Raw genomic sequence first — 41983 nt, forward strand, 5'->3', positions numbered from 1 at the left:
TCTGGTCTCGGTGTTCGCCGGCACCGCGGTAAGCCAGACCGGGCAGGCGATCGAGATCATCGCCATGACGATGGGCGTCTACCTGCTGCTCTCGCTCGCGACGAGCGCGCTGATGAGCGTCTATGGCTGGCGCATCAACCGGAGCATGGCGGCATGACGGATCTGTCCGGCTCGTCCTTTGTCCGGCAGGATCTGGTCGCCGAGCGTGCGGCGCCGGCCAAGACCACCGGCTTCATCGGCTTCGTACGAACGCGGCTGCTGAATTCGCCGGGCAACATCCTGCTCACGATCCTCGGGCTATTGCTGGCCTGGTACATCGTTGTCCCGACGATCAAGTTCCTGCTGGTCGACGCGGTCTGGGCCGGCAAGGATCGCGCCGCTTGCCTCGCCGAAAAGGCGGGGCACGAGGTCGGCGCCTGCTGGCCCTATATTGAGGCCAAGCTGACGCAGCTGATCTATGGCTTCTATCCGGAAACGCAGCGCTGGCGGGTCAATCTGACCTATGGGCTCGGCGCCGCGCTGTTGCTGCCGCTGCTGATGCCGCGCCTGCCGGCCAAGGGCATCAACTCCGGCCTGTTCTTCTTCGCGTTTCCGGTGGTGGCGTTCTTCCTGCTGCATGGCGGCGGCATCGCGGGCTTCGGCGTGAGCTGGACCGCCGGCGTGTTGCAGCTGTTCGAGCAGAGCGTTGGCGGCGCCGGCGATCTCTTGGTCAATCTCAGCAAGAGTTCGGCAATCGCCCCGCTGCCATGGGCACTGGGCAAGGTGCTTGTCCTGGTCGGCTTTCTGATCCATTGGCTGATCTTTCCGCTGACCTGGCTGCGCGACCAGTTCCAGCTCTCGTCGCTGCCGGTCTGGGGCGATTTCCTGGTCACCGCCGTCATCGTCTCCGCCGTGCTGTTTGTGCTCGGAGGCGGCATGCGGACCGGGCGCAGAGCGCTGATCGGCAGCCTGCTGACGTTTGCCGGGATAGCCGTCGGCATCAAGCTGATGGGGCTCGATCGCGGCGGCTTTCCCATCGTCGACACGCGACTGTGGGGTGGGCTCCTGGTGACGCTGGTGATCGCGATCACCGGCATCGTTGCCTCGATGCCGATCGGGATTGCGCTCGCGCTCGGCCGCCGCTCCAGCATCCCGCTGATCCGGATCTTCTCGATCGCCTTCATCGAATTCTGGCGCGGCGTGCCGCTGATCACGGTGCTGTTCTTCGCGACCTACATGCTGCCGTTGTTCGTGCCGGGCAATTTCGCCGTCGACGGCCTGTTGCGTGCCCTGATCGGTGTGGCGATCTTTACCGGCGCCTATATGGCCGAGGTGATCAGGGGCGGGTTAGCTGCGGTGGCGCGCGGGCAGGCGGAGGCCGCATCGGCGCTCGGCCTGTCCTGGTGGAAGACGACGTCGCTGATCGTGCTGCCGCAGGCGCTGCGCTACGTCATTCCCGGCATCGTCAACAGCTTCATCTCGCTGTTCAAGGACACCTCGCTGGTGTCGATCGTGGCGCTGTTCGATCTATTGGGTTCCCTGCGGGCATCGTTCTCCGACCCGAACTGGTCGACGCCGACGACGGCCTTTACCGGCTTCGCCTTTGCGGGAATGATCTATTTTGTGTTCTGCTTCGGAATGTCGCGCTACTCGCTGTTCGTCGAACATCGGCTCAACGCTCACCGCCGCCACTGAACAAGGTCACCATGTCCACAACCCCGATCGTCAACATCTCCACGCTCAACAAATGGTACGGCGACTTCCACGTGTTGCGCGACATCAACCTTGAGGTCGGCAAGGGCGAGCGCATCGTGATCTGCGGCCCGTCCGGCTCGGGCAAGTCGACCCTGATCCGCTGCATCAATGCGCTGGAGGAATTCCAGGAGGGCGAGATCGTGGTCGACGGCATCGAGCTCGGCCCGAACCTGCGCCGGGTCGACGAGGTGAGGCGCGAAGTCGGCATGGTGTTTCAGAGCTTCAACCTGTTCCCGCATCTCACCGTGCTCGACAATTGCACGCTGGCGCCGATCTGGGTGCGCAATATCCCGAAGAAGGATGCCGAGGCGGCCGCGATGAAGTTCCTCGAGCGGGTCAAGATCCCGCATCAGGCCAACAAGTTTCCCGGCCAGATGTCGGGCGGTCAGCAGCAGCGCGTCGCGATCGCCCGCGCGCTGACCATGAACCCGAAGGTGATGCTGTTCGACGAGCCGACCTCGGCGCTCGACCCGGAAATGGTCAAGGAGGTGCTCGACACCATGGTCGATCTCGCCAGAGAGGGCATGACCATGCTGGTCGTAACCCACGAAATGGGCTTTGCCCGCGAGGTCGCCAACCGCGTCGTGTTCATGGACGCCGGTCAGATCATCGAGTCGAACACGCCGCAGGAATTCTTCGCCAACCCGCAGCATGCGCGGTCGAAGCTGTTCCTGAGCCAGATATTGCGGTGATTTCCGCTGTCATTGCGAGCGGAGCGAAGCAATCCAATCATCCGCATCGGAAGCATGGATTGCTTCGTCGCAATAGCTCCTCGCAATGACGTCTGCGGGGACGTCGTTCGTCAGACGAACGGCAGCTCGATCTTGCTGCGCTTTTCCAGCCATTCCGGGACCGGCAGATTCTTCGAACGCATGAAGGCCGGGTTGAACAGCTTGGACTGATAGCGGTTGCCGGAGTCGCAGAGAATGGTGACGATGGTCTTGCCGGGGCCGAGCTGCTTGGCGAGCTGGATCGCGCCCGCGATGTTGACGCCGGTCGACCCGCCGAGGCACAGGCCTTCGTGCTCCAGCAGCTCGTAGATGATGGTCACGGCTTCCTCGTCGGAGACCAGGAACGCATCGTCGACGTTCGCTGTCTCGATCACCGGGGTCTTGCGTCCGAGGCCGATGCCTTCGGTGATCGAGTCGCCCGGCGTCGATTTGACCTGCCCGTTCTTGAACAGCTCGTACATCGCGAAGCCGTGCGGATCGGCGCAGGCGGTGACGATGTCCTTGTTCTTTTCCTTCAAATAGCGGCTGACGCCGGCGAGCGTGCCGCCGGTGCCGACCGAGCAGATGAAGCCATCCACCTTGCCGTTGGTCTGCTGCCAGATCTCCGGTCCGGTCGAGTCGTAATGTGCCTTGGGATTGTCGAGGTTGTTCCACTGGTCGGCGAACAGCACGCCGTTCGGCTCGGTCTTGCGCAGCTGCTCGGCGAGACGCCTGCCGAGATGCTGATAGTTGTTCGGATTGGAGTAGGGCAGTGCCGGCGCCTCGACGAGCTCGGCCCCGCACAGGCGCAACATGTCCTTCTTTTCCTGGCTCTGCGTCTCCGGAATGACGATCAGGGTGCGGTAGCCCCGCGCACTCGCCACGACCGCAAGTCCGATGCCGGTATTGCCCGCGGTCGATTCGACCACGAGCCCCCCGGGCTTCAGATCGCCGCGCTTTTCGGCGTCCAGGATCATCCCCTTGCCGGCGCGATCCTTCACCGACTGGCCGGGATTCATGAATTCGGCCTTGCCGAGAATGGTGCAGCCGGTCAGTTCGGATGCGCGTTTCAGCTTGATGAGGGGGGTATTGCCGATCGCTTCAATGACGTCTTTGTTGAATGCCATGTCGGGGAATTTCTTTGCCGGTCTGTGTCTTGCTTGCGGCGAACCTAGTGTGCTGATCGAAAAAGGGAAGGGCTTTCGCACTGCGGCAAATGGCGGGTTCACCACGCCGAACCCGACTGGCGCGCACCACATGGGCATCGCGGAGGAGGCTGTTTTGCTGCGGGCGGGTCGTCTGGCAGAATCGTTCTGCGGCCGGCGCTTTTGCGTCAGGTGCGCGCGATCGACCAAGTCAAGGCCTGACGAGGCGTCGCCTGGCGCTGCGAGATCGTTGTCGCTCCGGCGCATGTTGCGGATTCGGAGCAACAGGGCCGAGAAATCCCCATGAAATCTTTGTAAGAATGACGCCTTCCGGCACCGGTCTGAAGCGCGCGGAAATGCCGTAAAAATAGGGAAAAGTCGACATTCCGGGTAGCCGCAAATCGCTTGCGATGCGACGTCGCGCAATCGTGACAGGGCTGTCCGCCCTATCGTCCCAAGGGTAGGATGGGGCAGCCAGGTTCCATTGGAAGCATGACCCCCGTGCACGTCACCCAGACCATTGCTGACTGCGTCATTCGTGCGCCACGGGCGAAGTCTGGCTTTGGCGGAGAATGGGTGTGACCCAGCCCGCGTCCGTGATGGTGCCTGGAGGCCGCTTCGGCCTCGCCGTCCGCATGCGACGGCTCGCGGGACGCTCGCTTGTCGCGCTCGGCCTGGTCGCGGGCTCGGCCGGCTGCATTCTGACCCAAGACATCCCCGATCCCGCGCTCGACGTGCCGCAGGGCTACAAGGCCGCGCGTCTGGGCCGGCCGGGCGACGCGCTTCCGACGCTCGATTGGTGGCGAGGCTTCCGCTCCAAGGAGCTGACACAGCTGATGGAGGAGGCGCAGACCGTCAACCTCGACATCGCCGCGGCCGTGGCGCGCTTCCGGCAGGCCGACGCGCTGGCGCGGCAGGCGGGTGCGGCGCTGCTGCCGACCGTCAATCTCAACGGGTCTGAAACCTATTCGCGCACCTCGGGCTCCAGCGCCAGCGGTCTAACCAATGGCGGGCGCGAGGTGGTGAACTACAGCGCCTCGCTCAGCGCGAGCTACCAGCTCGACTTCTGGGGCCAGAATCGCGACGCCGCGCAGGCGGCGGAGGAGACCGCCGTCGCCAACCGGTTCGACCGCGAGGTGGTGGCGCTGACCACGCTGGCGAGCGTCGCCAACGCCTATTTCACGGTGCTCGCCGCACAGGACCGGCTGCGCACCGCGCAACGCAACATCGCCAGCGCCGAGCGCATCCTCAATGCGATCCGGGATCGCTTCAAGGCCGGCACCGGCTCCGATCTCGACGTCGCGCAGCAGGAGAGCGTGCTGGCCAACCAGCGCGCGCTGGTGCCGCCCCTGCGGCAGACGCTCGACCAGAACATCAACGCGCTCGCGGTGCTGGTGTCGCGGCCGCCGGAGAGCGTGCGCGTCGCCGGCGGCTCGCTCAATTCCGTCGCGATCCCGCGCGTCACGCCGGGTCTGCCCTCCGAATTGCTCACCCAGCGTCCCGATATCCGCAGGCAGGAGGCGCAGCTCGCATCCGCCACCGCCAATGTCGGCAGCGCGCGGGCGCAGTTCTTCCCGAGCATCCAGCTGACCGGGACAGGCGGCTACCAGAGCCAGGCGCTGGTCTCGCTGTTCCAGCCGCATGCGGCCTTCTTCAACCTGGTCGGCGGCATGACCCAGCCGATCTTCGACGGCGGCCGGATCCTCGGCAATTTCGAGAACGCGAAGGCGCGGCAGGATGAGCTGCTGCAGACCTATCGCAAGACGGTCGTGCAGTCGTTCACCGATGTCGACAACGCGCTGGTCGCGATCCGCGAGACCACGCGGCGGCTGCAGCTGCAGCGCGACGTGCTGTCGTCGTCGCGACGCGCCTTCGACCTGGCCGAGCAGCAGCTCAAGGCCGGCACCGCCGACATCGTAACCGTGCTAAACACACAGCTGACCCTGTTCCAGGCGGAAGATGCTTATTCCCAAGCCCAGCTGGCCCGGCTATTGGCGATCGTGAGCCTGTATCAGGCCTTGGGGGGCGGCTGGGAACCGAAGATGGAAAGACCGGTCGATGCTCTTTAAGCCCGACTCGAGCGACGACGAGAAAAGCTCAGCCCCGCGCAAGCGGAGCCTGGTCTCGCGCCTGCTTGGACGCATGGTGTCGCTGCTCATCACACTCGTGATCCTCGGCGGGCTCGGCTATCTCGGTTGGCTCGCTTTCCAGCCCAAGCAAAATGGAGGCGGCGGGCGCGGCGCGGGCGCGCGGCCCGATCTGCCGGTGCCGGTGCTCGCGGCCACGCCGCATATGCAGGACGTGCCGGTCTATCTCGACGGCGTCGGCTCGGTGAAGGCGCTCAACACCGTCACGGTGCGCTCGCAGGTCGATGGCAAGCTGCTCAAGGTGAATTTCGTCGAGGGCCAGGACGTCAAGAAGGACGACGTGCTCGGCGAGATCGATCCTGCGATCTATCAGGCGCAGTACGACCAGGCCGTCGCCAAGAAGGCGCAGGACGTCGCGCTGCTCACCAACCAGAAGCTCGACCTTACCCGCTATGAGCAGCTGGCCGCCAGCAATGCCGGCTCCAAGCAGCAGGCTGACACGCAGCGTGCGCTGGTGGCGCAGCAGGAGGCGCTGATCAAGGCCGACCAGGCCGCGATCGACAATACGGGCGCGACCCTGAGCTACACCAAGATCGTCGCGCCGATCTCCGGCCGCGCCGGCCTGCGCCAGGTCGACCAGGGCAACATCATCCACGCCTCCGACACCACCGGGCTCGTGATCCTGACCCAGCTGCAACCGATCGCGGTGTGGTTCAGCCTGCCGCAGCAGCAGATCATGCGGGTCAACGCCGCGGCGGCGAAGGGCCAGCTTGCGGTCGATGTGTTCGGTAATGACGGCGTCACCGTGATCGATACCGGCAAGCTGACCGGCATCGATAACCAAGTCGATCCGACCACCGGCACGCTGAAGCTGAAGGCCGAACTGCCGAATGCCAGCTACCAGCTCTGGCCCGGCCAGTTCGTCAATGTGCGGCTCAAGGTCGAGACCCTGCCGCAGGCGATCGTGGTGCCGACCTCGGCGGTGCAGCGCGGTCCGGCCGGCACGTTCAGTTACGTCATCGGCGAGGACAGCACTGTCACCGCCAAGCCGGTCACGGTCACGCAGCAGAACGAGCATGAAGCCGTCATCGCCAGCGGCCTGACCACGTCGGACCGCGTCGTGACGACGGGCTTTGCCAATCTCGCGGATGGCTCCAAGGTCGTGGTCGGCAAGGACGACGGGCCGCCGGCCGCCGATCTTGCGCCGCGCAAGCGCGGTCGTACTCCGGACGGCAAGCGCGGGGCGCAAGGCGAGGGCCAGAGCAAGGACGCCAAGCAGGACGGACAGAGCGGCGAGCATCGCGGCCGGCGCGACCACAGCGAGGGCGATCAGAAGGGGCAGACCGGACCGGCGCCCGCGCCGGCGGCAGGGGGCGAACGGTCGGGCGGCGCGCCGAAGGCCCAGCCATGACCGGAATCCTGACCTCGTAATGTCCAACCTAACAGCGAGCACGCAACCATGAGCGTCTCCGAACCGTTCATCCGCCGGCCGATCGCCACCTCGCTGCTCGGCATCGCCCTGATGATCGGCGGCGCGCTGGGCTATTGGGCATTGCCGGTCTCGGCGCTGCCGCAGGTCGACTTCCCGACCGTACAGGTGACGACGCAACTGCCGGGCGCGAGCCCCGACGTGGTGGCCTCGCTGATCACGGCGCCGCTGGAGCGGCAGCTCGGGCAGATTCCGTCGCTGTCGTCGATGAACTCGACCAGCTCGTTCGGCGTCAGCCAGATCTCGCTGCAGTTCGACCTCAACCGCGACATCGACGGTGCCACCCAGGACGTCCAGGCTGCGATCAATGCCGCCGCCGGCATTCTGCCGAAGACGCTGCCGTACCCGCCCGTCTACGCCAAGGTGAACCCGGCCGACGCGCCGGTCATGACCCTGGCGCTGACCTCGGACACGATCTCGCTGCGGGCGATGAGCGATCTTGCCGATACCATTCTCGGCCAGCGGTTGAGCCAGATCTCCGGCGTCGGCCGGGTCTCGATCCTCGGCGGATTGAAGCCCGCGGTGCGCGTGCAGGCCGACCTGGCGCGGCTTGCGGCCTATGGCATCGCGATGGAGGATCTGCGCAACGCGATCGCCGGCGCCAACGTGTCGGGGCCGAAGGGCTCGCTCGACGGCGCCCAGCAGTCCTACACCATCGCCGCCAACGACCAGATCGCCGCCGCCGCCGCCTACCGGCCGATCATCATCGCCTATCGCAACGGCTCGCCGGTGACGATCGGCGATGTCGCTCAGATCGTCGACGGGCTCGAGAACGACCGCACCGGCGGCTGGTACCAGGGCACGCCGGCCGTCATCATCGATATCCAGCGCCAGCCCGGCGCCAACGTCATCGACGTCGTCCAGCAGATCCGCGGCGAAATCCCGCGGCTGCAACGGTCCGTCCCGGCCGGCGTCAAGCTGACCGTGGTCTCCGATCGCACCGTGACGATCCGCGCTTCGGTCCACGACGTGCAGTTCACGCTGATCCTGAGCGTCGTGCTGGTGACGCTGGTGGTGCTGTTGTTCCTGCGGTCGCTGCGCGCGACCCTGATCGCCGGCGTCGCCCTGCCGCTGTCGCTGATCACGAGCTTCGGCGTCATGTATTTCGCCGGCTTCAGCCTCGACAATCTGTCGCTGATGGCGCTGACCATCGGAACCGGTTTCGTGGTCGACGACGCCATCGTGATGATCGAGAACATCGTCCGCCACATGGAAGGCGGCGAGACGGTGATGGAGGCCTCGCTGAGGGGCGCCAGCGAAATCGGCTTCACCGTGATCTCGCTGACGGTGTCGCTGATCGCGGTGTTCATCCCGCTGTTGTTCATGTCCGGCCTGGTCGGCCGCATGTTCCGCGAATTCGCGCTGACCTTGACGATCGCGGTCGTGACCTCGGCGATCGTCTCGCTGACCTTGACGCCGATGATGTGCTCGCGGCTGCTCAAGAACATCCACGAAGAGATGGCGGTCCCGGGCCTTGCCGCGGTCAGCCGCTTCATCGACCGCATGGTGGAATTCTATCATCGCACGCTGCTCTGGGTGCTGCAGCGCCAGCGCGCGACGCTGCTGGTGACGTTCGCGACCATCGCGCTGACGCTGATCATGTATGTGCTGGCACCGAAGGGCTTCCTGCCGCTGCAGGACACGTCCTCGATCACGGCGGTGACCGAGGCCGGCCCCGACGTTTCGTTCGCCGAGATGCAGCGTCGTCAGAGCGCGGTCTCCGACCTCATCAAGGCTGACCCTGACGTGGTCGGCGTGGTCTCGGTGATCGGTGCCGGCTCGGTCAATCCGACCACCAATGTCGGCCGCCTGGTGATGACACTGAAGCCGCTCGACCAGCGGCGCGACGGTGTCGTCAAGGTGATCGAGCGGCTGAAGCAGAAGATCGCGACGGTCCCCGGCATGACCGTCTACTTCCAGCCGGTGCAGGACGTGCAGATCTCGACCCAGTCGAGCCGCTCGCAATACCAGTACACGCTGACCGCGACCGATGCCGCCGAGGTCTCGCAATGGTCGCAGAAGCTGGTCGCCGAGATGCGGCGCGATCCGATCTTCCGCGATGTCTCGTCGGAGGCGCAGGATGGCGGCCTGCGTGCGGCGCTCGACATCAATCGCCAGCGCGCCGGCCAGCTCGGCGTCAGCTTACAAGGCGTCACCGACACGTTGAACGACGCCTTCGCGCAGCGGCAGATTTCGACGATCTACGGCCAGGCCAACCAGTACCGCGTGGTGCTCGAGGCGTTGCCGATGTATCAGCGCGATCCCTCGATCCTCGACAAGCTCTATCTGCCCGGCGCCAACGGGGCGCAGGTGCCGCTGTCGGCGGTCGCGACGCTGGTCCGTACCACGGCGCCGCTCGCGATCTCGCACCAGGCGCAATTCCCGTCGGTCTCGCTCAGCTTCAACCTGGCGCCGGGCGAAGCGCTCGGCGACGCGGTCGAGGCGGTGAAGGCGATCGAGACCCGGATCGGCATGCCCGGCAGCATCGTCGGTATCTATTCCGGCGACGCCGCCGAATTCGCGCGCTCGCTGGCCGGACAGCCCTGGCTTATCCTGGCGGCGATCATCACGATCTACATCGTGCTCGGCGTGCTCTACGAGAGCTACATCCACCCGATCACGATCCTGTCGACGCTGCCCTCGGCCGGCGTCGGCGCCATCCTGGCCTTGATGCTGTGCGGGCAGGACCTCTCGGTGATCGGCCTGATCGGCATCATCCTGCTGATGGGCATCGTCAAGAAGAACGCGATCATGATGATCGACTTCGCGCTGGAGGCCGAGCGGCACCAGGGCATGTCGTCCTATGACGCCATCGTGCAGGCCTGCCTGTTGCGGTTCCGACCGATCATGATGACGACGCTGGCGGCGCTGTTCGGCGCGCTGCCGCTCGCGATCGAAAGCGGCACCGGCGCCGAGCTGCGCTTCCCGCTCGGCATCTCGATCATCGGCGGCCTGCTGCTGAGCCAGCTGCTGACGCTCTACACCACGCCGGTAATCTATCTCGCGCTCGACCGGCTCAACCGCCGGATCGAGCGGGCCGTGCCTGAGCCCGGTCCCAGCGGCCCGCCGATCGCGGGTGCGACCGAGGGCATGCAGTGATCTCGATCTCCGAGCCCTTCATCCGCCGGCCGGTGGGCACCACCTTGCTGGCGATCGGGCTGTTTCTGGTCGGGATCGTCGCCTACGAGTTTCTGCCGGTGTCGTCGGTCCCGAATGTCGACTTCCCGACCATCCGGGTGTCGGCGTCGCGGCCCGGCGCCGATCCCTCGGTGATGGCCGCGACGGTCGCCGCGCCGCTGGAACGCAAGCTCGGCACCATTTCGGGCGTCGACCAGATCACCTCGACGAGTTCGCTCGGCACCACCAGCATCCAGGTGCAGTTCTCGATCGGCCGAAACATCGACCGCGCGGCGCGCGACGTGCAGGCCGCGATCAATGCATCGCTCGCCGATCTGCCGAGCGACCTGCCGTCGTTGCCGAAATTCCGCAAGGCCAATCCGGCCGCAGCACCCGTGTTCGTGCTGGCGCTGACCTCGAAGACGATCTCGACCAGCGCGATGTACGACGTCGCCGACACCGTGCTGGCGCAGCGCATTTCGCAGGTGCCTGGTGTCGGCGAGGTGACGGTCAGCGGCGCCGACCAGCCGGCGGTGCGCATCGCGCTCAATCCGGTGTCGCTGGCGAATGCCGGGATCGCGACCGACGACGTCCGGCTTGCGATCATCAATGCCAATCCGCTGGGCCCGGTCGGCATCTTCAACGGCGACCGGCTGAGCGAGACGCTTTCGATCAACAAGCAGATGCGCACCGCGGCCGAGTTCCGCGACATCGTCATCAAGAGCTCGAACGGCAATTTCGTCCGCCTCTCGGACGTTGCCGAGGTCGAGGATTCCGTCCGCAATTCGCGTTCGATCGCCTGGTTCAACAAGCAGCCGGCGGTGCTGATCCAGATCACCAAGCAGGGCGACGCCAACGTCATCGATACCGTCGACGGCGTTCGCAGGATGCTGCCGGAACTGAAGCAGTGGATCCCGGCCGGTGTCGAGATCTCGACCCTGGTCGATCGCACCGGAACGATCCGCGCCAGCGTCGAGGACATGCAGTTCACGCTGCTCGCGACCGCCATGCTGGTCATGGTGGTGGTGTTCGTGTTCCTGCGCAGGATCGTACCGACGATCGCTGCCGGCGTCTCGGTGCCGCTGGCGCTGGCCGGCACCTGCGCCGGGATGTGGCTTGCCGGCTTCTCGATCGACAATCTGTCGCTGATGGCGCTCGCGATCTCCGTCGGCTTCGTGGTCGACGACGCCATCGTGATGATCGAGAACATGTACCGCAATCTCGAGCAGGGCATGGCGCCATATCCGGCCGCGGTCGAAGGCGCCAAGCAGATCGGCTTCACGGTGCTGTCGATCTCGCTGTCGCTGATCGCGGCCTTCACGCCGCTGATCTTCATGGACGGGATTGTCGGCCGGCTGCTGCGCGAGTTCTCGCTGACCCTGACGTTTGCCATCATCGTGTCGACCCTGGTGTCGGTGACGATCACGCCGATGATCTGCGCGCACTACATCAAGGAGGCGACCTCGGATCGTGCCACCTGGTACGATCGCGTCATCGAGGGCACGCTGTCGCGCGTCGTGGCGTTCTATGCGTCGACCCTGCGGATCGTGCTCGGCTATCCCTTCCTGACCTTGGTGGTGTTCTTCGCCACCGTCGCGCTGACGGTGGTGCTGTACGTCAAGACGCCGAAGGCCTATTTCCCGACCGACGACAGCGGCTTCGTGATCGGGGCGACCCGCGCTTCCGCCGACATCTCGTTCCAATCGATGCTCGGTTTGCAGCAGCGGCTCGCCGACATCGTGATGGCGGACCCCGCGGTCGCCGGCATCGGCTCGTCGGTCGGCTCCGGCGGCGGCCCGGGCGGCGCCACCTCTAATCGCGGCACCATGTTCATCAGCCTGAAGCCGCCGGAGGAGCGGGGAGGCATGTCGACCGCGCAGGTGATCGACCGGCTGCGTCGCAATCTGTTCATGGTGCCGGGCATCCGCCTGTTCATGTTCGCCGCCCAGGATATCCGCACCGGCGGCCGGCAGAGCGATTCCGACTACCAGTACACGCTCGCCTCGACCGATCTCGATCTGTTGCAGAAATGGGCGCCGCTCGTCGCCAAGCGCATGGAGACGGTGGAGGGCATCACCGATGTCTCCGCCGACCGCGATCCTGGCGGCTTGCAGCTCAACCTCGTGATCGACCGCAAGATCGCCTCCAGCCTTGGCGTCCGGGTGCAGGACATCGACAATGCGCTCAACAACGCGTTCTCGCAGCGGCAGATCTCGTACATCTACACCCAGCGCAACCAGTACGTGGTGGTGCTCGAGATCGATCCGAAATTCCAGAGCGACCCGTCGAACCTCGAGCGCATCTACGTCGCCGGCGCCAATGACGTGCAGGTGCCGCTGTCGGCGCTCGTGCACTACCAGCGCGGACTGTCGGCGCTCGCGGTCTATCACTCCGGCGGATTCCCCTCGACCACGGTGTCGTTCAACCTGTTGCCGGACGTGCCGCTGGAGGTCGCGACCACGAACATCCAGCAGGCGGTCGACGAGCTGCACATGCCCGAGGGCATTCGCGGCAGCTTCGACGGCAATGCCGGCGACTTCAACAAGACCAGCGGGCGGCAGCCGCTGCTGATCCTCGGCGCGCTGGTCGCGATGTATATCGTGCTCGGCGTGCTCTATGAGAGCTTGGCGCATCCGATCACGATCATCTCGACCTTGCCGTCGGCCGGCCTCGGCGCCTTGCTGGCGCTGCAGGTGACCAACACGCCGCTGACCGTGATCGCCTTCGTCGGCATCATCCTGCTGATCGGCATCGTCAAGAAGAACGGCATCATGATGGTCGACTTCGCGCTCGAGGCCGAGCGGCATCAGGGCCTGTCGTCACGGGATGCGATCTTCGAGGCCTGCCGGGCGCGCTTCCGCCCGATCCTGATGACGACCATGGCCGCGCTGTTCGCCGGCATTCCGCTGGTGATTGCCACCGGCCCGGGCACCGAACTGCGGCGGCCGCTCGGCATCACCATCATCGGCGGCCTGTTCGTGTCGCAAATCCTGACGCTCTACACCACGCCGGTGATCTATCTCCTGATCGACCGGTTGCGCCGGCGCCCGGCGCCGTCAGGCGTGCACGCTCCGGCGGAATAGGTTGGATTGAACGGCTCCGCACGCGTATAGCGGAGCGATGTCCGAACCGACCGAAGCAAAGACCGAACTAGCCACCGAGATCCCGGAGTGCCCGCATTGCGGCAAGCCGATGCCGCTGTGCATCTGCGACAGCGTGACGCCGATCAAAAGCCGGATCCAGATCCTGATCTTGATCCATCCGCAGGAGCAGGACAGGGCGCTTGGCACCGCGCGACTGTTGGCGCGGCATTTCGAGAACGCCGTGGTGCGGATCGGGCTGTCCTGGCCCAGCCTCTCCAAGGCGCTCGGCCGGCCGGTGGCCGATCCGTCGCGCTGGGCGGTGCTCTATCTCGGCTCGGCCAAGGTCGAGGATCTCGATACCGACGCCGAGATCGTCGCGATCAACCGCAAGGGCGAGCTGGAGCAGCACCAGCGCGCCATCCTCTCCGACATCGAGGGCATCGTGCTGCTCGACGGCACCTGGAGCCAGGCCAAGGCGCTATGGTGGCGCAATGCCTGGATGCTGAAGTGCCAGCGGGTGATTCTCGGGCCGAAACGGCCCTCGCTGTACGGCAAGCTGCGCCGGGAACCGCGGCGCGACGGCCTGTCCACCATCGAGGCGGCCGCGATCCTGCTGGCCGGGCTGGAAAAGCGGCCGGATATCGCGGCAGCGTTAACTGATAGTTTCGAGCGGATGCTCGCGAGATTCCGCGAAGTGCAGGCCGAAATGCCGGAATTGGCGCCAAAACCGAAGAAGCGGGACTTCCGGAAGCGCCGACGTTAGCTGTCCGGCTTGGTTGCCTATCGCAGAGAGGGCGTATATGAAGTGCGCCGCAAGGGGCCACGTGGCGGAGTGGTTACGCAACGGTCTGCAAAACCGTGTACACCAGTTCAATTCTGGTCGTGGCCTCCACTCATCTCATCAATGGCTTGCAGCCGACAAATGAGAAGCCGCATTAGCTTGCGGCGTACCAGCCTTCAGGAAACGGAATCAGCGGCCACGGCGCCTGGTTGTCATTCGCCGCGCGCGGCGGCGGCTGAATGCGGGGCGACGGTTGGGCCACGAAATCCTCCTGAGCAATAGGCGCGATCGCCGTTTGCACGGCGTCCAGCAGCAGATCAAATTCGACTTCGCTCATCGCGCTCTCCAAGGTTCGAGAGCGCCATGGTCGCAAAACTGTCTTCGGTCCGGATTGAGCGATTCGTTCGAATTTTATGAAAAGAACGATGGCGCCCGCTTTGGTAAATAAATGGCTGATGACCCCCGCTGGGAACCTAGGTCGGCAAGGCCGCACCTCCTGTGAGACAAATCACATGTTGCGAAAAACTCTTCCCCGACTTCGCGGCATATTCATAGCCGTCAAATATCGCAGGAATTTTAGGGAGATGTGACGGTGGAGGCAAGCATCGCAGGATGGTCGGCGATCCCATCTCGCATCGATCCTGGGCTCTTGCCGGCATGGTCCGCCAGCGGGACGGCGCCGGGTGCAGCGGGCCGCTCCCGAACGGCGTAGATCGTCTACGCTCGCTGTCTATCGCCTCGGCGCCGGGGAAATTCCCGACATCGGCGCTTTCGCGGTCATGCCAGCCCGGCGAGGTCTCCCGACAGCATGGTCTTGAACTGCGTCAGCACCTGCCGCGCCTTCCGCGGCGGCAGCGTGATCGCGTGACGCACGGCGGCTGCGATCAGCGTCATCGTCAGTGCCGAGAAGGTGGTGAGGGTGGCGGCCGGCATGGTGGGCGCAACCCGCCTGACAGCGTCGGACAACAGGCCGGAGAGCACGGCCATGTCGTCCGCATCGAGCTTCTGCAGGGCGCGGTCGGCCTGGGTCGCCTGCCAGATGTCGCGCATCACAGGCTTGCGCATGAACATCTCGTAGTAACTGTCGACGATCCGGCATAGCGCCGGGTGCAGGTCGCGCGCGGACGAGACCGCGGCCAGATCGCGCCTGACGCAATCGCGCCCGACCGCGTTATGCCGTTCCGCCAGCGTGCCGATGATCGCGGCCTTGTCGGGGAAATATTGATAGAGCGAGCCGAATGCGACGCCGCTGCGTTCGACGATGTCGCTCATGCGGAAGGCCTCGCTGCCTTTCTCCGCCATGATCTCGGTCGCGCAGGCGAGGATGCGCTCGAACCGCTCGCGGCTGCGCTGCTGCGTCGGAGCAAGCCGCGCCAGCCCGGGCAGGGGGGCTTCCACGCCGGGCGCGGCCCTTGCCGCTCCCTTTGGCGCTGCCGCGGGCGCGGCCTTTCGTCTTGCCATCTCTCTCCTCCGCAAATGGGGGTTGACGTCTCAAATACGAGAGTTTATCGCATTTTACAAATGCGAGTATCTCTCGCGTTTGGAGGTGGAGCGATGCGCAATATCCTGACCTCGGGTTTGCTGTGGTTTTCCGCGCTCGGCTGCGGCCTGCTTGCCGGGGTCTATTTCGCGTTCTCGGCGTTCGTCATGACCGCGCTCGGCCGCATCGACCAGGCCGCCGGCATCTCGGCGATGAACGCGATCAATGTCGATATCGTGCGCTCGCTGTTCATGCCGGTCTTGCTCGGCACCACGCTGTCTTGCGCCGGGCTCGTCGTGCTCGGCGGGCTGCGATGGCAGGAGCCAGGCGCGCTCGCGATGATCTGCGGCGGCAGCCTCTATGTCGTCGGGATGTTCGTCGTCACGGTCGTCTTCAACGTGCCGCTGAATGATCAGCTTGCGGCCACAGATCCCGTGAGCACCGCGGCCGCGCCGGTCTGGGCGCGCTACCTGACCGATTGGACCTTCTGGAACCACGTGCGGACCATTGCCTCGCTTGCGGCGACGGCGCTGTTCATTGCCGCCATCGCTGCGCGATAGAGCGCTTCCCGGAGAGGCGCTTCGGGGGCGGGGCGTACGCGCAGAAGAATCAGCGGTGCGGCGAAATGGCCGCGCCGGGCGGTGTTTCCCGGTGCCCGCGGCGCGGATAACGGGACAGCCGGGACAAGCCTGCATCGCCCTGGAACACCGGCAAAGCCTTGCACCGCAGAGGTTTACCGTGCCCCGCTAAAGTTTCGCCAGAGGCCCATTTGGTTCTTTGCAAGGCCGAAAGGCTTTGTTATACGCTGCCCGCTCGCGAACGTTTTGTTCGCCTATTCCTCGGTAGCTCAGCGGTAGAGCATTCGACTGTTAATCGAATGGTCGCTGGTTCGAATCCAGCCCGGGGAGCCAGTTCTGGCCCCATAAAGTCCCTTCAATCGCCTATCACAAGCCTGTGGTCCGTTACGGGCAGACAAAAAACGTCGTCAAATCGACTCAATAACCGCCGACACTTCGTCCTGCCGGGTCTGGAGAGGTGATTTGATGGCCATTAACCTGATCGACCTGTCGATGCCGCAGCCGACGCTTGTTCCGAGCGATGCTCCGGACATCAGTGACGATGAGTGTGTCCGCCGGCTCGCGAGGGCCGTCGAGGAGCATGATTCCGAGCATCTCGATGAAGTGGTCCGTCTGATCGGCCGGCTTGCGGTCACGATCGAATAGAGCGCACCACGGCGCGCATTTTGAGGGCGGGTTTTGCACGCCAACGGCGTGTTGCGTTTTGGCGGAGCTTGTTCCAAAAGATGGCCCTGTTCTAGCTTCTCCAGCGGCAATGCCGCGACTTGCAGGGTCCCGCCAATGACCGGTTTTTCGACCGCGCGCCAGTACATGGTGGATGGTCAGGTGCGTCCGAGCGACGTGACCGACGATCGTATTCTCGAAGCCATGCTGACCGTGCCGCGCGAGGTGTTCGTGCCGGCCGGCAAGCAGGCGCTGGCCTATCTGGACCTCGATCTCGACGTTACCGAGGGCGGCACGGCCAAGCGCTGCCTGATCACGCCGGCGTTGCTCGCCAAGATGCTGCAAGCCGCCGAGATCAAGGCGACCGATCGCGTCCTGGTCGTCGGCTGCGCGACCGGCTACGCCGCCGCCATCGTGGCGCGCTTTGCCGGCGAGGTCAGCGCAACCGAGAGCGATCCGGCGCTGGCCGCAAAGGCCTCCGCAGCGTTCGCCCAGCTCGGCATCCAGAATGTGACGGTCAAGACCGCTGCCGCCGCCGACGGTGATGCCGCCGGCGCGCCGTATGGCGTCATCGTTCTCAACGGTGCGACCGAGATTGTCCCGACCGGGCTGTTCGGCCAGCTCAAGGAGGGTGGGCGGCTGGTCGGGGTGTTCGGCCTGACGCCGCCGCCGCGTGCCACCCTCGTGACTCACTCGCACGGGGATTTCGGCCATCGCGAGCTGTTCGACGCCACGGCCCCCGTGCTGCCCGGATTCGAGCGAGTTCCGGCGTTCGTCTTCTGACCGCTACCGCGCTGCGCCAGCTGATAAAATCCCGTTCTGAATCAGAAGTGTGGCCCGTTTGCCCCATGTGAAGAGTTTCAACCGCGTTCCGTTGCGGGGTAGTTCCGTTGCCCTTAGCTGCGGACTAAGGTGAGGCGGGACTCACTTCGTCTGAAGCGACCGCCGGAACTGACTTGCGTGTGGGAGACGGCGACTACAATGATTGGATTACCGGGGATGCGTGGGGTGAAGCTTATCACCGCGGCTGCGACTGCCGTCCTTCTGTTGGCGGAGATGGGCCCCGTGCCCGCCCTTGCCGATACTATCGAGGCCGCGCTGGTGCGGTCCTACCAGAACAATCCCCAGCTGAATGCGCAGCGCGCGCTGGTGAGGGCGACCGACGAAAACGTTCCCCAGGCGCTCTCGGGCTATCGTCCGAAAGCCGCGCTGACCGTGAGCGGCGGATATCAATACAGCGACCAGCAGCCGACGGGCATCAAGGACTCGATTCACGGCACCCAAAATCCGGCCAGTGCGGGCCTGACGGTGAATCAGTCGCTATACAACGCGCAGACCCCGCACAGGGTGCGCGCGGCTGAAAGCCAGGTGTCGTCGGCGCGCGAAGGTCTGCGCGTGCTCGAGCAGACCGTCATCCTGAGCGCCGCCACGATTTATATGGACTATCTCCGCGACGCTGCGATCGTGGAAGTCCAGCGCAGCAACACGCGCGTGCTGGAGCAGACGCTGAAGCAGACCCAGGACCGCTTCAACGTAGGTGAGGTGACGCGGACGGACGTCGCGCAATCCGAGGCCCAGCTTGCGGCCGGCAGGACCCAGCAGCTCACCGCGGAATCGAACCTGACGACGACGCGGTCGAACTTCCGCCGCATCATCGGCAACGAACCGCAGAATCTCGCGCCCGGCTCGCCGGTCGATCGTTTCCTGCCGGCGACGCTTGCGGCCGCCGTCGAGCTCAGCCTGACCCAGAATCCGAACGTCACGTCCGCGATGTATGGCGTCGACGTCAACTTCCTGCAGACCAAGGTTGCCGAAGGCGCGCTGCTGCCGACGGTTGGGCTGCAGGCGTCGGTGAGCGAAGGGTACCAGCAACAATTGTCGGTGAACCGCCTCTTCAATGCGGCGGCGCAGGTTCAGGTATCAGTCCCGATCTATCAGGGCGGCGCCGAATACTCGCTGATCCGGCAGTCGAAGGAATCGCTGGCGCAGCAGCGTCTGGTCCTGGAACAAACCAGGGATCAGGCGCGCGCCAACGTCGTCACCGCATGGGGCCAGCTGGTCGCCGGCAAGTCGCAGGTCGCGTCAGCGCAGGCGCAGGTCACTGCGTCCGAAATCGCGCTGAACGGCGTCCGCGAAGAGGCCAAGGCCGGCCAGCGCACCACGCTCGACGTGCTCAACGCGCAGCAAGCGCTGGTCAATGCGCGCAACGCACTCGTCACCGCGCAACACGACCGCGTCGTTGCATCCTACAACGTGCTGAGCGCGATTGGGCGGCTGTCACCGCAGGTGATGGGCCTTTCGACCAACGTCTATGATGCCAGCGTGCATTACCAGCAGGTGCGCGATAACTGGGCCGGCGTACGCACGCCCGACGGCCGCTAAACACCTTCACGTCAACATCGCTTGTCGCGCCATGTTTGTGGTTCTGAGTTAATCAGGACCACAGACTGGCGCGTTTGCTTGCAATCGATAATTGGCCTGACATACCGTTTTGTCGGGCAGCAAGGCGATTCGCGCCGGCGTTGCGTGATGGCAGGTGCGACGCCACCTGTGATCATGCTGCATTGGGCGACACGAAGCTTGCACAAAGCCTCGGGCGGGCTTGATCTGGGGACAAGTCGGGCGGGAGCAATGAAAATCTCCGCCTGCTTCATCGGAACCGGCGAATCCTCTCGGGCTTGATGTAAAATAAGTTTCGATGTGGAGTCGGAGATGACGCAACCTGCGAAGGTCCAAGAGCCCTCGATGGAGGAGATTCTGGCGTCGATCCGTCGCATCATTGCCGACGACGAGGCGAAGCCGGCCGCGGCCGAGAAACCTGCGGCCGCTGCTGCGCCGCCGCCGAAGGTTGAACCGCCGCCACCAGCAGCCAAGCCCGCGATGAAGAGCCCGCCGCCCGCAGCGCCCCCGGCCGCGAAGCCCGCCGCGGCAGCGCCGAAATCACCGCCAGCCGCGCCGGCGCCGGCCAGCAACAATCAGGACGACATCGACTCGCTGCTCGCCAGCCTCGACGAGGCGACGCCTGCGTCCGAGATCAGGCCGTCGCCGCAACCCGAAGCCGACGTATTCGAGCTCACCGACGACATGGCGCTGCCGGAGCCGGCGGCCACGCCGTCGTTCCGTAAGGTCGAGCCGCAGGACGATGTCGAGTTCACGGAAGCCCGCACACGGGCACCGGAGCCCATGCGAGAACCGGTGCGAGAGCGGGAACCGCCGGCAATCGAAACCGCGCCGATGCAGCAGATCATCTCGGGAACCACGATGCGGGCGGTCGAATCCGCTTTCAACTCGCTGGCCAACACCGTGCTGAGCAACAACGCTCGGACGCTCGAGGATCTGGTCAAGGAGATGCTGAGGCCGATGCTGAAGTCCTGGCTGGACGACAATCTGCCGGGACTGGTCGAGCGGATCGTCAAGGCCGAAATCGAGCGAGTCTCCCGCGGGCGATAGCTCCGCTGCGGGCGGGAGCTCCTGCCGCAGGGGGCTTGGCAGCCCTCATTCAGCCCCCAAATGCCCCAGAGTTTCGGTTCTGATAGGATCAGACCTGAAACGCCAGTTCCCGGTTTCGACCCGTTTCTTCATGCGAACCGGTGTCCACCTCGCTCGAAAACGATCTCAATGCCGTTTTGGACGTGCCGGTCCAGTTGACTCGGTGCGTTCTGGCGGCTTTCTACCCTTTCCCCATGGTCCACAGCGCATTGTCATGATCGAGAAAAACTACCAGCCTGCCGATATCGAGCTCCGGATGGCCCAGCTCTGGGAGGAGAGCGGTGCGTTCAAGGCCGGCCGGCCCGAGCGCAAGGACGCCGCGCCTTTCACCATCGTGATCCCGCCGCCGAACGTGACCGGCTCGCTGCACATGGGCCATGCGCTCAACAACACGCTCCAGGACATCCTGTGCCGCTTCGAGCGGATGCGCGGTCGTGACGTGCTGTGGCAGCCCGGTACCGACCATGCCGGCATCGCCACCCAGATGGTGGTCGAGCGCCAGCTGATGGAACGGCAGGAGCCGGGTCGGCGCGACATGGGCCGCGCCAAGTTCCTCGAGCGGGTCTGGCAGTGGAAGGCGGAGAGCGGCGGCACCATCGTCAACCAGCTCAAGCGCCTCGGCGCCTCCTGCGACTGGTCGCGCGAGCGCTTCACCATGGACGAGGGCCTGTCGCGTGCGGTCGTCAAGGTGTTCGTCGAGCTGCACCGCCAGGGCCTGATCTACAAGGACAAGCGCCTGGTCAATTGGGACCCGAAGCTGCTCACCGCGATCTCCGATCTCGAAGTGCAGCAGGTCGAGGTCAAGGGCCATCTCTGGTACCTGCGCTATCCGATCGAAGGCCGCAGCTTCAGCCCCGAGGATCCCAAATCGTTCATCGTGGTCGCGACGACGCGTCCGGAGACGATGCTCGGCGACACCGCGGTCGCGGTACATCCAGACGACGAGCGCTACACCGATCTGGTCGGCCAGCATGTCATCCTGCCGCTGGTCGGCCGCAAGATTCCGATCGTCGCCGACGACTATTCCGATCCGGAGAAGGGCTCGGGCGCGGTCAAGGTGACGCCGGCGCACGACTTCAACGATTTTGAGATCGGCAAGCGCCATGGCCTGCCGCAGATCAGCGTGCTCGACCAGGAAGGTTGCCTGAATCTCACCGCCAACGAGGACTATCTGCGCGGCCTGCCGGCGGGCGCCGACGAATTCGCGGCAGAGTTTCACGGCATCGAGCGCTTCGCCGCGCGCAAGAAGATCGTCGCAAGGCTGGAGGAGTTCGGTTTCCTCGAGCGGATCGAGCCCAACACCCACATGGTGCCACATGGCGACCGCTCCAATGTTGTCATCGAGCCGTACCTCACCGACCAGTGGTATGTTGACGCCAAGACGCTGGCGCAGCCGGCGATGGCGGCGGTGCGCTCGGGCGAGACTACGTTCGTGCCGAAGAACTGGGAAAAGACCTATTTCGAGTGGATGGAGAACATCCAGCCCTGGTGCATCTCGCGCCAGCTCTGGTGGGGCCATCAGATCCCGGCATGGTACGGGCCCGACGGCAAGGTGTTCGTCGCCGAGACCGAGGAAGAGGCAGTCGGCAACGCGCTCGGCTACTACGTCGAGCAGGAAGTCATCACGCCGGAGCAGGGCCACGACATGGCGGTCGACCCCGCCAAGCGCGAGGGTTTCATCACGCGTGACGAGGACGTGCTCGACACCTGGTTCTCGTCGGCGCTGTGGCCGTTCTCGACGTTGGGCTGGCCGGACGACACGCCGGAGGTCGCGCGCTACTACCCGACCAACACGCTGGTCACGGGCTTCGACATCATCTTCTTCTGGGTCGCCCGCATGATGATGATGGGCCTCCACTTCATGAAGGAGGCGCCGTTCTCGACCGTCTACATCCACCGTCTCGTCCGTGACGAGAAGGGCGCGAAGATGTCGAAGTCGAAGGGCAACGTCATCGACCCGCTGGGCGTGATCGACGATTTCGGCGCCGATGCGCTGCGCTTCGCGCTGACCCGCGAGGCGGCGCAGGGCCATGACATCCGCCTGTCTCCGCACCTGGTCGAGACCAACCGCAACTTCGCGACCAAGTTCTGGAACGCCTGCCGCTTCGCCGAGATGAACGAGTGCGTGAAGCCGGACGGTTTCGATCCGAAGGGCGCCAAGGAAACCTTGAACCGCTGGATCGCGCACGAGACTTCGCGCGTCACCCGCGAGGTGACCGAGACGATCGAGGATCATCGCTTCAACGATGCGGCCGGTGCGATCTACCGCTTCGTTTGGAACGTGTTCTGCGACTGGTATCTCGAGCTCGCAAAGCCGGTGCTGATGGGCGAGGAGGGCGCGGCCAAGGCCGAGACCCGCGCCATGATCGCCTGGACCCGCGACGAGATCCTCAAGCTGCTGCATCCGTTCATGCCCTTCATCACCGAAGAGCTGTGGGCGGTGACCGCAAAGCGCGATGGCCTCCTGGTGCTGGCGTCCTGGCCGCGCAAGCAGGGCGTGACCGGCGAGCAGCTGGCGGCGATCGCGACCGCAGGTCCGGTTGTCGATCCGATCATTCCGCCGGTCATTGCCGCGCTCGACGCGGACGAGTTCAGCGATCCCGCAGCCGAGGCCGAGATCGGCTGGGTGGTCGATCTCGTCACCGCGATGCGGTCGGTGAAGGCTGAGATGAACATCCCGCCGTCGACGCTGACGCCGCTGGTGATCGTGACCACCTCCGACGAGACGCGGGACCGCGCCCAGCGCTGGAACGACACCATCAAGCGCCTGGCGCGATTGTCGGACATCTCCTTCGCGGCGGCTGCGCCGGAAGGCGCCATGCAGCTGCTGGTGCGCGGCGAAGTCGTCGCGCTGCCGCTGAAGGGCGTGATCGATCTTGCGGCCGAACGGGCGCGGCTGGAGAAGGAGCTCGGCAAGGCCGACGCCGACATCAAGCGGGTCGACGCAAAACTCTCCAACGAGAAGTTCGTGGCCAACGCGCCGGAAGAGCTCGTCGAGGAAGAGAAGGAGAAGCGCGCGGCAGCAACGGAGCGCCGCGCTAAGATCCTCGAGGCGATCGAGCTGCTGAAGCGGGCGTCATAGCGGCCAACGCTGTGACCCTCAGAACCGCTTGCTGAGGAATTTCGATCCCTTCAGTCCGTAGCGCCAGGGCAGGTCGACGGCTTTCGTGATGCCGATCCGCAATCCGGTGACGATGTCGGGCGGCTCTAGCCGCGCGTGGAGCGCGATCGGCGGACGGTCGAGCGGCAGTTCGCTGTGCGCGATGGTAATGCCGAGCGCCTCGCAGAGCTTGCCGGGCCCCGAGCACAAGGCGCGCTCATCCTCCAGCCCGCGCCGCCGGCGCATCGCGGCGAGCCCATGGGTCGGCTCGAGCGCGCGGATCAGCACGGCGCTGGCTGAGCCCGGCTCCTCGCAGACGAAGTTGACGCACCAATGGATGCCGTAGGAGCGGTAGACATAGGAGAAGCCCGGCGGGCCGAACATGATCCGGTTGCGCGGGGTCGGTCCGTTGAACGAGTGGGCTGCCGGCTCCGTGTGATGGTAGGCCTCGACCTCGGTGATGATGCCGCCGACGCCGCCGACCAGGAACGTCGCGCCGATCAGGTCGGGCGCGACCTCGTGGACGCTGCGATCGAAGAAGGCGCGTTTCAGAGCTTTGCCGAGGCGCGGCGCGGTCGCACGGGTCGATCGGGGTTTTTGAGCCATTTTGAGGTGGGAATCGGCGTGGAACGGACCGCAAGACTGCCAATATATGGGCTGATCTGCTAGGGTCGCAGGGCGGGTTGCGAGCCGCGTCAACACCGATTAGCTATGGCCTCTCGCGACTTGCAGGCACAAATGGTCACCATCGTCGACACCATCTCCACCACTCAGCTCCGCCCGCGTCACCCCGAAAAGGTGAACCGGCCGGATGCCGTGTCGCCGCCGAAGCCAGACTGGATCCGCGTCCGCGCGCCGAACACGCGCGGCTATGCCGATACGCGGCGGATCGTGAAGGAGAATGGCCTCGTCACGGTGTGCGAGGAGGCGGGCTGCCCCAACATCGGCGAATGCTGGGACAAGAAGCACGCCACCTTCATGATCATGGGTGACACCTGCACCCGCGCCTGTGCGTTCTGCAACGTCAAAACCGGCATGCCCGGCGCGCTCGACGCCCATGAGCCCGAATACGTCGCTGAGGCGGTCTCGAAGCTGGGTCTGACCCATGTCGTGATCACATCGGTGGATCGCGACGATCTCGCCGACGGCGGCGCCGAGCATTTTGCACAGACGATCCGCGCCATCCGCGCACGCTGCCCGACCACCACGATCGAGATATTGACGCCGGACTTCCTGCGCAAGGACGGCGCGCTGGAGCGCGTGGTCGCGGCCAAGCCCGACGTCTTCAACCACAATCTGGAAACCGTGCCGTCGCGCTATTTGACGGTCCGTCCCGGCGCCCGCTATTTCCATTCGATCCGGCTGCTGCAACGGGTCAAGGAGATGGACCCGACCATCTTCACCAAGTCGGGCATCATGGTCGGGCTCGGCGAGGAGCGGCACGAGGTGCTGCAGGTGATGGACGACCTGCGCTCGGCCGAGGTCGATTTCCTGACCATCGGCCAGTACCTGCAGCCGACGCGCAAGCATCACGCCGTGATGCGCTATGTGACGCCGGACGAGTTCGCGGGCTACGAGCGTGTCGCCTATACCAAGGGTTTTTTGATGGTGTCGGCGAGTCCGCTGACGCGCTCGTCGCATCATGCCGGTGAGGATTTTGCGAAGCTGCAGGCGGCGCGCACGGCTCGCGGCCGCTAGATTTTGTAAACGGCGGTGAGCCGGCGCCATTACGCGCCGTTGCTTGATCGAGCCTTGGACTGGACCAATGCAACGCGTTCTGGTGATGGGATCGTCGGGGTCCGGCAAGTCGACCTTTGCGCGACGGCTGTCCGCCATGACGGGCATCCCGACCGTGTCGATCGACGCGCTGTTCTGGAAGCCGGGCTGGGTCGAGTCCGACAAGGATGAATTCGAGCGCCGCATGGTCGAGGTCACGCAAGCGCCGCGCTGGATCATGGATGGGAACTACATGAAGAGCGGTGCAGGTGAACTGCGCCGGCAGCTCTCCGATACGATCATCTGGTTCGATCTGCCGCGGCTGACCTGCGTGCTCGCAATCCTGGGGCGGATTGCCGGCAGCTATGGCCAGGTTCGTCCCGAGATGGCGGAAGGTTGCCCGGAGAAGATCGATCTCGAATTCTTCCGCTATGTCTGGACCTATCGCCAGCAGCAGCGGCCGAAGCTGATCGAATATTTTTCCGGCTTGCGCGCCGATCAATCGCTGGTCTGCTTCACCGATCGGACCCAGGCGGACGATTATCTGAAGCGCCTCGCACTGAAGCAAAACCGTGCGAGTATCCACTGATGCCACGATTCTCAAGCAAGCGGCGGGTCCGCCACACCGCACCTCAGATGTTCGATCTGGTCGCCGACGTCGAGCGCTATCCGGAATTCGTGCCGCTGTGCCAGGCGCTCAAGATCCGCCAGCGTACGCCCAAGGACGACGGCACTGAGGTCGTGGTCGCCGACATGACGGTCTCGTTCAAGCTGGTGCGCGAAACCTTCACCAGCAGGGTGACGCTCGACCGGCCCAACCTGAAGATTCTGGTCGAATATCTGCGCGGCCCGTTCAGCAATCTGGAGAACCGCTGGAGTTTCGAGCCGAAGTCGGACACCGAATGCGATGTCGGTTTCTTCCTGAACTACGAATTCAAGAGCCGGATGCTGGCGATGCTGATGGGCTCGATGTTCGATGCCGCATTCTCGCGCTTTGCCGCGGCGTTCGAGAAGCGCGCGGACCAAGTCTACGGCAAGGGTACCTTGTGAAGCCTATCTCGTTCATCGCGGGGACTGTTGGTCACCCGCAATCCGTCCGTCCATTTAGGGGTAAGTGGCGATGAACCCGGTTGCGCGGGAGAATCTTGTCCGCGAACTCGAACATCTGATTCAGCACAAGCCGCCGGGGGGAACGCTGTTCATGACGGTTAGCCAAACACCCGACATGCTGGTTGTGACATTACAGGATGGAGTTATCAGTCTCGCGTATCCACACGCCGGATGGTTCGATTTCCTTCGGTCCAACCGATTTGAGGCCTATTGCAGAAAATGCGGGTTCACGGTCCAAAAAGAGCAATGGCACAATGTGCGCGTAAGTCGTGCGCTGATCGGGACTGTCGCAACGCATGCAGCGCAGACGATCGATGAATGCTTCTCAAAAGTTTATCGCGTGTCGGGCCCGTTTGGGGTGAACCTACAGGGAATGGGTTGGCGATCTTCAGCGAGCGGCCGACCAGAAGATGCTCGCGGTTGAGTCGCTGCCTGGGCAGTGACTCTGACGCTGCACCCTTACGGGCAGGAACGACGCACGCCGCCGGACGCGATGTAGGTCCCCGAGGCCGGGTCATAGGTGCGGAAGCGCTGCGAGCAATAGGCGTCGTTGTTGGCTTTTGCCTGGCTCGCCGCGATCGCGCCCCCGATGATCGCGCCGGCTGCAAGCCCGCCGATGATCGCAGCGCCGTTTCCACCGCTATAACGATGACCGTAGTAGCCGCCGCGATAGCCGTAACGCGGGCCGCCGCCATGCCAGTGACGATACTGCACGTGCTCGACAGAGGTCGGCTGGTCCTGCAACCGCGCGGGCGCGAGCGGTGCGGCGAACGAGGGGGCAATAGTCGACAGCGTCATGGCGCCTGAGGTGATTGCGGCCACGACCAAAGTTCCCAACTTCATCATTTTCTCCTTGTTGTGGGAATTTGCCGTTTGGAAAAACAATTCAAACAGCAGAGTTGGAACAATAGAAAACGGCGAAGCGACGTCGCAGTTCCACCTGAGATAGGCGGCACTGGGTCGCAGTTGACACAGGGGTGTGTGGTTGGCCTTCGCGCGATGCGACTTGCGTAGGCCTATCCGCGTGGCGGCCGCCGGCGTTTCGCGGCATGGCTTCGCGGCGACCGGGCCACGCGCGGCCGCAATCGGCTGGAAGCCTCGCGGCGCGGCTTTGCGGCCTGCGGCGGCCGCGCGAGCTCCATCAGCATGCGGAGCGCCTCGACCACCGAGCGCTGCCGCACCGTGCTGCGGCCGATCGCGCCAAATCGTTGCTCCCGATGAACGATGCGGCCGTCGCGCGCGGCAACGGCGAAGTGCACCAGGCCGACCGGTTTGCCCGGTGTCGCGCCGCCGGGGCCTGCGATCCCGGTGATCGAGACAGCAAGGTCGACGCCGGCCTTTTCCAGTGCGCCGATCGCCATCGCGGTCGCGGTTTCCTTGCTGACCGCGCCGAACGTCTCCAGCGTCGCCGCCTTGACGCCGAGCATCGCCCGCTTGGCCTCGTTCGAATAGGTGACGAAGCCGCGGTCGATCACGTCGGAAGAGCCGGGGATGTCGGTGAGCGCGCCGGCGACCAGGCCGCCGGTGCAGGACTCGGCGGTCGCGATGGTCAGCTTGCGCATCCGGCACAGGTCGAGCAGCGCGCGGGAGAGGGCACGAGCGTCGCTGCCGCCCATGTCAGGCACCCCAGCCTGTTTCATCCCAGGGGAGGCGGACCGTGGCGCTCGCAGTCGCTGCGATGCCTTCCTCGCGGCCGGTGAAGCCGAGCCGCTCGCTGGTGGTGGCCTTGACCGCCACGCGCGAGATGTGGACGCCGGAGATCTCCGCGATCTTCGCTCGCATGGTGTCGCGCAGCGGCCCGATCTTCGGCCGCTCGCAGATCAGCGTCACCTCGAGATTGGCGATCCGGCCGCCGCGCGCGGTGACGCGCTCGACGGCATATTTCAGGAACTGGTCGGAGGAGGCGCCTTTCCACTTGGCGTCGCTCGGCGGGAAGTGCGAGCCGATGTCGCCGTCGGCCAGCGCGCCGAGGATCGCGTCCACCAGCGCATGCAGCCCGACGTCGCCGTCGGAATGGGCCAGGAAGCCGCGCGTGTGCGGCACGCGCACGCCGCAGATCATGACGTGGTCGCCATCGCCAAAGGCGTGCACGTCGTAGCCGGTGCCGGTCCTGATGTCGCCGAGCTGGCTTGCGAGCCGCGCTTCCTCGCGCACGAAGTCTTCGGGTGTGGTGAGTTTCATGTTGGCAGCATCGCCTTCAAACGTCGCAACGGTCAATCCCGCCCATTCAGCAAGCGCGGCATCGTCGGTGAAATCGCTGCGGCCCTCGCGCGCGGCACGACGATGCGCCTCCAATATTACGTCGAAACGAAATGCCTGTGGTGTCTGCGCGATCCGCAAGCGGGCGCGCTCCGGCGTCGCCTCGACATCGCCGGTATCACCGGTGACCTTGATCGTGTCGGTGACAGGAATCACCGGGATCGCAGCACCGGTCCGGCCGGCCGCGGCGATCGCGCGCGAGATCACGGCCGCGGTGACGAAGGGGCGCGCGGCATCGTGGATCAAGACGATGTCGGGCTTCTCGCTGGCGAGCGCCTCGAGCCCGGCGTGGACCGAGGCCTGCCGGGTGGCGCCGCCCGGCGTCGGCGGCTGATGGCGGAGGCCAGCCACCGCTTCATCGAACAGCGCGGCATCATCAGGATTGACCACCGGCTGCACCGCAAATACGTCGGGATGTCCCGAGAACGCCTCCATGGCGCGGTAGATCACCGTCTGTCCGCCGATCGTCCGGTACTGCTTTGGTCCGCCTGCGCCGGCGCGCAGTCCACGGCCGGCTGCGACAAGGATGGCTGCGGTACGCTCAGGCTTCGACATGTTGAACCAGTGACAGGCAATTCGGGGATGAGGGGAACGGCGGGGGACCGCCGCGCACAGCCCTTAGCATGACGCTGCGCAAAAACAGAGCGTTTGCCGACGACTGTGGGAAAAGCGGATTTTGTTGCAGTGCACCTGCACTGATGGTAGGAATGTCTAAACCGTAGGCATGAGCCTTGACTGCACAAGAATTGTGCGCAGAATAGACGGCGTCAGCTGCAATGGCGTGGCTGACAGAACGACGAGACGGCTGTGACCGGCGTGCAAAGTACTCCTCGTAACCCATTGAAGATAGGCGATATTGCTGTCGCCAACCGGGTTCTCCTCGCGCCCATGTCCGGCATTACCGACGCGCCCTTCCGGCGACTCGCCGCCACTTTGGGCGCCGGGCTGGTGGTCTCCGAGATGACCGCCAGCGACGATCTGGTGAACGGCAAGCCGATGTCGAAGCTGCGTTGTGAGGCAGCCGGGATCGGGCCGCATGTGGTTCAGCTCGCTGGCTGCGAGACCCATTGGATGGCGGAGGGCGCGCGGATCGCCGAGGGCGCCGGCGCCGACATCATCGATATCAACATGGGCTGCCCGGCGCGCCATGTGACCGGCGGCCAGTCCGGCTCGGCCCTGATGCGCGACCTCGACCACGCGGTCACGCTGATCGAGGCGACGCTGTCGGCGGTCAAGGTGCCGGTGACGCTGAAGATGCGGCTCGGCTGGGACGATCGCTCGCTCAATGCGCCCGAACTGGCGCGCCGCGCCGAGGCATCGGGCGTACAGATGATCACCGTGCATGGCCGCACCCGCTGCCAGTTCTACAAGGGCGAGGCCAACTGGAGCGCGGTGCGCGCGGTCAAGGAAGCCGTCACGATCCCGGTCGTGGTCAACGGCGACATCACCTCGTTCGACAAGGCGCTTGGCGCGCTGGAGATGTCGGGCGCCGACGCCGTCATGATCGGGCGCGGCGCGCAGGGGCAGCCCTGGCTGCCCGGCCAGGTCGGCCGCCGGCTCGAGACCGGCATCGCCGAGGCTGCGCCGTCGCTTGCCGAGCAGCTCAAGCATGTTCGCGCGCTCTATGACGAGGTCTGCAGCCACTACGGCCTGCGTATCGGGCTCAGGCACGCGCGCAAGCATCTCGGCTGGGCGCTGGAGACCGCTGCGGCCTATAGCTGCGCGCCGGCGGCAACGTTGAAGACCTGGCGGCAGGCGATCCTGACCTCGGAGCAGCCGTCCAGCGTGCATCGCGCGCTCGAGGACGCCTATGACGATTTTGCCTGGAGTGCTGCCGCATGACGTCAGCCATGGAATTTCGCCGGCCCGTGCCCACCGATGGCGAGGCCATCCTCAACGCGCTGCCCAATCCGGTGCTGCTGGTTGCACCCGACGGACGGATCGTCGATGCCAACATCGCCGCCGAATCCTTCTTCGAGATCTCGACGCAGTTCTTGCGCCGGCAGTCGCTGAAGGAGTTGGTGCCGTTCGGCAGTCCGCTGCTCGCGCTGATCGAGCAGGTCCGGGCGAGCGGCTCGCCGGTCAACGAATACAAGGTCGATCTCGGCACGCCGCGGATCGGCGGCGATCGTCAGGTCGACCTGCACGTCGCGCCGCTGACCGAGCGGCCCGGGCATATCGTGGTGATGCTGCAGGAGCGCACCATCGCCGACAAGATGGACCGCCAGCTCACCCATCGCAGCGCGGCGCGCTCGGTGATCGCGCTGGCCGCGATGCTCGCCCATGAGATCAAGAACCCGCTGTCCGGCATCCGCGGCGCTGCGCAGCTCCTCGAGCAGCAGGCTTCCTCAGAGGATAGGCTGTTGACGCGGCTGATCTGCGATGAGGCCGACCGCATCGTGACGCTGGTCGACCGCATGGAAGTGTTCGGCGACGACCGTCCGGTGGCGCGTGGCCCGGTCAACATCCATTCGGTGCTCGATCATGTGAAGCGCCTCGCGCAATCCGGCTTCGCCCGCAACGTCCGCTTCATCGAGGACTATGATCCGTCGCTGCCGCCGGTGCTGGCCAACCAGGACCAGTTGATCCAGGTGTTCCTCAACCTCGTGAAGAACGCCGCCGAAGCGGTTGCCGATCTCGGCACCGATGCGGAGATCCACCTCACCACGGCGTTCCGGCCGGGCGTGCGCCTGTCGGTGCCCGGCAAGAAATCGCGGGTCTCGCTGCCGCTGGAATTCTGCGTCAAGGACAACGGCTCAGGCGTGCCGGAAGACCTGCTGCCGAACTTGTTCGATCCATTCGTCACTACCAAGCAGACCGGCAGCGGGCTCGGGCTCGCGCTGGTCGCCAAGATCGTCGGCGATCACGGCGGCATCATCGAATGCGAGTCGCAGCCGCGCAAGACCACCTTCCGCGTGCTGATGCCGATGTACAGCGCTGCGAAGCAACACGATCACAGCAACCGCGATGACGTTCCGGGTACGTCCTCGCCTGCCTCACGATGAGGAACAACAATGCCTGCAGGTAGCATACTTGTCGCTGACGACGACACCGCCATCCGGACCGTCCTGAACCAGGCGCTGTCGCGCGCCGGCTATGAGGTGCGCCTGACCGGCAACGCCGCCACGCTGTGGCGCTGGGTCAGCCAGGGCGAGGGCGATCTCGTCATCACCGACGTGGTGATGCCCGACGAGAACGCGTTCGATCTGCTGCCGCGGATCAAGAAGATGCGGCCGAACCTGCCTGTCATCGTGATGAGCGCGCAGAACACCTTCATGACCGCGATCCGCGCTTCCGAGCGCGGCGCCTACGAATATCTGCCGAAGCCGTTCGACCTGAAGGAGCTGATCACCATCGTCGGCCGCGCGCTCGCCGAGCCGAAGGAGCGGGTCTCCAGTCCCGCCGACGACGGCGAGTTCGACTCGATCCCGCTGGTCGGCCGCTCCCCGGCGATGCAGGAGATCTACCGCGTGCTGGCGCGGCTGATGCAGACCGATCTCACGGTGATGATCTCGGGCGAGTCAGGCACTGGCAAGGAGCTGGTCGCGCGCGCGCTGCACGACTATGGCCGGCGCCGCAACGGCCCATTCGTCGCGGTCAACATGGCGGCGATCCCGCGCGACCTGATCGAATCCGAATTGTTCGGCCATGAGCGCGGCGCCTTCACCGGCGCTAACACCCGTGCCTCCGGCCGCTTCGAGCAGGCCGAGGGCGGCACGCTGTTCCTCGACGAGATCGGCGACATGCCGATGGAGGCGCAGACCCGTCTGCTCCGCGTGCTGCAGCAGGGTGAATACACCACCGTCGGCGGCCGCACGCCGATCAAGACCGACGTGCGCATCGTCGCGGCCTCCAACAAGGATCTGCGCATCCTGATCCAGCAGGGCCTGTTCCGCGAAGATCTGTTCTTCCGCCTCAACGTGGTGCCGCTGCGGCTGCCGCCGCTGCGCGAGCGGATCGAGGATCTGCCCGACCTGATCCGGCACTTCTTCTCGCTCGCCGAGAAGGACGGTCTGCCGCCGAAGAAGCTCGACACCCAGGCGCTGGAGCGGCTGAAGCAGCACCGCTGGCCGGGTAACGTCCGCGAGCTGGAAAATCTCGCCCGGCGGCTCGCCGCGCTCTATCCGCAGGACGTCATCACTGCCTCCGTCATCGACGGCGAGCTGGCGCCGCCGGCCGTCACCTCCGGCAGCACCGCGACCGTCGGCGTCGACAATCTCGGCGGTGCCGTGGAGGCCTATCTGTCCTCCCACTTCTCCGGCTTCCCGAACGGCGTGCCGCCGCCGGGCCTCTACCATCGCATCCTCAAGGAGATCGAGATACCGCTTCTGACCGCCGCGCTGGCCGCGACCCGCGGCAACCAGATCCGGGCCGCCGACCTGCTCGGATTGAACCGCAATACGCTGCGCAAGAAGATCCGCGACCTCGATATCCAGGTCTACCGGAGCGGTGGCTAGGGCTGACGGGGCGCGAGCCTCGCCGCCGTCTTTGAGTAGTCACAAATGGTTTTGAGGACACGGCGCCGCACCGAGGTTTGCGCCGCGGAAATGTCGCAATTCGGCAACATTGTGATATGATTGCATCAGTTCGCAATTCCCGCGGGCGATCGCACTCAGCTCAATTGCCGGTATGACCAGCGCAGAGACCACCGCTTCAACTTTACACGCGCCCCCGGCCGAGCCCACTGCAGAGGCGCGGGGCTTCCCGCTGCGGCGCTGGCTGGCGCCGTTCGCCGTGGCGATCGCGCTGCTGTCCGCCTTCCTGACCTTCGTGGTGCTGACCGGCCTGACCCCGATCGAGCCGACCTCCGACGTCGTCCGCTCCTTCCTGATGATCAACGCCGCCACGATCCTGCTGCTGGTCGGCATCATCGTCCGGGAAGTCTGGCAGATGGTGCAGGCGAGGCGGCGGGGCCGGGCGGCGGCACGGCTGCATGTGCAGATCGTCGGCCTGTTCTCGGTGATCGCGGTGCTCCCCGCCGTGCTGGTGTCGATCGTCGCCAACGTCACCATCGAGCGCGGCCTCGACCGGCTGTTCTCGGGGCCCACCAAGCAGGTGATCCAGAACTCGCTGACGATCGCCAGCGCCTACATGCAGGAGCACGCGCAGCTCATCAACGGCGATACGCTGGCGATGGCCAACGATCTCGCCCATGCACGTCCGCTTTACGATCAGGATCGCATGACGTTCCTGCAACTCCTGACCGCCGGCGCCGAGGCGCGCAACCTCCCGGTCGCGGTGTTGATGGACAAGGACGGCAAGATCGTCGCCAGCGCGGAAACCGGCGTCCGCTTCAACTATGAAGCGCCGCCACCCGATATCCTCAAGGACATCAACGAGACCGAGCCGAAGATCTCGGTGTTCCCGGAAAATTACGTCGCCTCCGTGGTCCGCCTGCGGGCCTATGACGACATGTTCCTCTATGTGGCGCGTCTGCTCGATCCGGCCGTGGTTGCGCAGCTCAAGCAGACCCAGACTAGCGCCGCCGAATACGCCCAGCTCGAGACCCGCAGGCTGGGCATCCAGGTGGCGTTCGCGCTGATGTTCGCGGTGATCGCGCTGACCATCCTGATGGCTTCGGTGCTGATCGGCCTGAATTTCGCCAACGGGCTGGTGTCGCCGATCCGCCAGCTGATGGGCGCCGCGAGCGAGGTCTCGACCGGCAACCTCAATGTCCAGGTACCGGTCCACAAATCGGCAAGCGACCTCGCGATGCTCGGCGAAATCTTCAACAAGATGACCCAGGAGCTGCGCACCCAGCGCAATGAGCTGGTCGACGCCAGCGAGACCATCGACAGCCGCCGCCGCTTCATCGAGGCGGTGCTATCGTCGGCCAGCGCAGGGATCATCGGGGTCGACGCCTCCGGCACCATCGGCGTCCTCAACCGCTCGGCCGAGAAGCTGATCGGGCATGCCGAGTCGGAGACGCTCGGCCATCCGCTCTCCGACGTGCTGCCCGAACTCGATGAGATGATGAAGACCGCACGCGAGGGCACGCAGCGCCTGGTGCAGGGGCAGGTCACGATCCTGCGCGACGGCAATGAGCGCAATCTGTCGGTTCGCGTCTCGGCCGAGCAGACCAGCCAGTCCCGCGACAGCTACATCATCACGCTCGACGACATCACCGAACTGGTCTCCGCGCAGCGCACCTCGGCCTGGGGCGACGTCGCTCGCCGCATCGCCCACGAGATCAAGAATCCGCTGACCCCGATCCAGCTCTCGGCCGAGCGTATTCGCCGCAAGTTCGGCAAGACCATCACCGAAGAAAAGGACAAGTCGATCTTCGAGCAGTGCACCGACACCATCGTGCGCCAGGTCGACGACATCAGGCGCATGGTCGACGAGTTCTCGCGCTTTGCGCGGATGCCGAAGCCCGTGATGGAAGGCGAGGACGTCGCCGACGTGGTGCGCCAGGCGGTGTTCCTGATGAAGGTCGCGCATCCCGATCTCGACATCGAGGCCGACATCAAGCAGTCGCCGCTGCCGGCACAGTTCGACCGCAGGCTGATCTCGCAGGCGCTGACCAACATCATCAAGAACGCGACCGAGGCGATCGAGCAGGTGCCGCGCGAGGAGCTCGGCAAGGGCCGCATCGACGTCGTGGCGCAGCGCGAGGGCGACGACATCCTGATCGATGTCGTCGACAACGGCATCGGCCTGCCCAAGGTCGCCCGTGCGCGGCTGCTCGAGCCCTATGTCACGACACGGGCCAAGGGCACCGGTCTTGGCCTTGCGATCGTCGGCCGCGTTCTGGAAGACCATGGCGGCCGCATCGAGCTCAAGGACGCGTCCGATTTCCGCGACGGCCAGCGCGGTGCCTGGATGCGGCTGCGCTTTTCCGTCACGGGCCAGGCGGCCAAACCGGAGAACAAGGAACAAAAGCCGGACGTGAAATCATCCGACCCCGACAGTGAAAAAAATCCGCCGCAGGAGCCGACCAACGGCCCGGCACAGGCGACCAACAATGAACCAAAAATCCAACAACCAATCCAAGAACCCGATCAGCAAGAACCAAGTAACCAAGAGCCAAATGCGCAAGAGCCAAGAAGCCAACAGCCAAGAATCAAAGCCGCGACGCGCGACTGACAACGCAGGTGTAACCCATGGCAAGTGACATTCTGATTGTCGACGACGAAGCTGACATTCGCGACCTAGTTGCGGGTATCCTGGACGATGAGGGGTTTTCCACGCGCACCGCGCGCGACAGCGATTCGGCGCTTGCCGAGATCGCCAACCGCCGGCCGAACCTGGTCTTCCTCGACATCTGGCTGCAGGGCTCCAAGCTCGACGGCCTGCAGCTGCTCGAGCAGATCAAGAAGGACAATGCCGATCTGCCGGTCGTGATGATCTCCGGCCACGGCAACATCGAGACCGCCGTCGCGGCGATCAAGCGCGGCGCCTATGACTTCATCGAGAAGCCGTTCAAGTCTGACCGGCTGATCCTGGTCGCGACCCGCGCGCTGGAGACCTCGCGGCTCAAGCGCGAGGTGAAGGAGCTCAAGCAACTGGCGCCGGCTGCGAGCGTCCTGACCGGCCGCTCGGCCTGCATGAACCAGCTGCGCCAGACCATCGACCGCGCCGCCAAGGCCAACAGCCGCATCCTGATCGTCGGTCCCTCCGGCGCCGGCAAGGAGCTCGCCGCGCGCACGCTGCATCATGCCTCCGGGCGCGCAGAGGGGCCGTTCGTGGTGATCAATGCGGCCGCGATCACGCCGGAGCGCATGGAGATCGAGCTGTTCGGCATCGAGGGATCGAACGGCGAGCAGCAGCGCAAGGCCGGTGCGCTCGAGGAAGCGCATGGCGGCACGCTGTTCATCGACGAGATCGCGGACATGCCGCGCGAGACCCAGAACAAGATCCTGCGCGTGCTGGTCGATCAGACCTTCCAGCGCCAGGGTGGCACCGGCAAGGTTCATGTCGACGTCCGCATCATCTCCTCGACCGCGCGCAACCTCGAGGAGGAAATCGCGGCAGGGCGTTTCCGCGAGGATCTCTATCATCGTCTCTCGGTGGTGCCGATCCGGGTGCCGCCACTGTCGGAGCGCCGCGAGGACATCCCCGAGCTGATCGACTATTTCATGGACCAGATTTCCGCCGCCACCGGCCTGCCGAAGCGGCAGATCGGACAGGATGCGATGGCCGTGCTGCAGTCGCATGTCTGGCCGGGCAACGTCCGCCAGCTCCGCAACAATGTCGAGCGCGTGATGATCCTGGCCGGCGGCGGACCGGAGGCGATCATCACCGCCGACATGCTGCCGCAGGACGTCGGCTCCATGGTGCCGGCGATGCCGACCTCCAACAATGGCGAGCACATCATGGGCCTGCCGCTGCGCGAGGCGCGCGAGGTGTTCGAGCGCGACTATCTGATCGCCCAGATCAGCCGCTTCTCCGGCAATATCTCGCGCACCGCGGAGTTCGTCGGCATGGAGCGCTCGGCGCTGCATCGCAAGCTGAAGGCGCTCGGGGTCGGCTGACGCTTGGGGTCGGCTGATCCCGATACGCCTGGGCGGGCGCCGGCGGCTTGGCGCGAAGCCTCGGCGGCTACCGCCGGGGAAGCAGGAGCCAGGCTCGGGTCCGGGGTGGGCGCGCGAGGTGAGGGGCAGAGCCGGCACAACCGGGGGATTTATCCACTCTCCACGAGAATATTCGTCTCTTTCCCTGCACTTTCTTAGAATTGCCACCGTGTTCCTACCGACTGCTGCGCGAACCGGCTTGCCTAAAAACCGCGCGTGGCCTCTAATCGTACCGCTACGCGTGCCAGAGGGGGATCTCAGGGCAGGCGGGCAGCCGGAGGAGGCTCCGTCAGAGAGCCGCAACCGGTTCAATAAAAAGAAGCACAAGCTTGCGGGACAAAAACAATGGCGGCAGACCGCGCACAAAATCTACAAGACACCTTCCTTAATCACGTTCGTAAAACAAAAACGCCACTGACGATATTTCTGGTCAACGGGGTAAAGCTGCAGGGCATTGTCACATGGTTCGACAATTTCTGCTTGCTGCTGCGGCGCGACGGTCACTCGCAGCTTGTCTACAAGCACGCGATCTCGACCATCATGCCCGGCGCTCCGATTCAGCTGTTCGAAGGTGGTGAGGACGCACCGGCTTGAGAGTGAATTGATTGGAACCCTTCAATCCTGAAGGGGGCGTCGACCGGACCAAGTCTAGGCCCGGGTCGGCGGGGGACTTGAGCACCGGGCGGGTGATCGTCATCGGCCCGTACCTGCGCATGCGCCGTGGCGACGGCGATGCGCAAGCGGATTCTTCTGTCCGCGACTACGAAGCGCGGATCGAGGAAGCCGCCGGCCTTGCCGGTGCGATCGACCTCACCGTGGTGGAATCCATCGTCACGCCGATCAGCCAGATCCGGCCCGCGACCTATCTCGGCAAGGGCAAGGTCGAGGAGATCAACGGCCTCGTCGCCGGCGATAAGGTCGAACTCGTGGTGATGGATTGCGCGTTGTCGCCGATCCAGCAGCGCAATCTCGAGAAGGCCTGGAGCACCAAGGTGCTCGACCGCACCGGCCTGATCCTGGAAATCTTCGGCCGCCGCGCCAAGACCAAGGAAGGCGCGCTGCAGGTCGAGCTTGCCCATCTCAATTACCAGCGCAGCCGCTTGGTGCGGTCGTGGACCCATCTCGAACGCCAGCGCGGCGGCTTCGGCTTCATGGGCGGTCCGGGCGAGACCCAGATCGAGGCCGACCGCCGCCTGATTGGCGATCGCATCACGCGGCTTGAGAACGAGCTGAAGAAGGTGCAGGCGACGCGGCGGTTGCATCGCGCCGGACGCCAGCGCGTGCCGTACCGCGTGGTGGCGCTGGTCGGCTACACCAATGCCGGCAAATCAACCCTGTTCAACCGCCTGACGCGCGCCGACGTGCAGGCCGCGGACATGCTGTTTGCGACGCTCGACCCGACCCTGCGTGCGCTCAACCTGCTGCATGGCGGCAAGGCGATGCTGTCGGACACGGTCGGCTTCATCTCCAATCTGCCGACCCAGCTGGTGGCCGCGTTCCGTGCCACGCTGGAGGAGGTGCTGGAGGCCGACATCATCCTGCATGTCCGCGACATCTCCCATGAGGATGCGGAGGCGCAGGAGCGCGACGTCGAGGCGGTGCTGCACCAACTCGGCATCGATCCCAACGCCGATGGCGGCCAGCGCATCATCGAGGTCTGGAACAAGATCGATCGCTTCGATCCGGAGGAACGGGACAATCTGCGCAACATCGCCGCGCGTCGGCCGCCGGAGCGGCCCTGCTTCCTGGTCTCGGCCGTCACAGGCGAGGGGATCCAGGACCTCCTGGCCGCGATCGAAGATCGCCTCGCGGCCAAGCGCATCACGCTCAATCTTTCGATCGACGCTTCCGACGGCGCCGGCATCAGCTGGCTGCATCGCAATGCCGAGGTCCTGAACAAGGAGCTCAATGGCGACCGCTTCGACATGACGGTGCGGGTCGACGAGACCAAGCGCGACATCGTCATGTCACGATTCGATGCTCTGCCGCACGGGACGTAGCGTCCCGAAAATCCGCGGGCGGCAAGGGGGATCGATGTTCAACCGTCGAACATTTCTCGGCGGCGGCCTGGCAAGCGCTGCGGTCGCAGGGATTTCAACGCGTGGGCTTGCCGACAACGCTGCTTTCGTCGACGCGCCCGGGCTCCGGCCGGTCCTTGCGCGTCCGGACCGCATGTTTCGTGTCACGGTATGCCTGCGTCCGTTCCGCGCTGCCGGTCCGCGCATCGAAGCGGAATGGATCGACAGCAAATATGTCGTCCACAATTACGGACACGGCGGCAGCGGCTGGTCGCTGTCCTGGGGCGCCGCGCAGGACGCCGTGCCGCTCGCCCTGCAATTGAGCGCGCGCAACATTGCCGTCCTCGGCGCCGGCGCGATCGGTTTGACGACGGCGATCACCGCCCAGAGGATGGGCGCGACCGTCACGATCTACGCCAAGGAGCGCTTTCCGCAGGTGCGCTCGGCGCGTGCGACCGGGGACTGGTCGCCGGATTCGCGTATCGCGATGGAAGCAGACGTCACGCCGGACTTTGCCGACCGCTGGGAGCGGATGGCGCGCACGACCTTTGCCACCCATCAAAGCTATCTCGGCCTTGCCGGCAATCCGATCGAATGGACCGATCGCTATTTGCTGTCCGACGATGCGCCTGATGCCGACGGCCGTCCGCACAGGCGCCAGCATGCCTCGGGCGACGGCTCGAAGAAATTCCTCGAATTGCGCGGCCGGATCAGGTCGCTCACGCCGCGATGGGACTTGCTGGCCGCCGGAGCAAATCCGTTTCCCGCGCCGTACGCGTGGAAGAGCGCCTCGCTCACCTACAACGTTACGGATCTCTACCGTCAGCTCGAAGCGGAGTTTCAGCGCGCCGGGGGACTCTTCATCCCGATCGAACTGCACACGCCGTCCGATCTTTCGAAGGTCCGCGAGACCGTCATTGTAAACTGCACCGGCTACGGCGCCCGTGCGCTGTTTCGTGACGAGAGCATCGTTCCGGTGCGCGGCCAGATCGCCTGGCTCATTCCCCAGCCGGATGTCAGTTACGGCGTCTTCTACCGCAACCTCAGCGTGCTCGGCCGGCGCGACGGCATCGTCGTCCAGCCGGTCGGCGAAAACGACTATTTCGGCTACAACGACGACAACGAGACGCCGGATCTTGCCGCCGCGCGCCAGGCGGTGGACGACGCCGCGAAACTGTTCAGCCGGGCCTGAGCGGCCCTCCGGCACGGCACCTCGCAATCTCCCGAAATGTGACGGCGCCGTGACGCGGCTTCACTCGACAGCGCCTGCGACGTGCCGCCGCACTTTCTGTTTGAAATCTGCGCCGCCTTGGTTCATTGCGCTGCTGGACGCAAAGCCGAGGCCGATCGATGCAGGACACCAGCGAAACCATTACCCACGACACGCTCGCCGGCCAGAACGGGGACCTTGCCCATGTGCGGGCGCCAGAGATCGTCGATGCCCTCAATGCCCGGGAGCCGGCGGATGCGGCGAAGCTGCTGCAATCGCTGCCGGCCGAGAAGGCGATCGAGGTGCTCGACCTGCCCGGGCTCGACAACACCTGCGAGATCCTGGCCGAGCTGCCGAAGGACACGGCGGTGTCGCTGCTATCAGGCGTTTCCGACGACCGCGCCGCCGACATCTTCAAGGAACTGGTCGAGCCGCTGCGCACCACGCTGCTGAACGGCCTCAATCCGGATACCCGCAGCGTCATCTCCGGGCTCCTGGCCTATCCCGAACGCAGCGCCGGCAGCATCATGACGACCGAATTCGTCAGCGTGCCCTCGAACTGGACCATCGCCGAGGTCCTGCATCACATCCGGATGGTCGAGCGCACCCGCGAGACCGTCTATTCGATCTTCGTGATCGACCCGGTCAAGAAGACCCTGATCCAGGCGGTGCCGCTGCGCCGCCTGATCTCGGCCGATCCGCATGCCAATGTGCTCACCGCGGCACCGGCGCGGAAGCCGCTGATGATCTCGCCGGAGGCCGACCGCATGGAGGCGGCGCGGCTGATCTCGCGCTACGATCTGCTCGCGGTCGCCGTCGTCGACGGCCCCGGCCATATCCTCGGCATCGTCACGGTCGACGACGTCATCGACGCCATCGTCGAGGAATCGACCGAGGACGCCCAGAAGTTCGGCGGCATGGAAGCGATCGACGAGCCGTATCTGCGGATCGGCTTCCTCGAAATGATCAAGAAGCGCGGCGGCTGGCTGTGCGCGCTGTTCCTCTCGGAAATGCTGACCGCAACCGCGATGCAGTCGTACCAGAGCGAACTCGAGAAGGCGATCGTCCTGACCCTGTTCATTCCGCTGATCATGAGCTCCGGCGGCAATTCCGGCTCCCAAGCCACCTCGCTGCTGATCCGCTCGCTGGCGCTGCACGAGGTGCGGTTGCGCGACTGGTGGCGTGTCGCCATGCGCGAACTGCCGACTGGTATCGTGCTCGGCGCCATCCTGGGCTTGATCGGCATCGTCAGGATCACGCTCTGGCAGACGCTGGGCCTGTTCGACTACGGCCCGCATTGGGTGCTGGTGGCCATCACCGTCGGCGCCGCGCTGGTCGGCATCGTCACCTTCGGCTCGCTGTCCGGATCGATGCTGCCGTTCATCCTCAAGCGCATCGGCTTCGATCCGGCGAGCGCGTCCGCGCCGTTCGTCGCGACGCTGGTCGACGTCACCGGCCTCGTGATCTATTTCGGCGTTGCGGCGGTCATCCTGCACGGCACGCTGCTGTGAGGTGAGGGACTGCGCATTTTGATGCGGCCCCTTCACATATTCGATGTCGTCCCTGCGGAAGCAGGGACCCATATGTGGACGGCCCCCGTGGCACAAGAGCGTTCTGGGCTTGGTCGGATCGCTGTCATCCATATGTCCGGCCTGTTTGATGCGATCGTGTTGATCGCTGGGCCAAGATGGTTTCCGCGAC

Annotated in this window: 34 protein-coding genes and 2 tRNA genes (1 of these 36 only partly in view); 29 read left to right on the plus strand and 7 right to left on the minus strand. The window is 65.1% G+C overall.

All coding sequences use genetic code 11. From position 1 onward, the window contains the following. The 3 genes in view from AC066Y_RS34145 to AC066Y_RS34155 are tightly spaced (at most 11 nt apart) and all read left to right on the plus strand, a layout consistent with a single transcriptional unit that may run on beyond the window. Positions 1-157 carry the final stretch of an amino acid ABC transporter permease gene (locus AC066Y_RS34145; protein ID WP_478277704.1) on the plus strand. 1049 nt of this gene lie to the left of the window's left edge, so the window shows 157 of its 1206 coding nt (coding positions 1050-1206); its start codon lies off the left edge, out of view; it ends in the stop codon at positions 155-157. Continuing rightward, on the plus strand, positions 154-1674 hold the full coding sequence (locus AC066Y_RS34150; protein WP_478277705.1) for an amino acid ABC transporter permease: 1521 nt from the start codon (positions 154-156) through the stop codon (positions 1672-1674). The genes AC066Y_RS34145 and AC066Y_RS34150 overlap by 4 nt, the downstream gene beginning before the upstream one ends. A gap of 11 nt (positions 1675-1685) precedes the next feature. Continuing rightward, the gene (locus AC066Y_RS34155; RefSeq protein WP_029083902.1) at positions 1686-2426 is read left to right on the plus strand and encodes an amino acid ABC transporter ATP-binding protein; all 741 of its coding nucleotides are present in this window, start codon (positions 1686-1688) and stop codon (positions 2424-2426) included. Positions 2427-2536: 110 nt separating this feature from the next. Here AC066Y_RS34155 and AC066Y_RS34160 read toward each other — a convergent pair whose 3' ends face one another. Continuing rightward, entirely contained in the window at positions 2537-3571 is a 1035-nt protein-coding gene (locus AC066Y_RS34160) for a cysteine synthase A (RefSeq protein ID WP_478277706.1), read from the minus strand. A 590-nt stretch (positions 3572-4161) separates the two neighbouring features. Here AC066Y_RS34160 and AC066Y_RS34165 point away from each other — a divergent pair. From AC066Y_RS34165 to AC066Y_RS34190, 6 genes are all read left to right on the plus strand, one after another. Beyond that, positions 4162-5658: an efflux transporter outer membrane subunit gene (locus AC066Y_RS34165; protein ID WP_478277707.1), complete on the plus strand. Its 1497-nt coding sequence runs from the start codon at positions 4162-4164 to the stop codon at positions 5656-5658. Beyond that, entirely contained in the window at positions 5648-7087 is a 1440-nt protein-coding gene (locus tag AC066Y_RS34170) for an efflux RND transporter periplasmic adaptor subunit (protein WP_478277708.1), read from the plus strand. The genes AC066Y_RS34165 and AC066Y_RS34170 overlap by 11 nt, the downstream gene beginning before the upstream one ends. Positions 7088-7135: 48 nt before the next feature. Beyond that, on the plus strand, positions 7136-10264 hold the full coding sequence (locus AC066Y_RS34175) for an efflux RND transporter permease subunit (protein WP_478277709.1): 3129 nt from the start codon (positions 7136-7138) through the stop codon (positions 10262-10264). Next, a complete protein-coding gene (locus tag AC066Y_RS34180; RefSeq protein ID WP_478277710.1) occupies positions 10261-13365 on the plus strand; it encodes an efflux RND transporter permease subunit in 3105 nt (1034 codons plus the stop codon). The genes AC066Y_RS34175 and AC066Y_RS34180 overlap by 4 nt, the downstream gene beginning before the upstream one ends. 37 nt (positions 13366-13402) lie before the next feature. Then, complete coding sequence (locus AC066Y_RS34185) at positions 13403-14128, plus strand: tRNA-uridine aminocarboxypropyltransferase (protein WP_478277711.1); 726 nt, start codon at positions 13403-13405, stop codon at positions 14126-14128. Positions 14129-14183: 55 nt separating this feature from the next. Then, positions 14184-14257 (plus strand) — tRNA-Cys (locus AC066Y_RS34190). 43 nt (positions 14258-14300) lie between these two features. On the opposite strand, the gene AC066Y_RS34195 is transcribed toward AC066Y_RS34190, so the two are convergent. Next, a complete protein-coding gene (locus tag AC066Y_RS34195; protein ID WP_478277712.1) occupies positions 14301-14483 on the minus strand; it encodes a hypothetical protein in 183 nt (60 codons plus the stop codon). 440 nt (positions 14484-14923) lie between these two features. Next, positions 14924-15607: a TetR/AcrR family transcriptional regulator gene (locus tag AC066Y_RS34200; RefSeq protein WP_478277713.1), complete on the minus strand. Its 684-nt coding sequence runs from the start codon at positions 15605-15607 to the stop codon at positions 14924-14926. 93 nt (positions 15608-15700) lie between these two features. Here AC066Y_RS34200 and AC066Y_RS34205 point away from each other — a divergent pair, with 93 nt between their 5' ends. From AC066Y_RS34205 to AC066Y_RS34235, 7 genes are all read left to right on the plus strand, one after another. Then, on the plus strand, positions 15701-16186 hold the full coding sequence (locus AC066Y_RS34205) for an anthrone oxygenase family protein (RefSeq protein WP_478277714.1): 486 nt from the start codon (positions 15701-15703) through the stop codon (positions 16184-16186). A 276-nt stretch (positions 16187-16462) separates the two neighbouring features. Further along, a tRNA-Asn gene (locus AC066Y_RS34210) sits at positions 16463-16537 on the plus strand. 132 nt (positions 16538-16669) lie between these two features. Continuing rightward, positions 16670-16849 (plus strand): hypothetical protein, encoded by a 180-nt coding sequence (locus AC066Y_RS34215; RefSeq protein ID WP_092114500.1) that lies wholly within the window; start codon positions 16670-16672, stop codon positions 16847-16849. A gap of 135 nt (positions 16850-16984) precedes the next feature. Then, on the plus strand, positions 16985-17650 hold the full coding sequence (locus AC066Y_RS34220) for a protein-L-isoaspartate O-methyltransferase family protein (protein WP_478277715.1): 666 nt from the start codon (positions 16985-16987) through the stop codon (positions 17648-17650). Positions 17651-17866: 216 nt separating this feature from the next. Next, positions 17867-19249 carry a TolC family outer membrane protein gene (locus AC066Y_RS34225; protein WP_478277716.1) on the plus strand — a complete coding sequence of 461 codons (1383 nt, stop codon included), beginning with the start codon at positions 17867-17869 and terminating at the stop codon, positions 19247-19249. A 330-nt stretch (positions 19250-19579) separates the two neighbouring features. Beyond that, positions 19580-20317, plus strand: coding sequence for a PopZ family protein (locus AC066Y_RS34230; RefSeq protein ID WP_478277717.1), 738 nt, complete (start codon positions 19580-19582; stop codon positions 20315-20317). Between the two features lie 253 nt (positions 20318-20570). Next, the gene (locus tag AC066Y_RS34235; RefSeq protein ID WP_478277718.1) at positions 20571-23438 is read left to right on the plus strand and encodes a valine--tRNA ligase; all 2868 of its coding nucleotides are present in this window, start codon (positions 20571-20573) and stop codon (positions 23436-23438) included. Positions 23439-23456: 18 nt separating this feature from the next. Here AC066Y_RS34235 and AC066Y_RS34240 read toward each other — a convergent pair whose 3' ends face one another. Further along, complete coding sequence (locus AC066Y_RS34240) at positions 23457-24062, minus strand: DNA-3-methyladenine glycosylase (protein ID WP_478277719.1); 606 nt, start codon at positions 24060-24062, stop codon at positions 23457-23459. Positions 24063-24194: 132 nt separating this feature from the next. Here AC066Y_RS34240 and lipA point away from each other — a divergent pair, with 132 nt between their 5' ends. The 4 genes from lipA to AC066Y_RS34260 all read left to right on the plus strand — a co-directional run bounded on the left by lipA (position 24195) and on the right by AC066Y_RS34260 (position 26706). Next, positions 24195-25154, plus strand: coding sequence for a lipoyl synthase (gene lipA, locus AC066Y_RS34245; protein ID WP_456762919.1), 960 nt, complete (start codon positions 24195-24197; stop codon positions 25152-25154). Positions 25155-25221: 67 nt separating this feature from the next. Next, positions 25222-25761: a P-loop NTPase family protein gene (locus AC066Y_RS34250; protein WP_478277720.1), complete on the plus strand. Its 540-nt coding sequence runs from the start codon at positions 25222-25224 to the stop codon at positions 25759-25761. After that, entirely contained in the window at positions 25761-26222 is a 462-nt protein-coding gene (locus AC066Y_RS34255; RefSeq protein ID WP_478277721.1) for a type II toxin-antitoxin system RatA family toxin, read from the plus strand. Before AC066Y_RS34250 ends, AC066Y_RS34255 begins: the two co-directional genes overlap by 1 nt. 70 nt (positions 26223-26292) lie before the next feature. After that, the gene (locus AC066Y_RS34260; protein WP_478277722.1) at positions 26293-26706 is read left to right on the plus strand and encodes a hypothetical protein; all 414 of its coding nucleotides are present in this window, start codon (positions 26293-26295) and stop codon (positions 26704-26706) included. A 35-nt stretch (positions 26707-26741) separates the two neighbouring features. On the opposite strand, the gene AC066Y_RS34265 is transcribed toward AC066Y_RS34260, so the two are convergent. The 3 genes from AC066Y_RS34265 to AC066Y_RS34275 form a co-directional block, all read right to left on the minus strand. Then, complete coding sequence (locus tag AC066Y_RS34265) at positions 26742-27128, minus strand: BA14K family protein (protein ID WP_478277723.1); 387 nt, start codon at positions 27126-27128, stop codon at positions 26742-26744. A gap of 170 nt (positions 27129-27298) precedes the next feature. Further along, entirely contained in the window at positions 27299-27898 is a 600-nt protein-coding gene (locus AC066Y_RS34270) for a CinA family protein (RefSeq protein ID WP_478277724.1), read from the minus strand. Between the two features lies 1 nt (position 27899). Next, positions 27900-29096, minus strand: coding sequence for a bifunctional 2-C-methyl-D-erythritol 4-phosphate cytidylyltransferase/2-C-methyl-D-erythritol 2,4-cyclodiphosphate synthase (locus AC066Y_RS34275; protein ID WP_478277725.1), 1197 nt, complete (start codon positions 29094-29096; stop codon positions 27900-27902). Between the two features lie 285 nt (positions 29097-29381). Between AC066Y_RS34275 and dusB the strand changes: the two genes are divergently transcribed. The 9 genes from dusB to mgtE all read left to right on the plus strand — a co-directional run bounded on the left by dusB (position 29382) and on the right by mgtE (position 41793). Next, on the plus strand, positions 29382-30383 hold the full coding sequence (dusB, locus tag AC066Y_RS34280; RefSeq protein ID WP_478277726.1) for a tRNA dihydrouridine synthase DusB: 1002 nt from the start codon (positions 29382-29384) through the stop codon (positions 30381-30383). After that, complete coding sequence (locus AC066Y_RS34285; RefSeq protein WP_092114488.1) at positions 30380-31546, plus strand: two-component system sensor histidine kinase NtrB; 1167 nt, start codon at positions 30380-30382, stop codon at positions 31544-31546. Before dusB ends, AC066Y_RS34285 begins: the two co-directional genes overlap by 4 nt. Before the next feature lie 9 nt (positions 31547-31555). After that, positions 31556-32998: a nitrogen regulation protein NR(I) gene (ntrC, locus tag AC066Y_RS34290; RefSeq protein WP_029084144.1), complete on the plus strand. Its 1443-nt coding sequence runs from the start codon at positions 31556-31558 to the stop codon at positions 32996-32998. Positions 32999-33170: 172 nt separating this feature from the next. Further along, positions 33171-35627 (plus strand): sensor histidine kinase NtrY-like, encoded by a 2457-nt coding sequence (locus tag AC066Y_RS34295; RefSeq protein WP_478277727.1) that lies wholly within the window; start codon positions 33171-33173, stop codon positions 35625-35627. A gap of 17 nt (positions 35628-35644) precedes the next feature. Next, on the plus strand, positions 35645-37015 hold the full coding sequence (gene ntrX, locus AC066Y_RS34300) for a nitrogen assimilation response regulator NtrX (RefSeq protein ID WP_028331957.1): 1371 nt from the start codon (positions 35645-35647) through the stop codon (positions 37013-37015). 384 nt (positions 37016-37399) lie between these two features. Then, positions 37400-37648 (plus strand): RNA chaperone Hfq, encoded by a 249-nt coding sequence (gene hfq, locus AC066Y_RS34305; RefSeq protein WP_006020546.1) that lies wholly within the window; start codon positions 37400-37402, stop codon positions 37646-37648. Between the two features lie 119 nt (positions 37649-37767). Then, positions 37768-39054: a GTPase HflX gene (hflX, locus tag AC066Y_RS34310; protein ID WP_478277731.1), complete on the plus strand. Its 1287-nt coding sequence runs from the start codon at positions 37768-37770 to the stop codon at positions 39052-39054. Positions 39055-39088: 34 nt separating this feature from the next. Then, positions 39089-40264 carry an FAD-dependent oxidoreductase gene (locus tag AC066Y_RS34315; RefSeq protein WP_478277728.1) on the plus strand — a complete coding sequence of 392 codons (1176 nt, stop codon included), beginning with the start codon at positions 39089-39091 and terminating at the stop codon, positions 40262-40264. 158 nt (positions 40265-40422) lie between these two features. Further along, a complete protein-coding gene (mgtE, locus tag AC066Y_RS34320) occupies positions 40423-41793 on the plus strand; it encodes a magnesium transporter (protein WP_478277729.1) in 1371 nt (456 codons plus the stop codon). Positions 41794-41983 lie beyond the last annotated feature (190 nt).

Source organism: Bradyrhizobium sp. USDA3010, assembly GCF_056429065.1.

Bases quoted from the DNA above. Each gene is read 5' to 3' on its own strand.
- AC066Y_RS34150 (WP_478277705.1), top strand. From the start codon at position 154: ATGACGGATCTGTCCGGCTCGTCCTTTGTCCGGCAGGATCTGGTCGCC.
- AC066Y_RS34155 (WP_029083902.1), top strand. From the start codon at position 1,686: ATGTCCACAACCCCGATCGTCAACATCTCCACGCTCAACAAATGGTAC.
- AC066Y_RS34160 (WP_478277706.1), bottom strand. From the start codon at position 3,571: ATGGCATTCAACAAAGACGTCATTGAAGCGATCGGCAATACCCCCCTC.
- AC066Y_RS34165 (WP_478277707.1), top strand. From the start codon at position 4,162: ATGGGTGTGACCCAGCCCGCGTCCGTGATGGTGCCTGGAGGCCGCTTC.
- AC066Y_RS34170 (WP_478277708.1), top strand. From the start codon at position 5,648: ATGCTCTTTAAGCCCGACTCGAGCGACGACGAGAAAAGCTCAGCCCCG.
- AC066Y_RS34175 (WP_478277709.1), top strand. From the start codon at position 7,136: ATGAGCGTCTCCGAACCGTTCATCCGCCGGCCGATCGCCACCTCGCTG.
- AC066Y_RS34185 (WP_478277711.1), top strand. From the start codon at position 13,403: ATGTCCGAACCGACCGAAGCAAAGACCGAACTAGCCACCGAGATCCCG.
- AC066Y_RS34195 (WP_478277712.1), bottom strand. From the start codon at position 14,483: ATGAGCGAAGTCGAATTTGATCTGCTGCTGGACGCCGTGCAAACGGCG.
- AC066Y_RS34200 (WP_478277713.1), bottom strand. From the start codon at position 15,607: ATGGCAAGACGAAAGGCCGCGCCCGCGGCAGCGCCAAAGGGAGCGGCA.
- AC066Y_RS34205 (WP_478277714.1), top strand. From the start codon at position 15,701: ATGCGCAATATCCTGACCTCGGGTTTGCTGTGGTTTTCCGCGCTCGGC.
- AC066Y_RS34215 (WP_092114500.1), top strand. From the start codon at position 16,670: ATGGCCATTAACCTGATCGACCTGTCGATGCCGCAGCCGACGCTTGTT.
- AC066Y_RS34220 (WP_478277715.1), top strand. From the start codon at position 16,985: ATGACCGGTTTTTCGACCGCGCGCCAGTACATGGTGGATGGTCAGGTG.
- AC066Y_RS34225 (WP_478277716.1), top strand. From the start codon at position 17,867: ATGCGTGGGGTGAAGCTTATCACCGCGGCTGCGACTGCCGTCCTTCTG.
- AC066Y_RS34230 (WP_478277717.1), top strand. From the start codon at position 19,580: ATGACGCAACCTGCGAAGGTCCAAGAGCCCTCGATGGAGGAGATTCTG.
- AC066Y_RS34235 (WP_478277718.1), top strand. From the start codon at position 20,571: ATGATCGAGAAAAACTACCAGCCTGCCGATATCGAGCTCCGGATGGCC.
- AC066Y_RS34240 (WP_478277719.1), bottom strand. From the start codon at position 24,062: ATGGCTCAAAAACCCCGATCGACCCGTGCGACCGCGCCGCGCCTCGGC.
- lipA (WP_456762919.1), top strand. From the start codon at position 24,195: ATGGTCACCATCGTCGACACCATCTCCACCACTCAGCTCCGCCCGCGT.
- AC066Y_RS34250 (WP_478277720.1), top strand. From the start codon at position 25,222: ATGCAACGCGTTCTGGTGATGGGATCGTCGGGGTCCGGCAAGTCGACC.
- AC066Y_RS34255 (WP_478277721.1), top strand. From the start codon at position 25,761: ATGCCACGATTCTCAAGCAAGCGGCGGGTCCGCCACACCGCACCTCAG.
- AC066Y_RS34260 (WP_478277722.1), top strand. From the start codon at position 26,293: ATGAACCCGGTTGCGCGGGAGAATCTTGTCCGCGAACTCGAACATCTG.
- AC066Y_RS34265 (WP_478277723.1), bottom strand. From the start codon at position 27,128: ATGATGAAGTTGGGAACTTTGGTCGTGGCCGCAATCACCTCAGGCGCC.
- AC066Y_RS34270 (WP_478277724.1), bottom strand. From the start codon at position 27,898: ATGGGCGGCAGCGACGCTCGTGCCCTCTCCCGCGCGCTGCTCGACCTG.
- AC066Y_RS34275 (WP_478277725.1), bottom strand. From the start codon at position 29,096: ATGTCGAAGCCTGAGCGTACCGCAGCCATCCTTGTCGCAGCCGGCCGT.
- AC066Y_RS34285 (WP_092114488.1), top strand. From the start codon at position 30,380: ATGACGTCAGCCATGGAATTTCGCCGGCCCGTGCCCACCGATGGCGAG.
- ntrC (WP_029084144.1), top strand. From the start codon at position 31,556: ATGCCTGCAGGTAGCATACTTGTCGCTGACGACGACACCGCCATCCGG.
- AC066Y_RS34295 (WP_478277727.1), top strand. From the start codon at position 33,171: ATGACCAGCGCAGAGACCACCGCTTCAACTTTACACGCGCCCCCGGCC.
- ntrX (WP_028331957.1), top strand. From the start codon at position 35,645: ATGGCAAGTGACATTCTGATTGTCGACGACGAAGCTGACATTCGCGAC.
- hfq (WP_006020546.1), top strand. From the start codon at position 37,400: ATGGCGGCAGACCGCGCACAAAATCTACAAGACACCTTCCTTAATCAC.
- hflX (WP_478277731.1), top strand. From the start codon at position 37,768: ATGCGCCGTGGCGACGGCGATGCGCAAGCGGATTCTTCTGTCCGCGAC.
- AC066Y_RS34315 (WP_478277728.1), top strand. From the start codon at position 39,089: ATGTTCAACCGTCGAACATTTCTCGGCGGCGGCCTGGCAAGCGCTGCG.
- mgtE (WP_478277729.1), top strand. From the start codon at position 40,423: ATGCAGGACACCAGCGAAACCATTACCCACGACACGCTCGCCGGCCAG.